The sequence below is a fragment of the Pseudomonas sp. UBA6699 genome, from assembly GCF_002454615.1.
GTDB classification, from domain to species: Bacteria; Pseudomonadota; Gammaproteobacteria; order Pseudomonadales; family Pseudomonadaceae; genus Aquipseudomonas; species Aquipseudomonas juntendi.
This window is the reverse complement of record NZ_DKJF01000047.1, coordinates 1-53,395: the sequence shown is the minus strand read 5'-3', so window position 1 is coordinate 53,395 and position 53,395 is coordinate 1. Positions and strand designations below refer to the sequence as shown.

Sequence of the window (53,395 nt, the reverse complement as noted above, 5' to 3'; positions counted from 1 at the left end):
CAAAAACCAGCGCCCAGGATTCCAAGCTCTGCAACAATGTGGGCGTTGAAACCGCATAGGTATTCGTTCCCATCGGCCCCACCCTCAAGCACCAAGCACCGATTCAACGAGGTTTCAGCTCAAGCCGCCGCAAATGGCATGTCACTTCCTCACGGTCGTGATACAGCTGCTTGCACGCAATCGAAACCCGTACCTTGCGCGCCTTGAACGTCGCCTCCATGCGCTCGAGCAGCCGCCGTACCTCGGCATAACGCTGCTTCATCGGCAACTTCAGGTTGACCACCGCCTCCCGGCATAGCCCCTCACCCAACCAGGTTTCGATCAGCGAAGTCGTCCGCGCCGGCTTCTCGACGATATCGCAAACCATCCAGTCCACCGGTTGCCTGGGTTGCCAGGTAAAACCATCGGCCATCAGGTGCTGGACCAAGCCGGTATCCATCAGGCTCTCGGCCATCGGCCCATTATCGATAGCCGTCACCAACATGCCACGACGCACCAGCTGGTAAGTCCACCCTCCCGGCGAAGCCCCCAGGTCGACGCCGGTCATATCATCGCCCAAGCGCTGCTCCCACTGCTCACGCGGGATGAAATGGTGCCAGGCCTCTTCCAGCTTGAGGGTCGAACGGCTGGGCGCCTCGCGGGGGAACTTGAGACGCGGGATACCCATGGGCCACAACGCGCTGTTGTTGGCCGCAGCGATACCCGCAAATACCCGCCGGCCACTGATGAAGGTCAGCAGCAAGCGTGGGCGGCTGGCGTCGTCAACCAGGCGCCCGGCCTTTTCCAGGGCCTTGCGCAAAGGCACTTCGAACTTGCGGCAGAACGTCGATAACGCCTTGCCCTCGTTGCTGTCCAGCACTTCCAGCCACAGGCTGCCGAACACCGGAAAACCAGCCAACTGCGCCAGCAGCACACTGATACGGTCACTTTCCGGCAGCTCGACAAACGCACCCCGGGCCCATTGCCGCGGGAAGATCAGCTGATTGAAACGCAGCTCCCCCATCAACCGCTCGGCACCGCCCTCCTCGCTACAGACAAACTCGGCGCTGGCACTTTGCGGCTTGCCTTTGGCATAGCCCGCGACACCCAGGCGGGCGGCATGTTCGCTGATCTCGGCGCACACCTCACCCTCGAAACCGGGCCGGCAATGCATGAACAGGGTATTCATCTCTCACTCCACTACGGCGGGCGCGTCACAGGCGCCGGCAGGGCGGCGATGATAAAGGAAGTTCGGAACCTGCGACACGCCCCGCCGGTCCAGAAAAGGGTCAGGTGGCCTAAACCGGTCTAACCTGACCTTTCAGCCAGGTCCGTGCCGTGCGGGCCGATACATAACGGTGCTACCGGCAAACCGCAATTCAATGCCGGGCACCGGCGCAGAAGGAGTTGGCAATGCCCTCGCTCGATAGCCTGAACACCCTCAAGCCGCTCAAGGTCGGCGACCAGACCTACCACTATTTCAGCCTCACCGAAGCCGCCCGCCAGCTGGGTGACCTGCAACGCCTGCCCATGTCCCTGAAGGTGCTGCTGGAAAACCTGCTGCGCTGGGAAGACGGCAAAACCGTGACCGGCGACGATTTGCGCGCCCTCGCCCAATGGCTGGGCGAGCGGCGCTCCGACCGCGAAATCCAGTACCGCCCCGCACGCGTACTGATGCAGGACTTCACCGGCGTACCGGCAGTGGTCGACCTGGCCGCCATGCGCGCCGCCATGGCCAAGGCCGGCGGCGACCCACAACGCATCAACCCGCTGTCACCGGTCGACCTGGTGATCGACCACTCGGTGATGGTCGACCGCTACGGCACAACGCAAGCCTTCAGCGAGAACGTGGAAATCGAAATGCAGCGCAACGGCGAGCGCTATGCTTTCCTGCGCTGGGGCCAGAACGCCTTCGACAACTTCAGCGTGGTACCGCCGGGCACCGGCATCTGCCACCAGGTCAACCTGGAATACCTGGGCCGCACGGTATGGACCCGTGAAGCCGATGGCCGCACCTATGCCTTCCCCGACACCTTGGTCGGCACCGACTCGCACACCACCATGATCAACGGCCTGGGCGTGCTCGGCTGGGGGGTCGGCGGTATCGAGGCCGAGGCGGCCATGCTCGGCCAGCCCGTATCGATGCTGATCCCGGAAGTGATCGGCTTCAAGCTGACCGGCAAGCTGCGCGAGGGCATCACTGCGACCGACCTGGTGCTGACCGTGACCCAGATGCTGCGCAAGAAAGGCGTGGTCGGCAAGTTCGTCGAGTTCTATGGCGACGGCCTGGCCGAGCTGCCGCTTGCCGACCGCGCCACCCTCGCCAACATGGCCCCGGAGTACGGCGCTACATGCGGGTTTTTCCCGGTCGATGACGTCACCCTGGACTACCTGCGCCTGTCTGGGCGGCCAGAAGCGACCGTGCAACTGGTCGAGCAGTACTGCAAAACCCAAGGCATGTGGCGCTTGCCCGGCCACGAGCCGCTGTTCAGCGACACCCTGGCGCTGGACATGCACGACGTCGAAGCCAGCCTGGCCGGGCCCAAGCGGCCGCAGGACCGGGTCGCACTGGGCCAGGTCAGCCAGGCCTTCGACCACTTCATCGAACTGCAACCCAAGCCGCTGGCCAAGGAAGTCGGCCGCCTGGAAAGTGAAGGGGGTGGCGGCGTGGCCGTTGGCAATGCCGACCAGGCCGGCGAGATCGACTACAGCCACCAAGGCCAGACCCACACCCTGCGCGATGGCGCCGTGGTGATCGCCGCCATCACCTCGTGCACCAATACCTCCAACCCCAGCGTGATGATGGCTGCCGGGCTGGTAGCCAAGAAAGCCCTGGAAAAAGGCCTGCAACGCAAACCCTGGGTGAAAAGCTCGCTGGCACCGGGCTCCAAGGTGGTCACCGACTACTTCCAGGCCGCCGGGCTCACGCCTTACCTCGACGAGCTGGGCTTCGATCTGGTTGGCTATGGCTGCACCACCTGCATCGGCAACTCCGGCCCGCTGGATGAAGCCATCGAGAAGGCCATTGCCAGCGCGGACCTCACCGTGGCCTCGGTGCTGTCGGGCAACCGTAATTTCGAAGGGCGCGTTCACCCGCTGGTCAAGACCAACTGGCTGGCTTCGCCGCCCCTGGTCGTGGCCTATGCGCTCGCTGGCAGTGTGCGCGTGGACCTGACGCGTGACCCGCTGGGTACGGGCAAGGACGGCCAACCGGTGTACCTGCGCGATATCTGGCCCAGCCAGCAGGAGATCGCGGCGGCCGTGGCCAAAGTCGACACGGCCATGTTCCACAAGCAATATGCCGAAGTGTTCGCCGGCGATGCCCAGTGGCAGGCCATCGAGGTACCCCAGGCCGCTACCTACGTGTGGCAGGCAGACTCCACCTATATTCAGCACCCTCCCTTCTTCGACGACATCGGCGGGCCGCCACCGGCCATCACCGACATCCGAGGCGCCCGCGTGCTGGCGCTGTTGGGCGACTCGGTGACCACCGACCATATTTCCCCTGCCGGCAACATCAAGGCCGACAGCCCCGCGGGGCGGTACCTGCGCGAAAAAGGTGTGGAGCCACGCGACTTCAACTCCTATGGTTCGCGGCGCGGCAACCATGAAGTGATGATGCGCGGTACGTTCGCCAATATCCGAATCCGCAACGAAATGCTGGCGGGCGAGGAAGGCGGCAACACCTTGCACGTGCCCTCGGGTGAAAAACTGTCGATCTATGACGCGGCCATGCGCTACCAGCAGGAAGGAACCCCGCTGGTGGTGATTGCCGGGCAGGAATACGGCACCGGCTCCAGCCGCGACTGGGCGGCCAAGGGCACCAACCTGCTGGGCGTGAAGGCAGTGCTGGCGGAAAGCTTCGAGCGTATCCACCGCTCCAACCTGGTGGGCATGGGCGTGCTGCCGCTGCAGTTCACGGCCGGGCATGACCGCAAGGCGCTGGGGCTGACCGGCAAGGAGCAGATCGACGTGCTGGGGCTGGACGGCGCACCGATTCACCCCGGCATGCCGCTACAGGTGCGCATCACCCGCGAGGATGGCCAGCAGGAACAGATCGAGGTGCTGTGCCGGATCGATACCGTCAACGAGGTGGAGTACTTCAAGGCAGGCGGGATTCTGCATTATGTGCTGCGCCAGCTGATTGCGGGTTGAGGGCGCAGCCGCACCGAAAAACCTGCGACACCTGCCAATCGAGCGCCGCCCACACGGCGTTCGATTGCTCAGGCACCCTTGCACCAAAATCGAACACCTTTTGTCACGCATGTTAAATAATCACTCAATAATCCCGGTGGCTTGCCGATACCCATCCAAAGCCCTGCGGACTATCACCCCATGCGTAACAACCAGCCGATTACCCAGAGAGAACGGACTTTCCCTGCCCAGCAGCGGTTGATCTCCACCACCAACGCCAAGGGCGTGATTACCTACTGCAATGATGCCTTCATCGACATCAGTGGGTTCACCCGCGAAGAACTGACCGGTGCGCCGCACAATCTGGTGCGCCACCCCGACGTGCCGCCTGCTGTGTTTGCCCATATGTGGCAAACCCTCAAGCAAGGCCAGCCGTGGATGGGTATCGTCAAGAACCGCTGCAAGTCGGGCGATCACTACTGGGTCAACGCCTACGTCACACCGATTTTCGACAACAACCAGGTGGTCGGCTTCGAGTCTGTGCGGGTCAAACCCACCGCCGAACAGATCCGCCGCGCCGAGGCGCTGTACCAGCGCATCAATCAGGGCAAGCCGCCGGTACCGCGCCGTGACAAGTGGCTGCCGGTGCTGCAGGACTGGTTGCCGTTCATCCTGATCAGCCAGGCGGGCTTCCTGATTGGCAACTGGCTGGGCCATTCCTGGGGCTTCGCGTTGGCCGCCGCGCTTTCCGTACCGCTTGGGTTGATCGGCCTGAGCTGGCAGCAACGCGGCCTCAAGCGCTTGCTGCGGCTGGCTGAACAGACCACCTCCGACCCGCTGATCGCGCAGATGTACACCGACAGCCGTGGCGTGCAGGCCCGCCTGGAAATGGCCATGCTCAGCCAGGATGCGCGCATGAAAACCTGCCTGACCCGCTTGCAGGACAGCGCCGAGCACCTCAGCGACCAGGCGCGGCAGTCCGACGCCCTGGCACACAAGAGCTCTTCGGGGCTGGAACGCCAGCGGGTCGAAACCGAACAGGTCGCCGCCGCCGTCAACCAGATGGCTGCGACCACCCAGGAAGTTGCCAACCACGTGCAACGCACAGCCGATGCCACCCAGGAAGCCAACCGCCTGACCAGCCAAGGCCGGCAGATTGCCGGGGAAACCCGCGAGGCCATCGAACGCCTGTCGACAGCAGTGGGCGAAACCGGCCAGACCGTCACGCAACTGGCCAAGGACAGCGACGAAATTGGCGGTGTCGTCGATGTGATCAAGGGCATTGCCGACCAGACCAACCTGCTGGCATTGAATGCCGCCATCGAAGCGGCGCGGGCTGGGGAAATGGGCCGTGGCTTTGCCGTAGTGGCCGACGAAGTGCGCCAGCTGGCTCAACGCACCGCCGAGTCCACCGGGCAGATCCACAGCCTGATCGCCAAGCTGCAGCAAACCGCCAGCAACGCCGTACTGACCATGGAAACCGGCCACCGTCAGGCGCAGGAAGGCGTTGATCGTGTGATGCAGGCTGACGAAGCGCTGGTCGGCATCAGCGAAGCGGTCGCCAACATCACCGACATGGCGACCCAGATTGCCGCCGCGACCGAAGAGCAGACCGCCGTGGCCGATGAGATCAGCCGTAACATCAGCACCATCGCCGAACTGGCCGACCAGACCGCCGAGCAGGCACAGCACTCGGCGCTGTTGAGCGAAGAGCTGACCACTACGGCCGGGAGCCAGTACTCACTTGTGGAGCGCTTCAACCGCTGACCGCAGACCTGCGCGCCGCGAGGGGTTGCACAGCAGCCCCTGGCTGGCAACGCATGCCCAGGCAGGGTTACCAGTCCAGGCTCAAGCGGCTCTCGAAATAGCGCTCTTCGCCGCTCAACGGGTCGGTGAAACGCAGGCTCTGCGCCAGCAGTTTCAATGGCCGCTGGTAATCGTCTGCGGTGTCGAGCAACTGCGGATAGAACGGGTCATTGCTGATGCCCGCGCCCAACGCAGCCATGTGCACCCGCAACTGGTGGGTCTTGCCGGTGACCGGCGACAACCCGTACCGCCACAGCGCTCCGCGCTTCTCCAGCACTTCGGCCAGGGTTTCACTATTGGCCTCACCCTCTACCTCATGCATGCGGAAAAAGGGCTCGCCATGCACCAGGCGGCTTTTGTGCACCAACGGAAACGCATGTTGCGGCAAAGCGGCCGCGATGGCCTGGTAGCGCTTGTCGATACGTCGCTCGGGGAACAGCCGCTGATAAGCGCTACGCGTAAGCGGGTTGGCAGAGAACAGCACGAGCCCGGCGGTATGCCGATCGATGCGATGCAACGGCACCAGGTGAGGGTTATCCAGCCTGCGGATCAGGCGGCGCAGCAAGGTGTGCTCAACGTACTCGCCAGTCGGTGTCACCGGCAGGAAATGCGGCTTGTCCGCCACCACCAGGTGCTCGTCCACGTGCAGCACGTGCTCCTGCACCGGAATCGGTCGCTCGTTCGGCACTTCGCGAAAATAGTGCAAGCGCATGCCCGGTTTGTAAGGCAGCTCGGCAGCCACTGCCTGCCCCTGGGCGTCCAGCACCCGCCCCCTGGCAAAGCGGTCGAGCCACTGGGCACGGTCGATGGCCTTGAAATGGTCACACAGGCAATCGAGCACCGTTGCCCAGTGACCGGGTGGCAGGCACACGGTGCTGGCTTGCTGGCGGGCGGGGTCGAAAGGCGTGGACATGGCAGGGCTCGGAACAGAAACGGCCGCGCATTATCACCCAACCCCGCCCCATCAACCAGCCTGGGCCAGCGCCTCGCTGCGTTCCTTCAACCAGCGCAGCACCTGCACAGGCTCCCAGCGGCCAGGGTCGTAAAGTGCGTAGAGCGCCCCTTGGTACCCGACCACATCGAGCCCACGGTGGTAGCCGGCCCGCTGGAACAAGGCTTCGATCTCGGCAAAGCAGGTATTGAAGTGCACCTTGCCGAAGGGGGTGCGGTCATCGGTCACCAGGCCCTCGAGGCGCAGTTCCAGAACGGCGTCGGCCACCCGCTCCACAGGCATGCGGTTGACGCTGTACTTGAGTTGCTCGACGTTGAGCATGGCTTTACCTCGATACTGTATTTATATACAGCATACGAACATCCTCGCGTCGCAGTCAATGCGCTTCATTGCAGCCCCGCCAGATAGCCGCTGCCCTTGCGGATGGTCAACACCTGGCGCCGCGGGGTGCCCCGCGCCACCGACAGGTGCACCCACTTGTCGAATTCCAGGATGAGTTGATCGAAGGGCACCGTACTTTCGCTGATCCGTTGCACGGTCTCGCGCGGGCTGACCTCGATGACCGTGAAGTCAGCCGCCAGCCCTTGTACATGCTGGCTGTTGGCGGCACCGCCAATCAAGCGGTTGACTTTCTCGCTACGGTAGCCACTGCTGACAATGATGGGCACGCCGAACAGCGCGCGCACCTGCTCCAGGGCACAACACAGCAGTTGCAGGTTGGCCCTGGCTTCAGGTGGCGGGGTGTTGTCGAACCCATCCCTGGCCGCGAGCTGGGAAACGGTCAGTTCAGCGAGGGTGAAATGTGGTGTGATCAACATGGCAAGCGGTTCCGATGATGGCTAGGGGCACCGGCACTGGTGCGCCGGCGCCTGATCATCAGCGCGCATCACCTGCCATGGAGCAGGGTTGTACCTCCCCTGTCGGTGTCATTGCCCCAGGAACGCCACCACCTGCTCGGCATCGAACGGCCAGTGCAACTCGGCACCGTTGTCACAGCGCCGGAGCACCGGAATGACCAGCCCATAGCGTTCGAACAAAGGCTGGCTTTCGGCAACATCGACCAGCTCCACCAGCAGGCCATGATCGACGAAGGGCATCAGCACCGACTCGGCCACTTCACACAGGTGGCAGCCGAGGGTGCCGAACAGTTGGCATTCAGGCAGCATGGGGCGGCTCCCGATGTGGCATGCAGAAAAACCTATTCTAGGACCACCACGGCCATCGTGCACCTTCAATCCTGGCTGGTGGCGCCGATACGGTGCAGCGACAGGTCGGCGCCCTGGAACTCCTGTTCATGGCTCAGGCGCAGGCCATGCACGGCGCGCAGCGCACCATACACGGCAAAACCACCGGCGAGTGCCACCACCACCCCCATAAGGCTCCCCAGCAGCTGGCTGACCAGGCTCACGCCGCCCATGCCGCCCAGTGCCGTCTGGCCGAAGATGCCGCAGGCAACCCCACCCCACACGCCACACAGGCCATGCAACGGCCAAACACCCAGCACGTCGTCGATTTTCCAGCGGTTCTGGGCCGCGGTGAACGTCCACACGAACAGCCCGCCCGCCACCAGGCCGGTAGCCAGCGCACCGATCGGGTGCATCAGGTCTGAGCCGGCGCAAACCGCCACCAACCCGGCCAACGGCCCGTTATGCAGGAAGCCAGGGTCGTTGCGCCCTGCCAGCAACGCCGACAACGTGCCGCCAACCATGGCGAGCAACGAGTTGATCGCCACCAGGCCACTGAGCCCCTCCAAGGTCTGGGCGCTCATCACGTTGAAACCGAACCAGCCAATGATCAGGATCCACGAGCCCAGGGCGAGAAAGGGAATGCTCGAGGGCGCAAAAGCCACCAGCCGACCATCGCGATAGCGACCGCGGCGCGGGCCGAGCAGCAGCACCGCCGCCAGCGCCAGCCAGCCGCCCATGGCATGCACCACCACCGAGCCGGCAAAGTCATGGAACGGCGCGCCAAAGCGGTCCTGCAACCAGGCTTGCAGGCCCAGGTTGCCGTTCCACACCACGCCCTCGAAGAAGGGGTAGACGAATGCCACGATCAGTGCGGTGGCACACAGTTGCGGCACGAAACGCGCACGCTCGGCGATGCCCCCGGAAATGATCGCCGGAATGGCTGCAGCGAAGGTCAACAGGAAGAAGCACTTGACCAGCGCGTAGCCATGGTCGGCAGCCAGCGTTGCAGCAGGCTGGAAGAAGTTGACCCCATAGGCGATCCAGTAGCCTATAAAGAAATACACCAGCGCCGAAACGGCGAAGTCGCTGAGGATCTTCGACAAGGCATTGACCTGGTTCTTGTGGCGTACGGTGCCCACTTCGAGAAACGCGAAGCCGGCATGCATGGCCAGCACCAGAATGGCGCCCATGAGAAGGAACAGGGTGTTGGAACCGTGGACCAGGGAGTCCATCGCGCTGTGCATGTTATCCATGAAATAGGCAGACCTGCTGAAAAAGGCACCAGGACAGTTCAAGAACCTGCATCCCTGCACCGAATCGGTGCCAGCCATCACCCTGTTTCAGTTGCGTGGGCGCGACCTGCGTGGTTTTTTCTTGGGTTTGTCGAGGATTGCGTTAAGGTTTATCGATATTCGCCGCGTGGGCGCCCCGAATCGGCGCAAGAACAGCCTGAGGTGCCCCGCAACGTGGCAAACACATAGCAAGGCGCATACCAGCACACGCGGGTGTACGGTCACTTGAACCTTCCGCGCCTGCTATCACTCGAACTACCAACATTCATCGACAGGGAGAGACACATGGCCAGCAATTCGGCAAAGACTGCACAAGAGATATTGATGGCTGACTTCCAGGCTTTGGTGCGCGACACCGAAAAGCTGCTGGCCGACACCGCCAACCTGGCAGGCGACCAGGCCGAGGAATTGCGCGGGCAGATTCACGAGCGCCTGGCCCAGGCCCGCGAAACCCTGCAGTTGACCCAGGAGTCGGTACGCGACCGCGGCCAGGCTGCGCTGGGCAGCGCCGAGCAGTACGTACAGGAAAACCCATGGCAGGCCATCGGCATCGCTGCCGGCGTCGGCCTGTTGATCGGCCTGCTGGCCAACCGGCGTTAAGGGGTTCCCATGGAGAACGAAGCCAACGGCGCCGGCGCATCGGGCAGGCGCCTGGGCGCAGCCGCGCTGGGGCTGCTGCACAGCCATATCGAGCTGTTCGGTATCGAGCTGCAGGAGCAGAAAGGCCGCACGCTGAGGTTGCTGTTGTTCGCCGGCCTGGCACTGGTGTTCGCCCTGCTGCTGCTCACTGCACTGTCGGGCTTGCTACTGGTGCTGCTGTGGGACAGCTATCGCCTTGCCGGCATCATCGGCCTGTGCGTGTTCTATAGCCTGGCTGCACTGTATTGCGGTGTACGGTTGAAGGCAGCGGTGTTCGACGAGTCATCTCCCTTCAACGCCACCCTCGAAGAACTCGCCAAGGACCGGGAGCGCTTGTTGCCATGAACCTGCCACAACTGCCGAACACACGAAACCCACGCGAGCTGCGCAAGGCGTTGCTGCGCCTGCGCATGGAAATGCACCGCCAGGAGATCCGCCACGAATCCGGGCAACTGCTGGCACCGTTGCAGCGCATGCGCGGCATGGGCAGCTCGCTGCACGACGGCTTGGGCATCAAACACGCGCCGCTGTGGGGCATTGGCGCTGTGGTAGCCCTGGGCTTCATGACCGGCAAGGGCGTGCGCAGCGGCAACCTGGGCAGGCTTGTGCGCCTGGGCACCAGCCTGCTGCCGCTGGTGCGCCTGTACCTGCAAGGTAGCCGTCGCCGCTGAAGGCGGTGCATGGGCGCAGGCTCGACCGCGAATGTGTCGGTGCCGCCACCGGCCATTCGCGGGTAATGCGTGCCAGCGGCCAGCGTTGCCCCTGCCACTTGCGCGCAGGCACAGCACACCAGAAGCTATAGCCTTTGACCCCCTGGAGACCGCGCCTTGGACTGGCACACCCTGCTCACCCGCGAACGTCTGGGCAAAGCCCTGTATAGCGCCGAAGAACTCGGGCGCAGCCCCTTCCACAAAGACCACGACCGCATCATTTTCTCGGGCGCCTTTCGCCGCCTGGGGCGCAAGACCCAAGTGCACCCCGTCACCAGTAACGATCACATTCACACGCGCCTGACCCATTCGCTGGAAGTCAGTTGCGTGGGGCGTTCGCTGGGCATGCGCGTGGGTGAAACCCTGCGCGAAAGCTTGCCAGACTGGTGCGCGCCCAGCGACCTGGGGATGATCGTGCAGTCGGCCTGCCTGGCCCACGACATCGGCAACCCGCCATTCGGCCATTCTGGCGAAGACGCCATACGTCACTGGTTCCAGCAGGCGGCCGGGCGCGGGTGGCTGGACGACATGGGTGATGACGAGCGTGCCGACTTCCTCAATTTCGAGGGCAATGCGCAGGGCTTCCGCGTGCTTACGCAACTGGAGTACCACCAGTTCGACGGTGGCACCCGGTTGACCTATGCCACCCTCGGCACCTACCTCAAATACCCCTGGAGCGCCCGCCATGCCGACGCCCTGGGCTACAAGAAGCACAAGTTCGGCAGTTATCAGAGCGAGCTGCCACTGCTCGAACAGATCGCCCGCAAGCTCGGCCTGCCACAGCTGGAGCACCAGCGCTGGGCGCGCCACCCGTTGGTGTACCTGATGGAAGCGGCCGATGACATCTGCTACGCGCTGATCGACCTGGAAGACGGCCTGGAGATGGACTTGCTGCAATACGGCGAAGTCGAAGCCTTGCTGCTCGACCTGGTCGGCGACGATCTGCCGGAAACCTATCGCCAACTGGGCGCCGGCGATTCTCGCCGGCGCAAGCTGGCCATCCTGCGTGGTAAGGCCATCGAGCACTTGACCAACGCTGCCGCCCAGGCTTTTGTCGAGCAGCAGCACGCGTTGCTGGCCGGGCAACTGCCAGGCGACCTGGTCGAACACATGCACGGCCCGGCCAAGCGCTGCGTCCTGCAGGCCAAAGACATGGCGCGCAACAAGATCTTCCAGGACAAGCGCAAGACCCTGCACGAAATCGGCGCCTACACCACACTGGAAATCCTGCTCAATACCTTCTGCGGCGCGGCGCTCGAACAACACGGCGGGCGCACACCCTCGTTCAAGAGCCGGCGCGTCATGGACCTGCTCGGCAACAGTGCACCAGACCCACACGGCTCGCTGTACAACGCGTTCCTGCGCATGATCGATTTCATCGCCGGCATGACCGACAGCTACGCCAGCGAAATGGCCAGGGAAATGACCGGGCGCTCGGGCCCGGGCTGAGCCATGGCGGTGCAGACCGGCCAGCGTGCCGGTGCTGCACCTGGGTTACAGGAAACTTCCTACATATACCGAGGGCAAATTAAACAACACGTTTAATTTGCCAACGAAAAGTTACCAAATGCACTTTGACATTGGGTCGCGCACGATTATCTCGTAGCCCGTTTTGCTTTATCTTGTAAGCCATTTCCCATATGGGGCAAACAGCCCTTCCTTGCATGCCCGTTGACTTCCAACTGCGATAAGGTGCCGCCTGTCACCCACAATTGACCGCAGGCAAGTTGAACATGCATTCCATATTTATTGTTGACGATCATCCGGTCATCCGCCTTGCCGTCCGCATGCTGCTGGAAAACCAGAATTACAAGATTGTCGGTGAGTCGGACAATGGCGTGGACGCGATGCAGATGATCCGCGAGAGCCACCCCGACCTGGTCATCCTCGACATCAGCATCCCCAAGCTAGACGGGCTGGAGGTGCTTGCGCGCTTCCAGGCCATGGCGCTGCCCATGAAAGTGCTGGTGCTGACTGCCCAGGCCCCGGCGTTGTTCGCCGTGCGCTGCATGCACTCGGGTGCTGCCGGTTATGTGTGCAAGCAGGAGGACCTCGGTGAACTGCTGAGTGCAATCAAGGCCGTGCTGGCCGGTTATAACTACTTCCCCAGCCAGGCAATAAAGCATGACCAGGTAACCACGAGCGACCTGCAACTTTTCCGCCAGGTAAATGATCGCGAACTGATGGTGCTGCAACTCTTCGCCCAAGGGCGCAGCAACAAGGAAATTGCCAAGGGCATGTTCCTCAGCAGCAAGACCGTGAGCACCTACAAGAAGCGCCTCATGCAAAAGCTGCAGGTCAGTACGTTGGTCGACCTGATCGAGATGGCCAAGCGCAACGCGCTGGTCTGAGCATGTTCATGGCCCGCCCTTTCGCCCGCCTGCTGCTCGCGCTGCTGCTGTTCAGCAGCGCGGCACTGGGCACCCACCACGAAACTGCATCGTACACGCTCCTGGCGCGTTCATCGGCCAGGCCAGCGCCACCGCAACTCACCGCCGAGCAACGGCAATGGCTTGCAGGGCGCCAGGAACTGGTACTGGGAACATCGGCCCCCGACTACCCGCCGTTCGACATCTCCAGTGGCGGCCATGACTACCAGGGGCTCACCGCCGAATATGCAAACCTGATCGGTACGGCCCTGGAGTTGCCGGTACGCGTGCTGCGTTTTCCCAGCCGCCAGGCCGCTGTAGAAGCACTCCGGCAAGGCGACATCGACCTGCTGGGCAGCGCCAATGGCTACGAAGCGGCCAGCGACGGCCTGGCCCTGTCGCACCCCTATGCCGTTGACCAGCCGGTGCTGGTCACGCGCGAAGACGAAACGCGGGCACTGGACACAGGCCTGGCCGGCATGCGCCTGGGCATGCTCTATCACTACCTGCCCGAGGCAGAAATGCTCAACGCCTACCCCAAGGCCGAGCTGCTGACGTTCGAGTCTTCAAGCCAGGCGTTGAACGCCGTAGCGTTCGGCCAGGCCGACGTGTTCATCGGCGACACCGTTTCCACCCACTACCAGCTCAACCGCGGCCACCTGCCACGCCTGCGCATGGCCAACTTCGGCAAGCACGAAGCCATCGGCTTCGGCTTTGCCTTGCGCCAGCAGGACACCGTACTGAGGGAACTGGTCGATACCATCCTCGATAGCCAGCCCCCCGCCATGCGCGCCAGTATCTTCAAACGCTGGAGCGCCGGCAGCGACCTGCTGTTGACCGACCGCAACCTGCAATTGAGCGCAACAGAGCAACAATGGCTGCAGCAGCACCCTGTGATGCGTGTGGCCATCGACGACACGGCTGCGCCCTTGTCCTACTTCGATGGCTCGGGGCATTTTCGCGGCATCACTGCTGACCTGCTTGAGCTCATTCGCCTGCGGACCGGCTTGCGCTTCGAGGTACAGCGGGCCAGTGGCATTGCCGACATGATCGCCCGCTTGAAGGATGGCCGCGCTGACGTGATCGCCGCCCTGGCCATCGCCGGGTTGGTCGACAAGGACCTGCAGATCAGCCGGCCGTACCTGGAAAGCGCCTATGTTCTGGTTAGCCGCAAGGACAAACCGGCCCCAGGGTCCCTGGAGCAGTTGCAGGGCCACCGCATCGCCTTTACCCGCCACAGCGCCATGCATGCCACGTTGCCGCAGCATTATCCGCACATTGGCTGGGTCGAGAGCGCCAGCGCGTTCTATTCCATGGCGTTGCTCAACAGCGGCGCCGTCGATGCGGTGATCACCACCCTGATCGATGCCAACCACGCCCTGGCCAGCAACCCCGACCTGGTCATCCGCACCTCGGTCGGCGGCGAGCCCGCCAACTACGCCATGGCCACCAACGCGTCTTCACCGGCTTTGGCCTCGATTCTCGACAAGGCCCTGCAGAGCATTTCGCCCGAGGAACTGGGGGTCATCAACAACCGCTGGCGCAGCTTTGGCCCGCACGAAGACAGCAAGAGCCAGAGCTACCGCCGGCTGGCGCTGCAGGTGGTACTGGCCACGGCGGTGCTGCTTCTGCTGGCGTTGCTCTGGAACGCCCGCCTGCGCTTGCAGATTCGCCAGCGCCAGCGCGCCGAAAGGGCGCTGAACGACCAACTGGCATTCATGCGCGCACTGCTCAACGGCACCCCTCACCCCATGTACGTGCGCGACCGCGATGGCCGCCTGCAAAGCTGCAACTACAGCTACCTGGAGGCGGTGCAGGCCCGCTCCGAGCAGGTTATCGGCAAACAGCTGAGCGCCAGCCTGTTCGCCGACGCCGAACAGACCCGGCAGATCCAGGCGGATTACCACAAAGTGATGGCTGCCGGCTCCCCCCTGATCATGGACCGCCCGTTGCGGATCAAGGGCCGGGAGATGACCATCTACCACTGGATCCTGCCCTACCGTGATTCGCTGGGTGAAGTGCAGGGCATCATCGGCGGCTGGATCGACATCAGCGACCGCCGCCAGCTGGTCACGGAACTGCGCCAGGCCAAGCAGCAGGCCGACAATGCCAACCGCGCCAAAAGCACCTTCCTGGCCACTATCAGCCACGAAATCCGCACCCCCATGAATGCCGTCATCGGCATGCTCGAACTGGCGGTCAAACGCGCCGATCAAGGGTGGGTGGACCGCAGCGCGCTGGCCTTGGCGCACCATTCGGCCAAAGACCTGCTGGGCCTGATCGGTGACATTCTCGATATCGTGCGCATCGAATCCGGGCATCTCTCTCTGGCCCCCGAGGTGGTCGACCTGGCAGCGTTGGTCGAGTCGGTGGGGCGCATGTTCGATGGCCAGGCACGGCAAAAAGGCCTGGCGCTGGAAGTGATCATCGAACCGGCCGCACGTTGCCACGCGTTGCTCGACCCCCTGCGTTTCAAGCAAGTGCTGTCCAACCTGGTGAGCAACGCCATCAAGTTCACCGAGCATGGCCAGGTACGCATCTGCGTCAGCCTGCTGGACGAAGCCCCTGGCAGGCCTGCAATGCTGGACCTGGAGGTGCGCGACAGTGGTATCGGCATCCATCCCGACGACCTGGAACGCCTGTTCAACCCGTTCATCCAGGCCAACCCGCACAGCCAGGGTGCCCGCGCGGGCACCGGGCTCGGTCTGGCCATCTGCCGCAACCTGTGCGACATGATGGGGGGCAGCCTGACCATCAAGAGCCTGGAGGATGTCGGCACCCAGGTGCGCCTGAAGATGCCGTTGCAACGGGTCGATGCTGCAGCGCAACCCGCCCAGTTGCCGGAATGCCTGGACGTTCCCGACCCCGGTCTGCGCGTGCTGGTGATCGACGATCACCCGGCCAACCTGGAACTGATGGCGCAGCAGCTCGGTTATCTGGGCCTGCAGCATGCCAGCGCCCGGGATGGCCGGGAAGGCCTGGCCGCCTGGCGCGCCGGTGATTTCGACGTGCTGGTGCTGGACTGCAACATGCCGCACATGAACGGCTATCAGCTGGCAACCGCCGTGCGCACCGAAGAACGCCATGGCCAGCGGCCGCGCTGCACCATCCTGGGTTATACCGCCAACGCCCAGCCAGAGGTCCGTCGCAAGTGCCTGAGCGCCGGCATGGACGACTGCCTGCTCAAGCCCATCAGCTTGAGTACGCTCAGCCAGTGCCTGGCGGGCATTCACCCGCGCCGCCAGCAATGCGCCCCGGGCAGGTTGTACGAACTGGACGGCCTGGCGGCCGTGACCGGGCCAGCACCCGACGACCGCCTGCGTTTTCTGCAAGCGCTACTGCAGAGCCTGCAGGCCGACCTGCTCAGCTTGATGGCGCTGGACCCGCAGCACGACAGCACGGCCATCGCCGACCAGGCCCACAAGGTGCTGAGCGCCGCACGCATGCTCAAGGCACCCGCCCTGATGGCGGCATGCGAAGCGCTGGAAGCCGGCACCCTCACCCCTGCCCAGCTACGCTTGAAGCGCCAGGCACTGGCACGCCACATGCGCCGGGTGGAGCGCGCCCTGGCCAGGGAGTTGGCGCCACCCGCCGACACTCAGGCAGGCAGCCACGCGTGTTAACTGGTAGACTGCGCGGCGTTATTACCTAAGAGGATTGTTTCATGGCCACAAACCGCTCCCGTCGTCTGCGCAAGAAGCTGTGTGTCGACGAGTTTCAGGAATTGGGCTTCGAGCTGAACCTGGAATTCAAGGAAGATCTGGATGACCAGGCAATCGATGCTTTCCTCGACGCGTTCCTGGCTGAAGCCATGGACGCCAACGGCCTGGATTATGTAGGCGGTGACGATTACGGCCTGGTGTGCTCGGTCAAACGCGGCTCGGTCAGTGAAGAACAACGCGCTGCCGTCGAAGCCTGGCTCAAAGGCCGCAGCGAACTGACCAAGATCGAAGTCAGCCCGTTGCTGGACGCCTGGTACCCGGAAAAGCCGATCAACAAGGCTGAGTAACCCTCAGCCCGGTTCGATCGAAGAAAGGCCACCTCTCGAGGTGGCCTTTTTATTGGCGATGGTTTTCCGTCGAACGTGGCGCATCGTCGCTACGCTTGGGGCATAATGCGGTTTCTTTAGCTCGTGGGGCCATCATCGCTTACAGCCCCAATGTCCTTTTCCCTCGCTGCAGGGTATTTGCTCACCATGATCAAAACGCTTCGTCCCCTCGTACTCGCCGGCCTGCTATTGCCCTTTGCCTTGCCCAGCCAAGCCGCAGCCGTCAACACCACCTTGCCTGCCAAAGTGCAGCAGGCGCTCAAAGCCAACAAACTGCAAGACACCGCACTGTCGCTGGTCATGCTGCCCCTGGATGGCCCCGGTGTTCCCACCGTGTTCAATGCCGACGTGTCGGTAAACCCGGCTTCGACCATGAAACTGGTTACCACCTACGCAGCCCTTGAGCTGCTTGGCCCGACCTTTCAGTGGAAGACCGAGTTCTACACCGACGGCACCCTGAGCAACGGGGTGCTCAACGGCAACCTGTACCTCAAAGGCGGCGGTGACCCCAAGCTGAACATGGAAAAGCTGTGGCTGCTGATGCGTGACCTGCGCGCCAATGGTGTGCGCACCGTCACCGGTGACCTGGTACTGGACCGCAGCCACTTCGTGCAACCCAACCTGCCCCAGTTCAACGACGACGGCGGTGACGAAAACAAGCCGTTCCTGGTCAAGCCCGACTCGCTGCTGGTCAACCTCAAGGCCCTGCGCTTTGTTGCCCGCAACGATGGCGGCAAGGTCACCATTGCGGTGGAGCCACCGATTGCCAGCATCCGCATCGACAACCAGGTCAAGCCTGTAGCCTCGAAACAATGCAGTGGCGATGTGCGCTACAACCCAGTGCCTCAGGCCAACGGCATCAGTGTGACGGTCAGCGGCCAACTGGGTGACGGTTGCAACTCGCAGACTTACCTGGCCCTGCTTGACCACCCGACTTACGCGGCCGGTGCCGTACGTGCCATCTGGAACGAGCTGGGCGGCACCATCCAGGGCGGCGACCGTGTCGAGAACGTGCCCAAGAGTGCCCGCCTGCTGGCCCGTGCCTTCTCCCCAGACCTGGTCGAAGTGATCCGCGACATCAACAAGTACAGCAACAACACCATGGCCCAGCAGTTGTTCCTCAGCCTTGGCGCACAGTTCCGCACCGATGCCGATGGCGACGATGCGCGTGCCGCACAGCGCGTGGTACGCCAGTGGCTGGCGAAAAAAGGCATTACCGCGCCGCACCTGGTGATGGAAAACGGTTCTGGCCTGTCGCGAGCCGAGCGCGTCAGCACCCGGGAAATGGCCGAGATGCTGCAGGCAGCCTGGAAGAGCCCCTACGCTGCCGAATACATGAGTTCGATGCCGCTGGTGGGCATGGATGGCACCATGCGCAAGCGCCTCAAGCGCACCGCCATGGCCGGCGAAGGGCACATCAAGACCGGCACCCTGAACACGGTGCGCGCAATAGCCGGTTTCAGCCGCGACAGCAACGGCCACACCTGGGCGGTGGCGGCGATCCTCAACGACCCGAAACCATGGGGTGCCTCGCAGGTGCTGGACCAGGTGCTGCTGGACCTGTACCGCCAGCCGAAGCTGGCCGGCAGCACCGCTGCCAATTGATGCATCGAGCGCCGCCCGCGCGGCGCTCGATCTCACAGGCGCTGAAGATGTGGTGACCAGCACCTGGCAGCGCGGTCAGGCAGACTCCCCCTCTACCCGGTCCCGCCCGGCCTGCTTGGCCGCATAAACCCCGGCATCGGCGCGCAACAGCAACGCGTCGGCGCCCTCCCCCGGCCGCCACCCGGCCACGCCGAAACTCGCGGTGACTTGGCCCACGCCGTCTACCGGGTCATTGCGCACGCCTTGCCAAAGCTCCAGCGCCAGCACACGCGCCTGCTCGGCATCAGTGCCCGGGCACAGCACCATGAACTCCTCCCCGCCCAGCCTGCAGAACACATCGGTCCGCCGCAAGCGCTGGCCGATGCGCTGGCACAGGCTACGCAGCACCCGGTCACCGACCGCATGGCCGAAACGGTCGTTGATGCGCTTGAAGTGATCAATGTCGAGCATGATCACCGCCAGCGCCTGGCCATCTCGCTGGGCACGCTCCAACTCGTTTTTCAGCCGTTCCTGGAAATAACGGCGGTTATGGATGCCGGTCAGCGAATCGGTCACCGACAGCCTGCGCAACTCGTGTTCCACACCCTTGAGATCGGAAATATCGGTCAGGTAGCCATGCCACAAGGTACAGCCCTGCTCGCCCACTTCCGGCGTTGCCTCGCCACGCACCCAGCGTAAGCCCGCCCGGGGCAGGCACACGCGGTACTCCTCGCGCCATGGCGTCAGGTGCTCGGCCGAGTAGCGCACCGAACGGCTCACCCGCTCCAGGTCATCAGGGTGAATGCGCTCGTACACTGCGGCGGCATCTTCGCGTAGCTGCTGCAGGTCAAGCTCATAAATGTCGTACAGCCCCTTGCTGGCATAGGGGAAACACGAATGGCCGTTTGCATCCAGCCTGTACTGGTAGATGCCGCCCGGTACTTCGGCACTGAGTTTTTCCAGCAACCGGTCACGCGCAGCCAATGCCTCATGTACCCGACGCCGCTCAGTGACGTCGATGCAGATGGCCAGGTAACCCACCCATAAACCCTGGTCGTCCAGCATGGCGGTCACCAGCATGTTGGCTACCAGTTGGCTGCCGTCGGCGCGTACCAAGGTCCACTCACCTGGCTCGGCGCCCTGTTCGTATACGGTTTCGGCAAACAGTGCATGGCCCCCCGCAATGGCGCGGCCAAAGCGCAAACTCAAGGCATGCGCACGCTGGCTCAGCTCCTCGGCCAGAACCAGTTGCTCAAGGCGCAGGCGGCCAATGGCTTCACTGGCCGGGTAACCGAGCATGCTTTCGGCACCGGCATTGAAGGTGCTGACCACCCCTTTGAGGTTGGTGGCGATGATCGCAACCTGGGTCGCGGCATCCAGCACGCTGCGCAGCTGGTTGTGGGTGCCACGCAGCGACTGTTCGCTGACCTGCAGCGCTGCGGTGCGCTGTGCAACCAGGGCCAAGGCCCGTTGACGCTGGCTGAACAGGTTGAACAACAGCACGCTCAGCAGCAGGCTCAGCAAACCGCCCAGTGCACCGACTGCCAGCACCGCCGAAGAACGGTTGGCCTGCAGGAATGCCAGGCTGGGGCGGATACTCAGCAGCAGCTGGCGGTCCGCCAGGTGCAACACCTGATCGCTGACCAGCGACAGGGGCGCCACGGGGTTGTTGGAGTCGTACAGAACTTCTGGGCCCTGCCGCCCGGACGGGTCAACCAGGCGCGTTACCAGGTTATCGTCAGGCGCCACTGGCCGGCCATCGCCGATCAGCTCGGGCATGCTCAACAGGGCCAGCACATAACCCGCTGCCGCGCCGTGGGGCGTGGCAACGGCGAATACCGGGGCCACCATCATCAGGCCGCGCACGCCCGGTTCGCTGGTATTCAACTTCAGCGGCTGCGACACCGCCATGCTCCCCGGCACCAGCGCCCGCGCAAGCACTGCCCGGGCCGCATCCTGCGCAGCCAGGTCGAGACCAGATGGCAGCCCCGGCAAGGTGCCTGACGCGCTATACAGCACGGGAAAATACAGGTCGCGCGCGGGGGCGCGGCGCCACTGCCCCTGCGGGTCCTGATCGCGAATCATAAAGCCCGGGCCAGCAAGGGTGCTGGCCTGGCGTTCGAATATGGCCCGCTGCGCGGCCTCTACACGCGGGGCCCAGGCATAGGCCTGGGTACGGTGCAGCAGCGGCCGGGCATAACCGGCAAATTCCCGGGGGGTTATTTCATCGGAATAGCTGAAAAACCAGCGCAGCCCATCCAGGCGCTGCTGCTGTTCGGCAAAACGCTCGGCGATGCGGCCAAAGCGCTCGCCCGCCAGCAACTCGAAGCGCTGGCGCAGCTGCTGATTGTACAACGACTGCGTGGCCAGGGCCAGGGCGGCCGTCAGCAGGCCGCCGGCCAGCAGCGCAATCAAGGCCATCACCCAGGCGGACATCGCCTCTGCGCGCAGGCCAGGCACCCGCGCAAGCACGCCACACTTTGACATACACACGTCTCGTCACGTCAGCGTCCTGCGGATTATCCAGCCATGAACCAAGTTATAGCTATTGGCCACTACCCGCGCAATGTACCCCGTCGGCTCAGCGCAGCTGCAAGCGCCAGGCGCGGTGGATGCGGTTGTTGCGGGCGAAATCCGGGTCCAGGGTCTGGGCCGTTATGTCCTCCACGGCGTAGCGCGCCATCAGGTGTTCGTCCAGCTGGAACTTACGGAAGTTGTTGGAGAAATACAGCACGCCACCGGGCGCCAGGCGGGCCATGGCCAAGTCCAGCAACTGCACGTGGTCACGCTGCACGTCGAACACACCTTCCATCCGCTTGGAGTTGGAGAAGGTTGGCGGGTCGATGAAGATCAGGTCGTAGCTGTCGCGGTTACCCTCCAGCCAGGCCATGACATCACTCTGCTCCAGGCGATTGCGTTCGGAATGGCCATTGAGCGCCAGGTTGCGTCGCGCCCAGCCCAGGTAGGTTTTCGACAGGTCGACGCTGGTGGTGCTGCGCGCCCCACCCTTGGCCGCGTGCACGGTGGCCGTGGCGGTGTAGCAGAACAGGTTGAGGAAGCGCTTGCCGGCTGCTTCGCGCTGAATCCGCATGCGCATCGGGCGATGGTCGAGGAACAGGCCGGTGTCGAGGTAATCGGTGAGGTTGACCAACAACTTCACGCCGCCTTCGTTGACTTCCTGGAAACGGCCCTCGGTAGCCTGACGCTCGTACTGGCGGGAACCGCTTTGCCGCTCGCGGCGCTTGAGCACCACGCGCTGCGGGGCAATGCCCAATGCCTGCGGAATGGCCGCCAGGGCATCGAGCAGGCGCGCCTGGGCCTTGTCCGGGTCCACCGAGCGTGGTGCGGCATATTCCTGCACGTGTACCCAGTCGTGGTACAGATCGACTGCCAGGGCATACTCAGGCATGTCGGCATCGTACAGGCGATAGCAGTCGACCTGCTCGCGTCGGGCCCATTTGCCCAGTTGCCTGAGGTTTTTCTGCAGGCGGTTGGCAAACATCTGTGCCCCTTCCGACAGGCGTGCCGGCTCGCTGGTGACGGGCACCTGCTGGCCGACCTCACGGGTGTCGGCCGGTGCCTCGCGGCGCTCACCGGTGACGAACTGGTCAGGCTGCACCTTGAACAACAGCAGCTTGCACGGCAACGCGCCGTTCCAGAACGCGTATTGCTTGTGGCTGCGAATGCCCATGCGCTTGCCCAGTTGCGGCGCCCCGGTGAATACCGCAGCCTCCCAACCCATGCACGCCTGGCGCAGACGCTCACCCAGGTTCTGGTAGAGGTACAGCAGGCTGGCTTCGTCGCCCAGGCGCTCGCCGTAGGGCGGGTTGCTGATGACCAGGCCTTTCTGGTTCTGGTCCGGGCGCGGCTCGAAGGTGCTGACCTCGCCCTGGTAGATTTTCACCCAGTCACCCAGGCCTGCGCGCTCCACGTTGTTACGGCCCGGCTGAATCAGCCGCGGGTCGGCCTCGTAGCCACGGATCCACAGCGGGGGTTTGGCCAGGCCAGCCTGGGCCCGTGCCTGCGCTTCTTCATGCACCTTGCGCCAGAGCGCCGGCACATGGCCGAGCCAGGCGCTGAAACCCCAGCGTTCACGCTTGAGGTTGGGCGCGATGTCGGCAGCAATCATGGCGGCCTCTACCAGGAACGTACCTACACCGCACATCGGGTCGGCCAGCGCGCCACCTTGCGCGGCAATACGCGGCCAGCCGGAGCGGATCAGCACAGCGGCCGCCAGGTTTTCCTTGAGCGGCGCGGCGCCCTGCTGCAGACGATAGCCACGCTGGTGCAGGCTGTGCCCGGACAGGTCGAGGGACAGGATCGCCTCGCCGCGCTCCAGGCGCAAGTGCACGCGAACGTCAGGATCGATTTTTTCCACCGACGGGCGCAGGCCTTCGCGGTTGCGCAGCTTGTCGACGATAGCATCCTTGACCTTCAACGCACCGAAATGGGTGTTGTCGATGCCCGAGCCATGGCCGCTGAACTCGACCGCCAGGGTGCCATCGGCCGCCAGGTGCTCCGCCCAGTCGACGGCGCGCACGCCGTCGTACAGGTCGTCGGCGTTCTTCATGGAAAAACGCTTGAGCACCAGCAGCACACGGTTGGCCAGACGCGACCAGATGCACAGGCGGTAGGCGGTTTCCATGTCGGCGGCGCCGCGGATGGCCGAGGTGTGCTCACGCACTTCGTCCAGGCCAAGGCCTTTAGCCTCTTCGGCAAGCAGGCCTTCAAGGCCTTTGGGGCAGGTGAGGTAGAGTTCGAAACGGTCCGACATGAATATTCCAGAGCCTTGGGCTATTGACTGACGAGGCGACGCATCGCCCCGCGATGTTTGCCCGCACGCCTTTCCAGCAGGCGTGCAGGTGGCCGGTTGGGCACAACGTGTGCCGCAGCGGGCCGGGCCACCTGACAGATCTGCACTTTGCCGGGTGGCAAAGACAGCTTAGATCATCAGGCAGTACGAAAAATTCTGGCGACGTAGAGCCCTGTGTGACCCTTCGTCGCATTTCAAATTATTTCTCTGTTCCTTGAGTGACGCTGGCAAAATGACGTCAATGATCGGCAAACCCCGATCGTAGCGGGCTCAACGCTAAACAAGGTTGAGTCGCATTTCTTTACTTATCCCCACACCCTCACAAACGTTACGTCGTTATGACAAATCGATCATTCACACCGTGACTCGCATTCGATAGAACTGGTCTCAGGCCGCTTCGCAACGAGGCGGCACATCCAGCTCGCGACGCCGGCAGCGAGCGCAAACCGGCAGAAAGACTCTGCCCGGCCTCGGAGAGGCCGACGGGACATTACAGTCAACAAGTGAGGGCAACACCCTATGAGAAGACTTAAGCGTGATCCGTTGGAAAGAGCATATTCACGTGGCTACCAATACGGGGTCACCGGCAAATCCCGCGAACTCTGCCCGTTCAATCTTCCTTCTGTTCGCCAAGCCTGGATCAACGGCTGGCGTGAAGGTCGCGGCGATAACTGGGACGGAATGACTGGCACCGCTGGCATCCATAGACTCAACGAAAATCACGCCGTAGGCTGATCGAGGACACTGAATTCGATTTACATGCACGCCCCAATCGGGCGGCGGGCGTAGGCCCAGGGGCCCCTTCAAGGGGCCCTTTTTAATGGGCTGGCAAAGCGCCAAACTAGCGCGGCATCGCCGCGATCGCATCCACCGCTTCGCGAATCAGTGCCGGCCCCTTGTAAATGAAGCCCGAATAGATCTGCACCAGGCTCGCCCCGGCAGCGATCTTCTCGGCAGCGTGGCGCCCTTCGGTGATGCCACCGGCGGCAATGATCGGCAACTTGCCACCCAGTTCGCCCGCCAGCACCTTGACGATATGGGTGCTCTTCTCCAGCACCGGCGCGCCTGACAGGCCACCTGCCTCGCCCCCATACGGCAGCGCTTCGACACCCTCACGGCCCAGCGTGGTGTTGGTGGCAATCACCGCATCCATGCCCGACTCCATCAATGCAGCCGCCACCAGGGCGGTTTCTTCGTCGCTCATGTCCGGGGCGATCTTGATCGCCAGCGGCACGCGCTTGCCATGTTCAGCAGCCAGCTGCTCACGGCGCTCGGCCAAGGCATCGAGCAGTTGCTTGAGCGAATCGCCGAACTGCAGGCTGCGCAGGCCCGGGGTGTTCGGCGAACTGACGTTGACCGTGATATAGCTGGCAGCGGTGTACACCTTGTCCAGGCAGATCAGGTAGTCGTCGACCGCGCGCTCGACCGGGGTGTCGAAGTTCTTGCCGATGTTGATACCCAGCACACCGCTGTAGCGCGACGCACGAACACGACCCAGCAGGTGGTCGACCCCCAGGTTGTTGAAGCCCATGCGGTTGATGATGGCGGTGGCTTGCGGCAGGCGGAACAGCCGAGGCTTGGGGTTGCCCGGCTGCGGGCGCGGCGTGACGGTGCCGATTTCGACGAAACCGAAGCCCAACTGGGCAAAGCCGTCGATGGCCGCGCCATTCTTGTCCAGGCCGGCGGCCAGGCCGACCGGGTTGGCGAAGTTCAAGCCCATGACCGAAACCGGCAACGCCGCCGGTTGCTTGCACAGCATGCCGTTTAGGCCAAGACGGCCACCGGCACCGATCAGGTCCAGGGACAGGTCGTGGGAAGTTTCCGGGGAAAGCTTGAACAGCAGCTGGCGGGCCAGGGTATACATGGGCGGGCAAGGCTCAGGGTGAGTGAGGGGGCGATTATAGCCAGCGCGGCGCCGGCATGACAGCACATCGTGGGGCCATGGGGCGAGGTGGTCGCGTAAATGGCACATCGGTTGCACCCCAAGTGCCCACAGCCTTATCAGTATGGGCGAGGAACCTTGTGAACACTGCACCCCGAGCAACGCCCCTGGCCTGGGTCAACGGCAGCGACGCGCCGGAGAAACCCAGCCTCAACATCGGTTTCATGGGCCTCACCGACTGCGCCTCGGTCGTGGTCGCCGCCACCCAGGGCTTCGCCCAGCAGCACGGCCTGACCCTCAACCTCAAGCGCCAGGGCTCGTGGGCCGGCCTGCGGGACAAACTGGTCAGTGGCGAACTGGACGCCGCGCACTGCCTGTATGGGCTGGTCTACGCCGTGCACCTGGGCATCGGTGGCGTGCCGGGCAGCGACATGGCCGTGCTCATGGGGCTGAACCAGAACGCCCAGGCCATCAACCTGTCCCCGACCCTGCAACGCAAAGGCGTGACCAACCCTGAAGCACTGGCGCGGCTGGTGCACCAACATGGCCCGCGGCTGACCTTTGCCCAGACCTTCCCCACGGGCACCCACGCCATGTGGCTGTATTACTGGCTGGCCAGCCAGGGCATCCACCCTTTGCGTGACGTCGACAGCGTAGTCGTACCGCCTGCGCAGATGGCCGCACACATCCAAGCCGGGCGCATCGACGGCTTCTGCGTCGGCGAGCCGTGGGCCGCCGACGCGGTCGCCAAAGGCCAGGGCTTTACCCTGGCCACCAGCCAGTCGATCTGGCCCGACCACCCGGAAAAGGTCCTGGCCTGTGCCCGCGCCTTTGCCGAACAATACCCCAACAGCGCGCGCGCGTTGATCAAGGCGATCCTCGCTGCCAGCCGGTTCATCGAGCAAAGCCCGGACAACCGCCGCAGCGCCGCGCAACTGCTCAGTGGCAGCGCCTACCTGGACACCGCGCTGGCCAGCATCGAGCCACGCCTGCTGGGCCACTATCAGGACGGCCTGGGCAACCACTGGCAAGACCCGCACGCCCTGCGCCTGTTCGACCAGGGCCGAGCCAACTTCCCATACCTGTCCGACGGAATGTGGTTCATGACCCAGTTTCGCCGCTGGGGCCTGCTGCGCGAAGACCCGGATTACCTCCAGGTCGCGGGCCAGGTCCAGCACCTGGCGCTGTACACCGAGGCAGCCCAGAGCCTGGGCGTGGCATACCCGGCGCACCCCATGCGCAGCAGCCTGCTGATAGACGGTGGCCGCTGGGACGGCAGCGACCCCTATGGCTATGCCCGTAGCTTCAGCCTGCATGCGTTGGGCGAGCTGCCCGACGCCCAGGTTGGCAGGTAAGGGGGGACGACCATGCTGCGCATCCTGCTGATCGACGACACCCAGAGCAAACTAGGCCGCCTCAAGGCCGCTTTGACCGAGGCCGGCTTCGACGTCACCGAAGCCCCAGGCCTGACCATCGACCTGCCCGCTTGCGTCGAAACGGTGCGCCCGGACGTGGTGCTGATCGATACCGATTCACCGGACCGCGATGTGATGGAGCATGTGGTGCTGGTCAGCCGTGACCAACCCCGACCGATCGTGCTGTTCACTGACGAACACGACCCCGGGGTGATGCGCCAGGCGATCCAGGCAGGGGTCAGTGCCTATATCGTGGAAGGTATCCATGCGGCGCGGTTGCAGCCGATTCTGGACGTGGCCATGGCTCGCTTCGAAAGCGACCAGGCCCTGCGCGCCCAGTTGCTGGCACGCGACCAGCAACTGGCTGAACGCAAGCGTATCGAGCAAGCCAAGGGCCTGCTGATGAAAATGAAAGACTGCAACGAAGAACAGGCCTACACCCTGATGCGCCGCCAGGCCATGAGCCGCCAACAGAAGCTGATCCAGGTGGCCGAGCAGATCATCGCCATGCACGAGATGCTCGGCTGAGGGGGCCGGTGCACTGCCTGGCCACCCTGACCAGGCTCAGTTGGCCCATCTCTTGCTGAACAAAACGCACCGGTAACCAACGGCGGTTGCCCCACTTAAATTCCGACAAAGACGTCGCTCACCCCTCCACAGCCGTGGAGCGGGTGGCGGCGTCTTTTTCGTTCCGTTGCATGACCGAGTGAGGTGTTCGATGAGTACCAGCTTCTGGAAATCCGGGCATGTGCCCACGCTGTTCGCCGCGTTCCTGTACTTCGACCTTAGCTTCATGGTCTGGTACCTGCTGGGCCCGCTGGCGGTGCAGATTGCCGCCGACCTGCAATTGAGCGCACAACAGCGGGGCTTGATGGTGGCGGTGCCGATCCTGGCCGGGGCCATCCTGCGCTTTGCCATGGGCGTGCTGGTGGACCGCCTGTCGCCCAAGACCGCCGGGCTGATCGGCCAGGTGGTGGTTATCGTCGCGTTGGCCGCCGCCTGGCGCCTGGGCGTGCACAGCTATGAACAGGCACTGCTGCTGGGCGTGTTCCTCGGTTTTGCCGGCGCCTCGTTCGCCGTGTCGCTGCCACTGGCTTCGCAGTGGTACCCGCCACAGCATCAAGGCAAGGCCATGGGCATCGCCGGGGCCGGCAACTCGGGCACGGTGTTCGCGGCCCTGCTCGCCCCGGCACTGGCAGCCGGCTTTGGCTGGAACAATGTCTTCGGCTTTGCACTGCTGCCACTGTCGCTGGCGCTGGTGGTCTTCGCCTTGCTGGCACGTAACGCCCCACAACGGCCCAAGCCCAAAGCCATGGCCGACTACCTCAAGGCACTGGGCGACCGCGACAGCTGGTGGTTCATGTTCTTCTACAGCGTTACCTTCGGTGGTTTCATCGGCCTGGCCAGCGCCCTGCCCGGCTACTTCAGCGATCAGTACGGCCTGAGCCCGGTCACCGCCGGCTACTACACGGCGGCCTGCGTGTTCGCCGGCAGCCTGATGCGCCCGCTCGGTGGCGCCCTGGCCGACCGCTTTGGCGGCATCCGCACGCTGCTGGGCATGTACAGCCTAGCGGCCGTCTGCATTGCTGCCGTCGGCTTCAACCTGCCCTCCGCGACAGCCGCCCTGGCCCTGTTCGTCAGCGCCATGCTCGGCCTGGGTGCCGGCAATGGCGCAGTGTTCCAACTGGTGCCGCAACGCTTCCGCCAGGAAATCGGCGTGATGACCGGGCTGATCGGCATGGCCGGTGGTATGGGTGGCTTCCTGCTGGCGGCGGGGCTGGGCACCATCAAGCAGCACACTGGCGATTACCAACTGGGGTTGTGGCTGTTCGCCAGCCTGGGCCTGCTGGCCTGGTTCGGCCTGCACGGCGTGAAACAACGCTGGCGCACCACCTGGGGCTCGGCGGCCGTGACCGCAGCGCGGGTCTGAGGCCCCCCATGAGCCTGCAACTGAGCTTTGCCCAGGCCAGCGCCACCGGGCCGCGCGCGGAAAACCAGGATGCCTTGCGCCTGGTCACCCCGGCGCCCGAACTGGCTGCCAGCAAAGGCTACCTGTTCGCCCTGGCCGACGGGGTCAGCCAATGTGCCGACGGCGGCCTTGCCGCGCGGGCCAGCCTGCAGGCGCTGGCCCTGGACTACTACGCCACGCCGGCCACCTGGGGCGTGGCCCAGGCCCTCGACCGCCTGCTGCTGGCACAGAACCGCTGGCTGCGCGCCCAAGGGAATGGCCAGCCGTTGCTGACCACCCTCAGCGCACTGGTGCTGCGCGGGCGGCGCTTCACCCTGGCCCACATAGGCGACTGCCGGGTGTATCGCTGGCACGCCGGCCAGCTGCAGTGCCTGAGCGAAGACCATGTCTGGGACCAGCCCGGCATGCAGCATGTACTCAAACGCGCGCTGGGCCTGGACCAGCATCTGCTGGTGGACTACCTGGAAGGCGAATTGCAGCCGGGTGAATGTTATCTGCTGGTCAGCGACGGTGTGTGGGCCAGCCTGGGCGACCAGCACATCCAGGCGGTGCTGCGCGAGCAACCCGACCTGCAGCTGGCCGTGGACACGTTGGTTGCCAGCGCCCACCTCAACGGCAGCCAGGATAACGCCAGCGCCATGCTGGTGCAGGTCGAACAACCGGGCACGGCGAACCTTGGCGACACCTTGGCCCAACTGCAGCACTGGCCCGTGCCCGAGCCGTTACGGGCAGGCCAGTCGATCGATGGCTGGCAGGTCGAACAACTGCGCGCACACAGCCGTCAGTCCCTGTTGTACCGGGTGCGCGATGGCCAGGGCCAGGCGTGGCTGCTCAAGACCTTGCCGCCCGAGCGGCGGCAGGAGCCTGGTGCGGCGCAGGGCCTGCTGCTCGAAGAATGGTTCATGCGCAGGGTCGCCGGCCGGCACTTTCCCGAGCTGCACGCTTGCAGCCAGCGCCAGCAGTTGTACTACGTGATGCGCGAATACCCGGGCCAGAGCCTGGCCGCGCTGCTGGCCGAAAATGGCCCACTGCCGTTGGCCCAGTGGCTGGAGCTTGCCCGGCAGTTGCTACAGGCGGTGGGGGTACTGCACCGGCGCAACCTGCTGCACCGCGACATCAAGCCCGACAACCTGCACCTGGGCGGCGATGGCCAGTTGCGCCTGCTGGACTTCGGCCTGGCGTACTGCCCCGGGCTCTGCGAAGACCCGCAACATGCCTTGCCCGGCACCCCGTCGTACATCGCCCCGGAAGCCTTCGACGGCCAGCCGCCCAGCCCCCGTCAGGACCTGTATGCCGCAGGCGTGACGCTGTATCACCTGCTGACCGGGCACTACCCGTATGGGGAAGTGGAAGCTTTTCAGCGGCCGCGCTTCGGCCAACCGGTCAACCCGGCGCGCTACCGGCCCGACCTGCCGGAGTGGCTGCAGCACAACCTGCAGCAGGCCGTGGCCGCCGACCCGGCGCAGCGCTTCGAAACCGCCGAACACTGGTTGCTACTGCTCGAACGGGGCGACCGCCAGGAACTACCCGGCCGCCCGCGGCCATTGCTGGAGCGCGAGCCACTGAAAGTCTGGCGCACCCTGGCCGTGCTGTCGCTACTGATCAACCTGATATTGCTGCTCACCCTGCTCAAGGGCTGAATGCACCTTGCCAATGAGGAAACGCGAATGAATGCAAAAGTGTGGCTGGTCGGTGCCGGCCCGGGTGACCCGGAACTGCTCACCCTCAAGGCTGTACGCGCCTTGCAGGAAGCGGCAGTGGTGATGATCGACGACCTGGTCAACCCGGCAGTGCTGGAGCATTGCCCGCAGGCGCGGGTTATTGCAGTGGGCAAGCGTGGCGGCTGCCGCTCGACGCCGCAGGCGTTCATCCAGCGCCTGATGTTGCGCCACGCCCGCCAAGGGCGCTGTGTGGTGCGGCTCAAGGGTGGCGACCCGTGCATTTTCGGCCGCGGCGGCGAGGAGGCCCTGTGGCTGCAGGGGCATGGTATCGAGGTGGAAATTGTCAATGGCATCACCGCAGGCCTGGCAGGCGCCACGCAGTGCGGTATTTCCCTGACCTCGCGGGGCGTCAGCCGCGGGGTAACGCTGGTGACCGCGCATACCCAGGATGACAGCGCACTGAACTGGGCAGCATTGGCCCAGGCTGGCACCACGTTGGTGGTGTACATGGGCGTGGCCCGGCTGGAGCAGGTCCGCCAGGGGTTGCTGGACGGGGGGATGGCACCCGGCATGCCGGTGGCCATGATCGAGAATGCCTCGCTGCCCGAGCAACGCCAGTGCAGGAGCGATGTGCAGGGGATGGTCGAGGATGCGCGTGGGTTCGCCTTGCGTAGCCCGGCAATCCTGGTGATTGGCGAGGTGGTTGGGGCGCAGGTGGCTCAGCAGTGGGTGGCCGCTACCGGCTGACAGCCACGGCCCGCCGGCCGGTAAAACCCAGCCAAAGAAAAACCCGGCCGAGGCCGGGTTTTTCGTGAAGCTTCAAACCAATTACTTGGCCTGGGCTTCTACCTGAGCTTCAACGCGACGGTTGATAGCACGGCCTTCTTCGGTGGCGTTGTCAGCAACCGGACGGGTTTCGCCGTAGCCAACCGAGTCAACACGGCTGGATTCTACGCCGTACTGCTGGGTCAGGACTTGCTTGACAGCGTTGGCACGACGCTCGGACAGCTTCTGGTTGTAAGCGTCTGGACCCACGGAGTCAGTGTGACCTTCAACCACGGTGGTGGTTTGTGGGTACTGCTTCATGAAGTCAGCCAGGTTCTTGATGTCGCCGTAGCTGTTTGGCTTGACGACCGACTTGTCGAAGTCGAACTTCACGTCCAGCTCAACACGAACGACTTCGGCAACAGCCGGGCAGCCGTCGGCGTCAACGGTAACGTTGGCCGGGGTGTCTGGGCACTTGTCGACGTTGTCGCACACGCCGTCGTTGTCGGAGTCGGAGCAAACTTCAGCAACAGGTGCTGGAGCAGGGGCTGCGGTTTGCTTCGGGCTACCGCCGAAGTTCAGACCAACACCAACGCTTGGGGCCCACTCGGTGTCGCCCTGGTCGATGTTGTACTGGGCTTCAACGCCAGCACGGGCGTAGAACATGTCGGTGATGTACCACTTGGCACCAGCGCCAACGTTGGCGAAGGTGGAGTGGTCACGACCGCCACGGCCGGTCTGGCCCAGCGACTGGTGCGAGAAACCAGCGGAAACGTACGGACGGATAGCGTCGTACGGGTTGTTGAAGTGGTAAACGGCGTCCAGGGCGGTGTTCGAGCCCTTGATGTTCTTGCCGTCATCGCCACGAGCGTTGTGCACTTCGTCGTAGCCCAGACGCAGTTCAACGTCGTCGGTCAGGAAGTAACCGATCGAGCCGCCGAACAGGTTGCCGTCGTTCTTGAAGTCGCGCTGGCTGTCGAAGAATTCTTTCTTGTAGAAGATTTCAGTCTCGACGGCGCCTTGACCTTGTGCCATAGCGCCAATCGAGGTGGCGGCTACGAGCGAACCAATGGCCAAGCCCAAGGTGTTTTTCAATTTCATCCGTTAAATCCCCATCTGGTGATAGTTAAGCAGTCCCACCATAAACAAGGGGGACAACTCGACGGCAAGTCTAGCAGAACTCGCCGATTCGTTAGAGATATTTGCAGACGACTAAGTTTCATCGAGACCCGCAAATTTCTCACGAAGCTTGTCTAGCGCGCGCTTGTATCGCATTTTTGTCGCGCTCAGGCCCATGTGCATGATGTCGGCGATCTCCTGGAACTCCAGCTCTGCGACAAAACGCAGCACCAGGATCTCGCGGTCGATCGGGTTCACATGCACCAGCCACTTGTCCAGCCCGCCTTTTTCTTCCGGCTTCGGTGCCTTGTCCTCGGACGCCTCTTCAACAGGGTCCAGGCTCAGGGCATCCATCAACCGGCGTTTGCGGCGCTCCTTGCGGTACTGGGTAATGCACTCGTTGTAGGTGATGCTGTAGAGCCAGGTCTTGAACTTGGATTTACCCTCGAAGTTCTTCAGGCCATACAGCACCTTCAGCATCACTTCCTGACAGACATCGTCCGCGTCACGGTCGTTCCCTAAATAACGTGCACAAACGTTGAACAGGGTCCGCTGGTAGCGCCGCATGAGCTCCTCATAGGCACGGGTGACGTGGTATAGCTCCTCATGCGAACGCGCCACCAACTCTTCGTCGGTGAGCTCGCGAGGGTCATAACGCATGGGCGGCGTAGGAACTTTATTCAAAACGGATCTGGCCGACAGTCAGGTCAATGTCGCCGCGCGACCCCGTGGGTCGAATTTCGCGGCGGCATACATTAACAGCTTTCACGCGGTTAGCGGCTATTGACTCGCTGTTCCAGCAGCTCGCGGTTGGACAACGACACCAGCTCCCCCTCATCGGTCAGCAGGGTGGTTTTCACCGTGCCGATTTCCTCGATGAGCCCTTCGACCTCTCCAATCCGCACCTGCTGGCCTACCTGGTACAACTCGCGAACATAAATGCCGGCCAGAATCTGCCCGGCAATTTCGCGGCTGCCCAGGCCCATGGCCAGGGCAACCGCCAGACCAACGGTAATCAGGCCGATGACGATCACATGGTTGAGCAGGTCGGTTTTCACCTCCAGCTGGCTGATGGCCACCGAAATGCTGATGATGATGACCAGCCCTTGCGCGATACGCCCCAGGCCTGCCGAATACTCCAGGCCAATGCCTTCTGCAGCACCGCGAACCAGGCCATTGGCCACCTGTGCCAGCAGCACGCCGACCAGCAACACCAAGGCCCCGCCGAACACTTTCGGCAAGTACAGGGCAAGCATGTCGAGGGTCGCCGAAACCCGCTCCAGGCCCAGCGATTCAGCGGCGGAAACCAGGAAGATGAGCAGTACGAACCAGTAGACGATCTTGCCGATCAGGGTGGAAATGGGCACCTGTATGCCGACCCGGCCCAGCATTTTGGTCAGGCCGGTACCGGCCATGAGGCGGTCCAGGCCGAATTTGGCCAGCAGTTTGGACAGCAGTGTATCGAGCAGCTTGGCTACCACGAAACCGAGCAGCACCACGACCAGTGCGCCGAACAGGTTAGGGATGAAGTTCGCCACTTTGGTCCAAAGGGCGGTCATCGCGGTGACCAGGCTCTGGGTCCAGAGATCGAGTTCCATATTCAATCGGCCTTATCTGCTTTGCTGCCAGTGGCAGCGTTGCGGGAAGTGTGTCGACGCACCGGCGCGACATGCGCCGAGCCATTGTTCACGGCGATCAGCAGCGCCTGGCTCCAGCGGCCAAGCAAGCTGAACAGATCACCCGCACCGACCTGGCGGTTGGCGGTTTTCAGCACGCGGCCCAAGCAGGCAGCGTCATCCCGGTCGTCCCGGTCGTTGCCGGAGGGTGACGCCTTGAGCAGGTCGCGCAGGGATTCTTCAAACGGATCGTGCATGTGCACCTCGCGCAGTGTCAGCTAGAGACGAGATGGCCCGGCGATGGGTCACACATCCGATTGGCACGAATGTTTCGAATGGTGTGATGTTCGCCTGCAGCCCACCCACGCGTCATACCCACCGCAACCGGCGGAACAACCACCACTGCCCCACCGCCAGCCCCAGCACCACAATGCAGGCGAACAGGAAGCCGTAGGGGTTTTGCGCCCCCGGAATGCCACCGACGTTGATGCCCAGCAACCCGGTGATGAAGCTCATCGGCAGAAAGATGCAGGTGATGATGCCAAAGCGGTACATGGTGCGGTTCATCCGCTCGCTACGGCGACGGTCTTCGCTCTCCAGCACCAGCGCGGCGCGCTCGCGGGTCAGCTCCAGCTCCTCCAGGTAGCGGATCAGGCTGTTGTTCAGCTCGTTCCAGTAATCGGCATCGGCATAGGCGAACCAGCTCCACTTGCTGCGTGATAACTGGGCATAGATTTCCCGTTGCGGGGCCAGGAACCGGCGCAACCCGGCGGCCCGCCGACGGATCTGCTGCAGGCTGCCCTGTTCGGGGGTATACCGCTCGTCGGATTCGACCTTTTCTTCTTCCAGGTCGACCAGTTCGGCGAGATCACTGACCAGGCCCTGCACCTTTTCGGTCAGCAGTTCCCCCATCAGCAGCAGCAGCTCCGATGCGGATGTGGGCCCCCTGCCCTGTTCCAGTAGCTGGAGCACCTCGTCGCTGGCGCGCAGGGGCCGCAAGCGCAGCGAGATGACCCGCTGCGCCTCGGCGAAAATGCGCACCGAGACCATGTCTTCCGGCTCGGCGCCCGGGTTCAGGTTGACCCCACGCAAGAACAGCAGCAGCTGTTCATCGGCCATGGGCAGCAAGCGCGGGCGGGTGTTTTCCTCCAGCAGCAGCTCGCAGGCGAACTCGCTGAGGCCGCTTTCATTCAGCAGCCAGGTACGGGTTTGCGGATGGCTGCGGTCCCAGTGCAGCCACAGGCTCTGCTGGGGCTGCAATTGCAGGTCGGCCAGTTCGGTACGGGCAATCGAGCGCGCGCCGCCTTTGCCATCGAGCACCAGGGCATGCACCAGCCCCCACTGCGCGTTGTCTTCCTCGAACATCAAAGCTCCATCAGCGCGTGCGGCGCATCACTCCGGCATTTTCAGCGGGCTTGGCGACACCAGCACGCCATTGTTGTCGGCGTACACATACTCGCCCGGGCGGAACGTCACGCCGGCGAAGGTCACTGCCACGTTGAGGTCGCCGATGCCGCGCTTGTCGGTCTTCATTGGGTGGCTGGCCAGCGCCTGCACGCCGACGTCGGTCTGGATCAATACATCGACGTCGCGTACGCAGCCGTAGATCAACAAGCCTTCCCAGCCGTTCCTGGCAGCCTTTTCGGCAAGCATGTCACCCAGCAATGCGCGACGCAGCGACCCACCGCCATCGACTACCAGCACCTTGCCTTTGCCGTCGAGTTCGACTTGCTCCTTGACCAGCGAGTTGTCCTCGAAGCACTTGATGGTGACGATCTGGCCGCCAAACGAATCACGGCCACCGAAGTTGCTGAACATCGGTTCCAGCACCTGAACCAGGTCCGGGTAGGCGTCACACAGGTCGGGCGTTACGTAATGCTGCATGGGAAGCTCCTGTCAGTCACAACGAAAGCGGGTATCGGCCAAGGCTACACCGTAGAGCCCATTGCAGTCATCCGGGACTAGGTAGTCATGTGTGTTTTGCCTGTGCCGGCCCTATCGCCGGCAAGCCGGCTCCCACAGGATTGTCACAGGTTCGCAGGCTTGTGCAGCACCTGTAGGAGCGGGCGCGCCCGCGAAGAGGCCTGCACAGGCGACGCAAACTCAGCTGACCGGCACAGGCTCTGCAACCACTGTGGACGCATGCACCGGCAACAGCGGGTTACGCAGCCAGCGCTCTACCAGCGGCCACACCTGCACCTGCGCAGCCTTGCTCACCAGCATGTCGACATGCCCGAAGGCTTCAAAACCTTCTTCACGCCCCAGCCGCAGGAACTGCTTGCGCTCGCCCCCCACCTGCTCGAACAGCTTGCGGCAGGCCCACACCGGGTCCTGGAAGTCACCGGCGCCGGCCACTGCCAACAGCGGCACATCAACCTCAGCCAGCCCTGCCCACCAATCCTGCTTCTTGTCGCCAAAACGCCCGAACAAGCCATGCCAGCGCAGGCTTTCCAGGGCCAGCCCCAGGGGTTCGTCCTCTGGCCCACGCTTGAAGCGCGGCCCGGAAATCTGCCCCCAGCGCTTGAGCAGCCACTTCGCGCCCCAGGCCACTGGCGGGACTTTCAACGGCCAGTACACGCGGCTGACCTGTGTGCCGAACAGGGCCACGCTTGCGACCTGGTCGGCGGTCAGAAAACCGCCACCCAAGGCTGCCACCAAGGTTGTTCCACCCAGTGAGTGGCCCACCCAGTGCGGCGCTTGGCCGGCTTTTTCGCGCACGAAGGCGTTGATGGTTGGCAGGTCGTCACGGGCATAGCCGGCTACGCTGTTGTGTCGCCAGGCTGCATTGCGTGGCGACAGGCCGTGGCCACGCATTTCCGGGATCCATACGTCGAAGCCGGCACGTGCCAGATAGGCCCCCAGGCCGATGCCCTTGGGCGAATACCAGAAACGCCGGTTGGAAAAACTGCCATGCAGCAGAATCACCGGCACGCCCTGGGCGTGCTCCTGGTCGGCCAGCCCCAGGCGGGTAACGGCCAATTCCACACTGGGATCAGGGCTGTTGCCGGCCTTGATCCGGTACACGTCTTCACTGAGGTCGCCGCGGCGCTCGGCACTGAGCAAGGCCACGGGAAATAAACGGCTACTGCTTTGCATAAGGTTGCTTGGTGCACAAAAAAGGGCGGGATCCATTGCTGGAACTCGCCCTGGAAAAAACCAGGCGGGGGCACGCCAGATGCCCCCCGCGTTTTATTGCGTCAGGCTGCGCCCTGGCCTTCGGCGAGGAAGAACCAGGTTTCGAGTACCGAGTCGGGGTTCAGCGACACGCTTTCGATGCCCTGCTCCATCAGCCACTTGGCCAGGTCCGGGTGGTCCGAAGGGCCCTGGCCGCAGATGCCGATGTACTTGCCAGCCTTGTTGCACGCGGCAATGGCGTTGGCCAGCAGCTTCTTCACGGCCGGGTTACGCTCGTCGAACAGGTGGGCAATGATGCCCGAGTCACGGTCCAGGCCCAGGGTAAGCTGGGTCAGGTCGTTGGAGCCGATCGAGAAGCCGTCGAAGTACTCCAGGAATTCCTCGGCGAGAATGGCGTTGGACGGCAGCTCGCACATCATGATCACGCGCAGGCCGTTGTCGCCACGGGCCAGGCCGTTTTCGGCCAGCAGGTCGACGACCTGGCTGGCCTCGCCCAGGGTACGCACGAAGGGCACCATGATTTCAACGTTGGTCAGGCCCATCTCGTTGCGCACGCGCTTGAGCGCGCGGCACTCGAGTTCGAAGCAGTCACGGAACGACTCGCTGATGTAGCGCGAGGCACCGCGGAAGCCCAGCATCGGGTTCTCTTCTTCCGGCTCGTACAGCTTGCCGCCGATCAGGTTGGCGTACTCGTTGGACTTGAAGTCCGACAGGCGCACGATGACCTTTTTCGGGTAGAAGGCCGCGGCCAGGGTGCTGATGCCCTCGACCAGTTTCTCGACGTAGAAGCCGACCGGGTCGTTGTAGCCGGCAATGCGCTTGTCGACACTGTCCTTGAGGTCGGCAGGCAGGCCTGCGTAGTTCAGCAGTGCCTTGGGGTGCACGCCGATCATGCGGTTGATGATGAATTCCAGGCGCGCCAGGCCCACGCCTGCGTTGGGCAACTGGGCAAAATCGAAGGCCCGGTCCGGGTTGCCGACGTTCATCATGATCTTGAACGGCAGCTCGGGCATGGCATCGACCGAGTTCTGCTTGACGTCGAAGCCCAGTTCACCCTCGAAGATGAAGCCGGTGTCGCCTTCGGCGCAGGAAACCGTGACGCCCTGGCCGTCTTTGAGCACCTGGGTGGCGTTGCCGCAACCGACCACGGCCGGAATACCCAGCTCACGGGCAATGATCGCCGCGTGGCAGGTACGCCCACCGCGGTTGGTGACAATGGCGCTGGCGCGCTTCATTACCGGTTCCCAGTCCGGGTCGGTCATGTCGGAAACCAGCACGTCGCCTGGCTGCACCTTGTCCATTTCCGATACATCGTGGATCACGCGGACCTTGCCGGCGCCGATGCGCTGGCCGATGGCACGGCCTTCGACCAGTACCGTGCCCTTTTCCTTCAGCAGGTAGCGCTCCATGACATTGGCGCTGGAGCGGCTTTTCACGGTTTCAGGGCGGGCCTGGACAATGTACAGCTTGCCGTCGTCACCGTCCTTGGCCCATTCGATATCCATCGGGCGCTGGTAGTGCTGCTCGATGATCATCGCCTGCTTGGCCAGTTCGCTGACCTCGGCGTCGCTCAGGCAGAAGCGCGCACGTTCGGCGCGGTCGACTTCCACGGTTTTCACCGAACGGCCGGCCTTGGCTTCGTCGCCATAGACCATCTTGATCGCCTTGCTGCCCAGGTTGCGGCGCAGGATAGCCGGGCGGCCAGCCTGCAGGGTGTTCTTGTGCACGTAGAATTCGTCAGGGTTGACCGCACCCTGTACCACGGTTTCACCCAGGCCATAGGCGCCGGTGATGAACACCACGTCGCGGAAGCCCGATTCGGTATCGAGGGTGAACATGACACCGGCGGTGCCGGTTTCGGAACGAACCATGCGCTGCACACCGGCAGACAGGGCGACCAGTTTGTGATCGAAGCCCTGGTGCACGCGGTAGGCAATGGCACGGTCGTTGAACAGCGAAGCGAACACTTCCTTGGCCGCGCGGATCACGTTGTCCACGCCGCGGATGTTGAGGAACGTTTCCTGCTGGCCGGCGAACGAGGCGTCCGGCAAGTCTTCAGCAGTGGCAGAGGAGCGCACGGCAACGGCCATGTTGTCGTTGCCAGCGGCCATTTCGGCAAACGCCGTACGGATTTCCGAATCCAGACGCGCCGGGAAGTCGGCTTCCATGACCCACTGGCGGATCTGCGCGCCGGTCTTGGTCAGGGCGTTGATGTCATCCACGTCGAGGGCGTCGAGCGCCGCATGGATTCGGTCGTTGAGGCCACTCTGCTCGAGAAAATCGCGGTACGCCTGCGCCGTAGTGGCAAAGCCGCCCGGCACCGATACACCAGCACCGGCAAGGTTGCTGATCATCTCGCCCAGGGATGCGTTCTTGCCCCCCACATGCTCCACATCATGGACGCCGAGCTTATCGAGGGAAACTACGTACTCTACCAAGGTGATCTCTCCACTAACTGTGTTGGAAAAGCTCAAAGGGCGCCCGCCTGTCCGCTATGACTTGGCCGGGCGTTTGTGGCCTGTACCTGGAAAATAGGCTTTGCAAATGTGGCAGAATGTCGACAGCCGCATTCGGCAAACCGAACTTATCATATCCAAGAATCTTCATCAGCTTAAGGCCCAGGTCGCAAATGAAACGAACCGCGTTCTTCATCTCCGATGGCACCGGTATCACAGCCGAAACCTTGGGCCAGAGTCTGCTCGCGCAATTCGAGAGCATCCCGTTCAACAAATTCACCCGGCCGTACATCGATTCGCCCGACAAGGCGCGGACCATGGTCCAGCAGATCAATGCCGCGGCCGAGCGTGACGGGGTGCGCCCGATCATCTTCGACACCATCGTCAACCAGGACATACGTGAGATCCTGGCCACGTCGAATGGCTTCATGATCGACATCTTTTCGTCGTTTTTATCCCCACTTGAGCAGGAATTGACCGCCCATTCGTCGTATTCCGTGGGTAAGTCCCATTCGATCGGCGGCAATTCCAACTACATGGAACGCATCGAGGCGGTGAACTTCGCCCTGGACAACGACGACGGCGCGCGCACGCACTACTACGACAAGGCCGACCTGATCCTGGTGGGTGTGTCGCGCTGCGGCAAGACCCCAACCTGCCTGTACATGGCCATGCAGTTTGGTATCCGCGCCGCCAATTACCCCCTGACCGAAGACGACATGGAACGCCTGCAGTTGCCGGCAGTGCTGAAAAAGCACCACAACAAGCTGTTCGGCCTGACCATCGACCCTGACCGCCTCACGGCCATCCGCCACGAGCGCAAGCCTAACAGTCGTTATTCAAGCTTTGCCCAGTGCGAGTTCGAGGTGCGCGAGGTGGAGAGCTTGTTCCGCCGGGAGAACATTCCCAACATCAATTCCACGCATTTTTCGGTGGAAGAGATTTCGGCGAAGATCCTGGTGGAGAAAGGCGTGGAGCGGCGGTTCAAGTAGGAAAGCTTCAAGCTTCAAGCTTCAAGAAAAAGCGGGGGCTGTGTACGCGATCTAAACGGTGCTAAAGCCAGAAGCTGCAAGCGAAACCAGTGAGCTCCGCTTGCAGCTTGTAGCTTGTAGCTTGCAGCTTGCAGCTTGCAGCTTGCAGCTTGTAGCTTGCAGCTTAAGAAGGCACCACCGCTGCCTGCCCGCTCATGGCCAGGTCGACCAGCTCGCGGTTGGCCACCGCATACATCGCATAGTCGTTGCCGCTGGCATTGCGCAGGTCATCGAGCATCGCGCGCCAGCGCTCTACCATCACCCGGTGCTGCTCGGCCCACAGCGCCACACGGGCGTCCATGTCTTGCGGCCCGTCGGCCATTTGCAGGACCGAAATGGTGATCGCCCGCTGCTGCAAGTCGATGTCGTCACGGAAGGCCTCGCGGGCCAGCGCCTGCCAGTTGTTTTCCACCGGCAGGTTGCTGATTTCCTGCAGGTACCAGGTCAGGTCCAGTGCGCTGCCCACGGCGAAGAACGCCTTGGCCACCTGCGCCGGCTCATGCCCGGTAACGTCAGCTGCTTCGATGATCGGCAGCAACGTGTACAGGTGGCTGGTACCGGCCACCATGCGCGCAAGCAGTTCCGGCACGCCAGCCTCGACGAAGCCCTGGTAGCGCACCATCCAGCGTTCGCGGGTCGGGCCTTCGAGCAACTCATCCAGCTTGAGCCCGAGTTGCGCGATTTTCGGCCCGAAGTGCGCGGTGTCGCGCCCGGCGTCCTGCTCGTTGCGGCGGCTGCGCAGGAACCAGCGGGTCGCGCGGCGGCCCAGGCGCATCAGCTCGTCCATCAAGGTCAGCTGGACCTCCGCCGGCACCTGGTAGTCAAGCGCCTCGATCTGGCGGAACCAGTGCGGCAGGTGGAAGATGTCGCGCACGATCACGTAGGCCCCGGCCACGTTGGCCGGGCTCATGCCGGTCGACTCCTTCAGGCGCTGGACGAAGGTGATGCCCATATTGTTGACCAGGTCGTTGGCGATCTGGGTGCTGACGATTTCACGCTTCAGGCGGTGGCGGCGCATGGATTCGGCGAACTTGCTGACCAGCGACGGCGGGAAGGCGGTTTCCATGTCGCGGGTCAGGTAGTCGTCGTCGGGTACCTGCGACTTCAGCAACTGCTCCTTGAGGTCGATCTTGCTGTACGAGATCAGCACCGACAGCTCGGCACGGGTAAGGCCATGGCCGGCGGCCAGGCGTTCGGCCAGTTGCTCCTCGGACGGCAGGAACTCGATGGCACGGTCCAGCTTGCCCCGCGCCTCCAGGTCAGCCATCAGGCGCTTGTACTCGGCAATGCGTTCACGGGCGCGGCGGGCGGCCAGCGACAGCGCCTGGGTCTGCTTGTAGTTGTTGCCCAGCACCAGGCTGGCGACTTCATCGGTCATGCTGCCGAGCAACTGGTTACGCTGCTTCTCGGTCATGTCGCCACCCTGCACCACTTCATTGAGCAGGATCTTGATATTGACCTCGTGGTCAGAGCAGTCCACGCCGCCGGCGTTGTCGATGAAGTCGGTGTTGGTCGCCCCGCCGTGCAGGCCGAACTCCACCCGGCCAAGCTGGGTCATGCCCAGGTTGCCACCCTCGCCCACCACCTTGCAGCGCAGCTCGTTGCCGTTGACCCGCAGCGCGTCGTTGGCCTTGTCGCCGACGTCGGCGTGGCTTTCGCTGCTGGCCTTGACGTAGGTGCCGATCCCGCCATTCCACAGCAGATCGACCGGGGCCTTGAGCAACGCGTTCAGCAACTCGGTCGGGGTCAGGCGGTCGGCTTCGATGGCGAAGCGTTCCTTCATCTGCGGGCTGATGGCAATGCTCTTGGCGCTGCGCGGGAAGATGCCACCGCCTTCGGACATGATGCTGGTGTCGTAGTCGGTCCAGGCCGAGCGCGGCAGGTCGAACAGGCGCTTGCGCTCGGCGAAGCTGGAAGCCGGCTCGGGGTTGGGGTCGATGAAGATGTGCAGGTGGTTGAACGCGGCCACCAATTGCAGCTTGTCGGACATCAGCAGGCCGTTGCCGAATACGTCGCCGGCCATGTCCCCCACACCGATGACGGTGATCGGGTCTTCCTGCACATTGATGCCGCGCTCACGGAAGTGCCGCTGCACGCCGACCCAGGCGCCGCGGGCGGTAATGCCCATTTTCTTGTGGTCGTAGCCGGCCGAACCGCCCGAGGCGAAGGCGTCGCCCAGCCAGAAACCGTAGTCGATGGCAATGCCGTTGGCGATGTCGGAGAAGGTCGAGGTACCCTTGTCGGCCGCCACCACCAGGTACGGGTCGTCATCGTCGTGGCGCACCACGTTGGCCGGCGGCACCACGCCGCCATCCTTGAGGTTATCGGTGATGTCGAGCAAGCCGGAAATGAAGATGCGGTAGCACGCCACGCCTTCGGCCGCGATCTCGTCACGGCTGCCGCCCAGCGGCAGGCGCCGCGGCAGGAAGCCGCCCTTGGCACCCACCGGCACGATCACCGAGTTCTTCACCTGCTGGGCCTTGACCAGGCCGAGCACTTCGGTGCGGAAGTCTTCTTCGCGGTCGGACCAGCGCAAGCCACCACGGGCCACGTTGCCAAAGCGCAGGTGCACGCCCTCGACCCGCGGCGAATAGACGAATATCTCGAACTTGGGCACCGGCTTGGGCAGCTCGGGAATCAGCCGCGGGTTGAACTTGAAGCTGAAATACGACTTGTTCTGGCCGTTGGCGTCCGGTTGGTAGAAGTTGGTGCGCAGGGTGGCCTTGATCAGGTCCAGGTAGCGGCGCAGGATGCGGTCTTCGTTGAGTACCTGCACCTCGTCCAGCGCGGTCAGAATGGCCTGTTCCAGGCGCTGCTGCTTGTCGTCCAGGTCGTCCTGGGTCAGCTTGCGCGCCAGGTAGAAGCGGGTCTTGAACAGCCGGGTCAACTCACGGGCGATGTCGGTGTGGTTGTTCAGGGTGCTGGCGATGTAGCCAAGGTCGAAGCCCAGGCGGATCTGCTTGAGGTAACGGGCGTAGGCACGCAGCAGTGCCACGTCGCGCCAAGGCAGGCCGGCGGTCAGCACCAGGCGGTTGAAGGCATCGTTCTCGGCATCGCCGCGCACGATATGGATGAACGCGTCCTGCAGGGTGTCATTGAGCTGCTGGATATCCAGGCTAAGGCCTTCGCTGTAGGTGAAGGCGAAGTCGTGGATCCAGTACTCACGGCCACTGGCATGGCGCAGCCGGTACGGGAACTCGCCGAGTACGCGCAGGCCGAGGTTTTCCAGAATCGGCAACACATCGGACAGCGCCAGCGGCGTGTCCACGTGGTACAGCTTGCAGTGCAGGATGCGCTCGCCGACCTGGGTCAACGGCTGGTAGAAGCTCATCGCCAGGGGCTTGCTTTCCGACAGGTTGAGCACGTGCTGCAGGTCGACCACCGCCGAGTGGGCGGCGAAACGCTCGCGGTAGCCCGCCGGGAAGCCGGTGGGGAAGTCGGCCAGGATGTTGGTGCCCTGGGCTTCGCCGAAGTTCTCCACGACCAGCGCCGAATAGTCGTCGCGCCACGAGCGGCAGGCCTGCACCACTTCGCGCTCCAGCTGCTGCGGGTCGATGTCGATGCGGTTTTTCGGGTCGACCCGCAGAATCAACTGCACGCGGGCCAGCACCGACTCGGAGAAGAACGTCCAGAACTCGCAGTCGCTGGCCTTCAGGCGCTCCATCAATACCTGCTGGATCTTCTGCCGCACTTCGGTGGAGTAGATTTCCCGCGGCACGTAGGCCAGGCAGTAGCAGAAGCGGCCGTACGGGTCCTTGCGCAGGAACACGCGGATCTTGTTGCGCTCCTGGATCTGCACGATCGCCATGACCGTGGTGAACAGCTCGTCGATCGGCGTCTGGAACAGGTCGTCGCGCGGCAGCACCTCCAGCACCTGGGCCAGCTCCTTGCCCAGGTGAGCCTTGGGATCGAAGCCCGAGCGGCGCTCCACTTCCGCGACCTTGCCGCGGATGTACGGTATGGCATGCACGCTTTCGCCGTACACCGACGAGGTGTACAGGCCCATGAAGCGGTGCTCCTTGATGACCTTGCCGTCAGCGTCCAGCTGGCGGATCGAGACGTAGTCCGGGTAGGCCGGGCGGTGCACGCGGCTGGGCAGCGCGGCCTTGGCGAACGACAGCAGCAGCGGCTCGTTGAGGTAAGCCACGGCGTAGTCTTCGATGCGCAGCTCGTCGGCCGTCAGGCCCACACGCAGGCGGCGCGGCAGGCCGAGGAACGACTGTTCGTCGTAGACCATCTGGCCGCCATCGGCGGTGCTGGCAACGGTGAATTCCTCATAGCCGAGGAAGGTGAAGTGGTTGTCCAGCAGCCACTCGAGGAAGGCCTTGACCTCGCCCTTCTCGTTTTGCGCCGGGCCGAACGCGGTTTGCTCCACCTTGGCGAGCACTTCCTGCAGCTTGGCTTTCATCGGCTCGAAGTCGGCAACCGCCACCCGAACCTCAGCCAGCACCTGTTCGATCTCGCGGGTCAACACGGCCAGTTCGGCGGCGTTGGCGCAGCGGTCGATCTCCAGGTACATCAGCGACTCGTGCTGCACCCCCTCGCCCCGGCTGCCCTTGGGCAGCAGCTCCAGCAGCTCGCCGTTGGCGCCCCGGCGCACGCTGAGCACGGTGGTTTGCAGGGTGTGGATGCTATAGCCGCGGCGGTTGAGCTCGGTACGTACCGAGTCGACGAGAAACGGCAGGTCGTGGTGCAGCACCTCGACCACGGTGTGGGTCGACTGCCAGCCGTTGCGTTCGTAATCGGGGTTGTACACGCGTACTTGCGGGGACTCGGGGTCGAAACGCTCGATGATGCGCCAGGCCGACAGGGTGCAGCCGGCCAGGTCGGAAAGCCTGCGCTGGGTGAGTTCGTCCAGAGAGATGATGCCGAAGAACTGATCGGCGAACAGCGCCACTTGTGGCAGGGACTGTTCGCTGATGTGCTGCGCCAGGGCCGCTTGCAGTTGGTGCTGGAAGTCGGCTTTGCTGGCTGCGGTGAAGAACGCCATCTGTGGTACTCCGCTTGGGCTTTGTAATAGTTGAAGCGTCGCTGCGTGCGCCATTTACGGATCAACGATAGCCAACCCGTGGCAAGGCGGACGGTAAAAACCAGAGGTGGAACGTGCGCAGGCACGCCCGGGCTTGGCGAAGCTTAACGACTGATCGGTCATCAAGGCTTGCAGCGCTGCGACAATTTCGGTCAAGGGGCGGTAACTTTACGTTTATGCATGTAGCCAAGACTGTCAGAATTCCCTTCCGTTTCCTTTGATCCGAGCCTGCTCATGCAAATCAACACCGCCCTGCTGTTCGCCACCCCTTGCGATGACGAGGAAGACAACATGGCGACCCTGTGCTGCCACAGCGACAAGGGCCAGATGTTCCTGCTTACCCGCTACCCGGACGAAGACACCGTCGACCTGACCCTGGATGACGAGCCGTCGACGCTGGACGGGCTGAAAGTGACCTTGAGTGCCAAGCGCCTGCTGATCGAAGTGGCCGCCGGTGACCGCGATGCGCTGAAGGGGGGTGAGGTGCTGGAAATCAACCTGACCAGCGACCTCAGTGACCTGGATGAGGTGAAGGAAACCCTGGAGAACATCCTGGCCGGCACTGGCACCTTCGTCTGCGAGCTTTAGGGCTTCACACGCCGCGCGTCGCCCCTGCTCATGCCAGCGCTTGTTGCATTGCTTTAGCCTGCGCCCGCAATGCCTCACAAAACGGCTCCACTGCAGCCGAAGCCGGCCGATGATCCGGGCGGATCAGCATCACCTGGTATGGCACCGATACCCGCAACGGCCGGATCGGCAGCCCGCCCTGCGCGGCCTCCAGGCCGCTCAGCGGGTTGATGATGGCAACCCCCAGGCCCTGGCGCACCATGGCGCAGACCGAGGCCGCACTGGTCGTCTCGATCACCGTGCGGCGGTTCACACCCGCCGCGCGAAAGTGCTGGTCCAGTTGCTGGCGGTAGGTGTCCAGGCTGGCCAGGTTGATGAAATCGACTTCGTGAAAATCGCTCAACGCCAGCTCGGCCTTGGCCTGCAACGGGTGGTGTTCGGGCAGCACGCACACCATGTTGGCGCTGAACAGCCGCTCCCCATACGCCCCGCGCGGTATCTGCTCGACCTCGGTCAGGCCCAGGTCGTGCTGCTGGGCCACCAGTGACTCCTCCAGCAACGGCGATTCCTGGGCCAGAATGCTCACACTCACCCCCCGGTGCTGCTGGTGAAAGCGCTGGCAGGCCTTGGGCAGCAGGGTTTGCGAGAACAGCGGCAGGCAGGTGATGGCCAACCGGCCTTGCTCGAAATTGCGAATGGCCTGGGCAAAGCGGTCAATCCGCTCCAGCCCGACATAGGCGCGCTCCACCTCCTCGATCAACAGCAGTGCCTGGGCTGTCGGCACCAGCCGCCCACCTTCGCGCTGGAACAGGTTCAGCCCGGTGACCTGCTCCAGCCGGGCCAGCTCGCGGCTGACGGTGGGCTGCGAAGTGAACAGCAGGCGAGCTGCGGCGGTGACGCTGCCCGCCGCCATGATGGCGCGGAACACTTCGATATGGCGAACGGACAATTTCACGGCAACGCCCTGCGTAATGACAGTGGCTATATCAGATATGAATGGCCGACAGAAAAAAAGCTATTTTTCTGAATTCCTGCTTTATCGCATCCTGCTTTCCTTCCTGGTATCACCTGAGCGAGTAGCGCCAACATGACAACACCCTTCACCCTCCTGGCCGAGGCAGTGCGCCAACATGGCTCGCCGTTGTGGGCCTACGACACCGGCACCATCGCAGAGCGTGTCGAACAGCTGAAGGTGTTCGACACTGTACGCTTCGCCCAGAAAGCCAACCCGAACCTGCACGTGCTGCGCCTGATGCGCAGCCACGGCCTGGTGCTGGACGCCGTGTCGCTGGGCGAGATGGAGCGGGCCTTCGCTGCCGGCGCCAGCGTTCAGGGCGACCCGGCCGGCGTGGTGCTGACCTGCGATGCACTGGACCGGCCTACCCTGGAGCGGGTGGTGGCAGAAAAGATCGAAGTGAACGCCGGCTCCATCGACATGCTGCGCCAGCTGGGCGAGCGCTCCCCTGGCCACCGCGTGTGGGTCCGCATCAACCCCGGCTTTGGCCACGGCCATAGCCGCAAGACCAACACCGGCGGTGAAAACAGCAAGCACGGCATCTGGCATGAGCAGCTGGACGAAGCGCTGGGCGTGATCAAGGCACACGGCCTGCACCTGGTCGGCGTGCACATGCATATTGGCTCGGGCGTGGATTACCAGCACCTGGAACAGGTAGCCCGCTCGATGATCGAGCTGGTAGGCCGCCTGGGGGTGGACATCGAGGCGTTTTCCATCGGGGGCGGGCTTTCCACCCCCTACCGCAGCAGCGACAAGCCGGTCGACCTGCAGCGCTACGCCCAGACCTGGGCAGTGGCACGCAAGGAAATCGAAGCGATGCTCGGCCACCCGGTGCGTATGGAGATCGAACCCGGCCGCTTCCTGGTGGCCGAGTGCGGCTACCTGGTGGCCGAGGTGCGGGCGGTGAAACAGGTGGGGCGCAATACCTTCGTGATGATCGACGCCGGCTTCAATGACCTGATGCGCCCGGCCATGTACGGCGCCTACCACGGCATGACCCTGCTCGATGCCAACGGCCAGCCGGTGGAGCGCTCACGCCAGCCAACCGTGGTGGCCGGGCCGCTGTGCGAGTCGGGTGACGTATTCACTCAGGACGACCAGGAACTCACCCCGCAAGACCTGCCGCAAGCACAGGTGGGCGACCTGCTGGTGATCCACGATGCCGGGGCCTATGGCGCATCGATGTCGTCCAACTACAACAGCCGGCCACTGCTGCCAGAGTTCCTGATCGAGAACGGCGCGCTGCGAATGATCCGCCGGCGGCAGACCGTGCAGGACCTGCTGGACCTGGAAGCGGGCCTTTAAGCGCCCTTCTGCCGGCTAGGCCATACCGCCCATGTAGTGCTCCAGGCGGCCGCGCAGCCAGCGTTCGGCCGGGTCATTGTCGGTAGTGCTCAGCCAGACCATGGCCAGTTCCAGCGCCGTGGCCGCGAACGGCAGTTGCTCGGCCTGCAGGTTGCCCCAGCGCTCCATCCCCTGGGCCGCGTAATCGGGGCAGCAGGCCAGCAGTTCGGTACCGGCCAGGATCGCCGGCAGCGTACTGAATTGCGGCACCGACAACACCACCTGGCGTTCGCGCCCCAACTCCTTGAGCCAGTCATCGACTACACCGTGGGTATTGGCCGTAGGCGAGACCTGAACGTGCGGGCGGGCGCAGAACTCATCCAACGTCAACGCCCTGGTGGATTTGTCGGCGCGCACCACCCTGGCCTGCATGCTGCGCAATACCTTGCGCTTGGCATTGGCCGGCAGGCCCCGGGTCTGGCTGATGCCGACCGTGACATCCCCCGCCGCCAGCAAGTCGGGAATGCGCCAGTAATCCACGTGCTGCACGACCACCACCACGTTCGGCGCCTCGACCCGCAGCGCCCGCAACAAGGGCGGCAACAGCCCGGACTCGACGTCATCGGACAAACCGATGCGAAAGGTCATCTTGCTGGAAAGTGGGTCGAAGTCGTGGGTCAGGCTAAGGGCCACAGACATCGCATCCAGGGCCGGGGTGAGGTGCTTGATCACTTCCTGGGCGCGGGCCGATGGCTCCATGCGGTTGCCCACACGGATCAGCAACGGGTCATTGAACATCGCCCGCAACCTCGCCAGCGCAGCGCTGACCGTAGGTTGGGCGACGAACAGCTTTTCTGCGGCGCGGGTAAGGTTGCGCTCCTGCATCAGCGCTTCGAACACCACCATCAGGTTGATATCGGCTTTGCGCAGTTCGTTGCGGTTCATTGGCGCTCCCGGCCCATTGTGGTTGTGCTTGCTCGATTTCAGCACTGACAAGCACCCTGGTCGAGTCAACGTTGGTAGATAACCTGGCAGGGCGGCCCTTGGCGGCGACCCGATTGCCCGACAGCGGACAGTCCGGTTACCCTTCCTTCTCCTCCCCTCACGGCCGCCCCAGCCGTGCTCCGCCCAGGCTCCCACCGCGATGAACCGTAAAGCTGACCCGCCACCGTCCGACTGGGTAATCCGCAGCGACCAGCCGGGCGGCATCGAACGTATCGAGGCCTGGTTCGGCAGCCACGGTTACGACCCGCATCGCCACGATACCTACTCGGTCGGGCGAACCCTGGCCGGCGTGCAAAGCTTCCATTACAAGGGCTCGCTGCGCCACGGCATACCCGGCAACACCCTGGTGCTGCACCCGGACGAGCTGCATGACGGCATGGCCGGCACCAACGCAGGCTTTCGCTACCGCATGGCTTACGTAGACCCGGCCCTGATCCAGAACGTGCTGGGTGGCCAGCCGCTGCCCTTCATCGCTGGCGGGCTGTCCAGCGACCCACGGCTGTACCAGGCCAGCGAGGCACTGGTACAGGCCGTGGACCACCCGTTGGAGCCGCTGGAGCAGCAGGACGCCCTGTACGACCTGGCCATGGCCTTGTTGGCGGTCGGCGGCAAACCACGCGGGCGCAAGCGCCTGGACTACCAAGCCGCCGAACGTGCCAGAGCTTTCATCATGGCGCACCTGCACCAGAGCATTACCCTGGACATGCTCGAACAGGCCAGCGGCCGCGAGCGCTGGAGCCTGTCGCGTGATTTTCGCACGCTGTACGGCACCAGCCCCTACCGCTTCGTCACCTTGCGCCGCCTGGACTGTTTGCGGCGCATGGTGGTCGACGGCTTCAGCCTGGTCGATGCGGCGCTTGCTGCCGGCTTTCATGACCAGAGCCACATGACGCGGCATTTCACCCGTTGCTATGGGGTGCCGCCCTTGCGTTGGCTGGAGCGCCTGCGCCCCACCCGCTGACTTGCAGGATCGTACAAGATGCCCATGTTGCAGACCGTTAGGCTGGCCACTCCACTCAACGAGGAATTGTCATGTCTGAAGCCCGTATCCCCTCCCAGCCTGCCAACCTGCTGCACAAAGCGTCGCTGATCGAGCAGCAGTGGAGCCCCAGGGTCGTTGCCGAAATGAACGACTATCAATTCAAGGTGGTGCGCATTGAAGGCGAATTCATCTGGCATGCACACCCGGAAACCGACGAAGCATTTGTGGTGCTGGAGGGTGTTTTGCGCATCGATCTGCCCGATGGCTGTGTGTACGTCAATCCCGGTGAGCTGTACGTCGTGCCGCGCGGTATCGAACACAGGACAGCCGCAGAGGGCGAAGCAAAACTGATGATGATCGAGCCCCGCGGCATTCTGAACACCGGGCATGAGGGCGGCGAGCGCACCGCCGTCAATGATGTCTGGATCTGACAACAGAAGCCGCTTTACTTGTTGTGCGTAGCACTCGCTTGGCAATAATTCACCACGCTCAACTGCCAAACAGCCATTTTGCGTCTTGGTCACACCTTTTCCATGCCTACCATCGCAACCCGATGAAAATCCACCGCCGTATAATTGGATCCAATATCGAGGATGCCTTGAATGCGAACACTGGAAATGGACTACGGCCACGGCGACCAGGTCGCCAGCCATTGCCACGCTGAAGACCAGCTGATCTATGCCGCCAGCGGGGTAATGCGCGTCAGCAGCGCGGGAGGCGACTGGGTGATCCCCGGCGGGCATGCACTGTGGGTGCCTGCCGGGGTCAGCCACGCCATCCGCATGCAGGGCGTGGTAAGCATGCGCACGTTGCTGCTCGACGCCGGCATCCCGTGCTGCCAGGTCATCGTGGTATCCGGCTTGCTGCGCGAACTGATCCTGGCCGCGTCACGCATGCTCGACCGGCGTGACGGCGAGCATGCGCGGGCATTGATCCTGAACGAGTTGTCCGCCGCTCGGCGCATCCATGCCTTCGTGCCCACGCCCTCGCACCCGCGCTTGCGTGCCTGGTGCGAGGGCTTTCTCCAGGACCCGGCCCAGGACCTGACGCTGGCGCAGTGTGGCACGCAGTTGAACCTGAGTGCGCGCAGCGTGGCGCGGCTGTTTCAACGCGAACTGGGCATGTCGTATGGCGAGTGGCGCGCCCGCGCGCGGGTAATGCTCAGCCAGCAATGCCTGGCGCAGGGTCAGCCGATCCTCAACGTGGCGCTGGAGCACGGTTACCAAAGTGCAAGCGCGTTCACCGCCATGTTCAAGCGCATCCTCGGCTACGCGCCGAGTGACTGGCAGCACAACCTCACACGCGGCCACTGAACAGCAGGTTGTCCCGCTTGCGCGCAGGCTTGTCCTGCTTGCGACAGCGCCGCTTCCCCGTCCCTGGTTAACCTCGCATCACCCTCTTCAAGTGGCCTGTGTGATGCCTTTACTGCACTTTTCTCCCTTCGCTGCCCGGCTGGGCGCCACGCTCGCCGTGCTCGGTGCCCTCACGGCGTGCACGCGGCAGCCGGCCCCCGCCGCGCCGCCACCCGTGCTGCAGGCAAACCCGCTGGCAGACCTGCCGGCGGGGGTCAGCCAGCAGCCGTTACCCGCGCAATGGTGGGCGCTGTTCCAGGACCCGCAACTCAACCACTGGGTACAGCTGGCCCTGGCGCATAACCAGGACCTGGCCCAGGCAGACGCCACTGTGCAGGCCATGCTGGCGGGTATCGGTGAATTCGACGCGCGCCGCTGGCCCGCCACTGCAGTGGAGGTTGGCGCAACCTATGGCAAGAGCGCCGATGACCAGACCCTGGCCGAGGCCACTGACAGCCATGCGCCGTCACAATGGCAATTCAGCCCCGGCATCGAGCTGGCCTACCAGGTGGATGTCTGGGGCCAGGTACGTGCGGCCATCGAGCGTGCCCGGGCTCAAGCCGATGCCAGCGCTGCAGCACGGGACCTGGTACGCCTGCAGGTGGTCACCCAGACCAGCCGCGCCTACCTGGCTCAATGCGTGTATGGCGCACGCCTGGCCCAGGCCAGGCAGTCGTTGCAAAGCCTCGAGCACAGCGTGCAACTGAGTGAACGCCAGCAACAGGCCGGCGTGGCAACGGCGCTCGACAGCGAGCGCCTGCTGGGCTTGCGTGAGCAGGTGCGGGCGCAACTGCCGATGCTCGTTGCCAGGCGGCAAATGGCGCTTTACGAACTGGCCATGCTCAGTGGCCAGGCGGCTGCGGCACCGGTAGGCGACTGCAGCGCCATCCCCAGGGTGTCGGTGCCGCTACCACTTGGCGATGGGTGGCGCCTGCTCGAGCGAAGGCCGGATCTGCGCCAGGCAGAACGGGAACTGCGCGCTGCTGCGCTGGAGACCGAAATCGCCCGGGCGGACCTGTACCCGAAGGTCAGCTTCGGCGCCTCGTTGACCTCCTCCGCCGCTCACCTGGCCGACCTCGGCGACAGCCGCGCGGTGATGTTCGGGATCGGCCCGCTGATTCACTGGCAGTTTCCCAACCTGAAGGCCAATCGCGCGCGCGTTGGCAAGGCCCGAGCATTGCGGCAGGCGCAGGTCGCCCGCTACCAGGGCGTGGCATTGAATGCGCTGAAGGACGTGCGCCAGGCGCTGGCGGGTTACGCCGGTGAGCGGCAGCGCCTGCAGGCACTGGAGGCAGCGCTTGGCCATAGCCAGCGGGGCTTTGCCCTGGCCCAGAACAACTACCGCGCTGGCACGGCTGACGGCCTGGCATTGCTCGACAGCGAACGCGAACTGATCCGCCTGCGCGCCAGCCAGGTCGAGGCCCAAGGGCGCCTGGCGCAGGCACAGGTCAATCTGTTCCGCGCGCTAGGTGGTCGGTGGTAGCGCGCAGCAACAACCCACAGGGACCGCGCTGGGCCTAGAGCCTTTTCAATGATCAGGGGGTCGCTGCCCTGTAACAAACGCCAAGGCCAGCGCGGTCCCTGTGGGAGATTCTATGG

Annotated in this window: 43 protein-coding genes; 23 read left to right on the top strand and 20 right to left on the bottom strand. The window is 63.7% G+C overall.

What is annotated here, in order from left to right:
* Positions 1-103: 103 nt before the first annotated feature.
* Complete coding sequence (gene rlmM / locus B3361_RS09275; protein ID WP_054905083.1) at positions 104-1,168, bottom strand: 23S rRNA (cytidine(2498)-2'-O)-methyltransferase RlmM; 1,065 nt, start codon at positions 1,166-1,168, stop codon at positions 104-106.
* Positions 1,169-1,392: 224 nt separating this feature from the next.
* Here rlmM and acnA point away from each other — a divergent pair, with 224 nt between their 5' ends.
* Positions 1,393-4,134 carry an aconitate hydratase AcnA gene (gene acnA, locus B3361_RS09270; RefSeq protein ID WP_009683993.1) on the top strand — a complete coding sequence of 914 codons (2,742 nt, stop codon included), beginning with the start codon at positions 1,393-1,395 and terminating at the stop codon, positions 4,132-4,134.
* A gap of 180 nt (positions 4,135-4,314) precedes the next feature.
* Entirely contained in the window at positions 4,315-5,880 is a 1,566-nt protein-coding gene (locus tag B3361_RS09265) for a methyl-accepting chemotaxis protein (RefSeq protein ID WP_029886187.1), read from the top strand.
* A 67-nt stretch (positions 5,881-5,947) separates the two neighbouring features.
* Here B3361_RS09265 and B3361_RS09260 read toward each other — a convergent pair whose 3' ends face one another.
* The 5 genes from B3361_RS09260 to B3361_RS09240 all read right to left on the bottom strand — a co-directional run bounded on the left by B3361_RS09260 (position 5,948) and on the right by B3361_RS09240 (position 9,311).
* Complete coding sequence (locus tag B3361_RS09260) at positions 5,948-6,832, bottom strand: pseudouridine synthase (protein WP_054905084.1); 885 nt, start codon at positions 6,830-6,832, stop codon at positions 5,948-5,950.
* Positions 6,833-6,883: 51 nt separating this feature from the next.
* Positions 6,884-7,192, bottom strand: coding sequence for a hypothetical protein (locus tag B3361_RS09255; protein ID WP_009683997.1), 309 nt, complete (start codon positions 7,190-7,192; stop codon positions 6,884-6,886).
* Between the two features lie 65 nt (positions 7,193-7,257).
* Positions 7,258-7,689, bottom strand: coding sequence for a D-Ala-D-Ala carboxypeptidase family metallohydrolase (locus B3361_RS09250; protein WP_029886185.1), 432 nt, complete (start codon positions 7,687-7,689; stop codon positions 7,258-7,260).
* Positions 7,690-7,797: 108 nt separating this feature from the next.
* Complete coding sequence (locus tag B3361_RS09245; protein ID WP_009683999.1) at positions 7,798-8,037, bottom strand: glutaredoxin family protein; 240 nt, start codon at positions 8,035-8,037, stop codon at positions 7,798-7,800.
* A gap of 65 nt (positions 8,038-8,102) precedes the next feature.
* Positions 8,103-9,311, bottom strand: a complete 1,209-nt coding sequence (locus B3361_RS09240) for an ammonium transporter (RefSeq protein WP_054905085.1) — start codon at positions 9,309-9,311, stop codon at positions 8,103-8,105.
* A gap of 324 nt (positions 9,312-9,635) precedes the next feature.
* Here B3361_RS09240 and B3361_RS09235 point away from each other — a divergent pair, with 324 nt between their 5' ends.
* The 8 genes from B3361_RS09235 (at position 9,636) to dacB (ending at position 18,721) form a co-directional block, all read left to right on the top strand.
* On the top strand, positions 9,636-9,950 hold the full coding sequence (locus B3361_RS09235; RefSeq protein ID WP_009684001.1) for a DUF883 family protein: 315 nt from the start codon (positions 9,636-9,638) through the stop codon (positions 9,948-9,950).
* Between the two features lie 9 nt (positions 9,951-9,959).
* The gene (locus B3361_RS09230; protein WP_009684002.1) at positions 9,960-10,334 is read left to right on the top strand and encodes a phage holin family protein; all 375 of its coding nucleotides are present in this window, start codon (positions 9,960-9,962) and stop codon (positions 10,332-10,334) included.
* A complete protein-coding gene (locus B3361_RS09225) occupies positions 10,331-10,660 on the top strand; it encodes a hypothetical protein (protein WP_009684003.1) in 330 nt (109 codons plus the stop codon). Before B3361_RS09230 ends, B3361_RS09225 begins: the two co-directional genes overlap by 4 nt.
* A 156-nt stretch (positions 10,661-10,816) precedes the next feature.
* Complete coding sequence (locus B3361_RS09220; RefSeq protein WP_054905086.1) at positions 10,817-12,148, top strand: deoxyguanosinetriphosphate triphosphohydrolase; 1,332 nt, start codon at positions 10,817-10,819, stop codon at positions 12,146-12,148.
* A 284-nt stretch (positions 12,149-12,432) separates the two neighbouring features.
* Complete coding sequence (locus B3361_RS09215) at positions 12,433-13,050, top strand: response regulator transcription factor (protein WP_009684005.1); 618 nt, start codon at positions 12,433-12,435, stop codon at positions 13,048-13,050.
* An 8-nt stretch (positions 13,051-13,058) separates the two neighbouring features.
* Positions 13,059-16,691, top strand: coding sequence for an ATP-binding protein (locus tag B3361_RS09210; RefSeq protein WP_054905101.1), 3,633 nt, complete (start codon positions 13,059-13,061; stop codon positions 16,689-16,691).
* 41 nt (positions 16,692-16,732) lie between these two features.
* On the top strand, positions 16,733-17,077 hold the full coding sequence (locus B3361_RS09205; protein ID WP_009684007.1) for a YggL family protein: 345 nt from the start codon (positions 16,733-16,735) through the stop codon (positions 17,075-17,077).
* Between the two features lie 186 nt (positions 17,078-17,263).
* Positions 17,264-18,721 carry a D-alanyl-D-alanine carboxypeptidase/D-alanyl-D-alanine endopeptidase gene (gene dacB / locus B3361_RS09200; protein ID WP_029887788.1) on the top strand — a complete coding sequence of 486 codons (1,458 nt, stop codon included), beginning with the start codon at positions 17,264-17,266 and terminating at the stop codon, positions 18,719-18,721.
* A 75-nt stretch (positions 18,722-18,796) separates the two neighbouring features.
* Here dacB and B3361_RS09195 read toward each other — a convergent pair whose 3' ends face one another.
* Complete coding sequence (locus B3361_RS09195) at positions 18,797-21,187, bottom strand: sensor domain-containing diguanylate cyclase (RefSeq protein WP_054905087.1); 2,391 nt, start codon at positions 21,185-21,187, stop codon at positions 18,797-18,799.
* 94 nt (positions 21,188-21,281) lie between these two features.
* Positions 21,282-23,474, bottom strand: a complete 2,193-nt coding sequence (rlmKL, locus tag B3361_RS09190; RefSeq protein ID WP_286920184.1) for a bifunctional 23S rRNA (guanine(2069)-N(7))-methyltransferase RlmK/23S rRNA (guanine(2445)-N(2))-methyltransferase RlmL — start codon at positions 23,472-23,474, stop codon at positions 21,282-21,284.
* A gap of 558 nt (positions 23,475-24,032) precedes the next feature.
* On the opposite strand from rlmKL, the gene rmf reads away from it, so the two are divergent.
* Complete coding sequence (gene rmf, locus B3361_RS09185; RefSeq protein WP_003248687.1) at positions 24,033-24,248, top strand: ribosome modulation factor; 216 nt, start codon at positions 24,033-24,035, stop codon at positions 24,246-24,248.
* Positions 24,249-24,354: 106 nt separating this feature from the next.
* On the opposite strand, the gene B3361_RS09180 is transcribed toward rmf, so the two are convergent.
* Positions 24,355-25,377 (bottom strand): quinone-dependent dihydroorotate dehydrogenase, encoded by a 1,023-nt coding sequence (locus B3361_RS09180; protein WP_009684011.1) that lies wholly within the window; start codon positions 25,375-25,377, stop codon positions 24,355-24,357.
* Positions 25,378-25,535: 158 nt separating this feature from the next.
* On the opposite strand from B3361_RS09180, the gene B3361_RS09175 reads away from it, so the two are divergent.
* From B3361_RS09175 to cobA, 5 genes are all read left to right on the top strand, one after another.
* The gene (locus B3361_RS09175) at positions 25,536-26,750 is read left to right on the top strand and encodes a CmpA/NrtA family ABC transporter substrate-binding protein (protein WP_054905089.1); all 1,215 of its coding nucleotides are present in this window, start codon (positions 25,536-25,538) and stop codon (positions 26,748-26,750) included.
* Positions 26,751-26,762: 12 nt separating this feature from the next.
* Positions 26,763-27,338, top strand: a complete 576-nt coding sequence (locus tag B3361_RS09170) for an ANTAR domain-containing response regulator (protein WP_009684013.1) — start codon at positions 26,763-26,765, stop codon at positions 27,336-27,338.
* Positions 27,339-27,528: 190 nt separating this feature from the next.
* Entirely contained in the window at positions 27,529-28,740 is a 1,212-nt protein-coding gene (locus tag B3361_RS09165; RefSeq protein WP_054905090.1) for a nitrate/nitrite transporter, read from the top strand.
* A gap of 8 nt (positions 28,741-28,748) precedes the next feature.
* Positions 28,749-30,419, top strand: coding sequence for a bifunctional protein-serine/threonine kinase/phosphatase (locus B3361_RS09160; protein WP_054905091.1), 1,671 nt, complete (start codon positions 28,749-28,751; stop codon positions 30,417-30,419).
* A 27-nt stretch (positions 30,420-30,446) separates the two neighbouring features.
* Positions 30,447-31,187 (top strand): uroporphyrinogen-III C-methyltransferase, encoded by a 741-nt coding sequence (gene cobA, locus B3361_RS09155; RefSeq protein ID WP_054905092.1) that lies wholly within the window; start codon positions 30,447-30,449, stop codon positions 31,185-31,187.
* Between the two features lie 81 nt (positions 31,188-31,268).
* Here the strand turns inward: cobA and B3361_RS09150 are convergent, their stop codons facing one another.
* The 8 genes from B3361_RS09150 to ppsA form a co-directional block, all read right to left on the bottom strand.
* Complete coding sequence (locus B3361_RS09150) at positions 31,269-32,306, bottom strand: OmpA family protein (RefSeq protein WP_009684019.1); 1,038 nt, start codon at positions 32,304-32,306, stop codon at positions 31,269-31,271.
* Positions 32,307-32,417: 111 nt separating this feature from the next.
* On the bottom strand, positions 32,418-32,984 hold the full coding sequence (gene sigX / locus B3361_RS09145; RefSeq protein ID WP_003248665.1) for an RNA polymerase sigma factor SigX: 567 nt from the start codon (positions 32,982-32,984) through the stop codon (positions 32,418-32,420).
* A 113-nt stretch (positions 32,985-33,097) separates the two neighbouring features.
* On the bottom strand, positions 33,098-33,922 hold the full coding sequence (locus B3361_RS09140) for a mechanosensitive ion channel family protein (RefSeq protein ID WP_054905093.1): 825 nt from the start codon (positions 33,920-33,922) through the stop codon (positions 33,098-33,100).
* 2 nt (positions 33,923-33,924) lie between these two features.
* Positions 33,925-34,197 (bottom strand): hypothetical protein, encoded by a 273-nt coding sequence (locus B3361_RS09135; RefSeq protein ID WP_009684021.1) that lies wholly within the window; start codon positions 34,195-34,197, stop codon positions 33,925-33,927.
* A gap of 112 nt (positions 34,198-34,309) precedes the next feature.
* A complete protein-coding gene (locus tag B3361_RS09130) occupies positions 34,310-35,305 on the bottom strand; it encodes a zinc transporter ZntB (protein ID WP_054905094.1) in 996 nt (331 codons plus the stop codon).
* 27 nt (positions 35,306-35,332) lie between these two features.
* Positions 35,333-35,824 carry a ribonuclease E activity regulator RraA gene (gene rraA / locus B3361_RS09125; protein ID WP_009684023.1) on the bottom strand — a complete coding sequence of 164 codons (492 nt, stop codon included), beginning with the start codon at positions 35,822-35,824 and terminating at the stop codon, positions 35,333-35,335.
* Between the two features lie 219 nt (positions 35,825-36,043).
* The gene (locus B3361_RS09120; RefSeq protein ID WP_029887869.1) at positions 36,044-37,036 is read right to left on the bottom strand and encodes an alpha/beta fold hydrolase; all 993 of its coding nucleotides are present in this window, start codon (positions 37,034-37,036) and stop codon (positions 36,044-36,046) included.
* 101 nt (positions 37,037-37,137) lie between these two features.
* Complete coding sequence (gene ppsA / locus B3361_RS09115; protein ID WP_029887870.1) at positions 37,138-39,513, bottom strand: phosphoenolpyruvate synthase; 2,376 nt, start codon at positions 39,511-39,513, stop codon at positions 37,138-37,140.
* A gap of 191 nt (positions 39,514-39,704) precedes the next feature.
* Here ppsA and ppsR point away from each other — a divergent pair, with 191 nt between their 5' ends.
* The gene (ppsR, locus tag B3361_RS09110) at positions 39,705-40,523 is read left to right on the top strand and encodes a posphoenolpyruvate synthetase regulatory kinase/phosphorylase PpsR (RefSeq protein WP_012271263.1); all 819 of its coding nucleotides are present in this window, start codon (positions 39,705-39,707) and stop codon (positions 40,521-40,523) included.
* 163 nt (positions 40,524-40,686) lie between these two features.
* Here the strand turns inward: ppsR and B3361_RS09105 are convergent, their stop codons facing one another.
* Positions 40,687-45,552, bottom strand: coding sequence for an NAD-glutamate dehydrogenase (locus B3361_RS09105; protein ID WP_182336752.1), 4,866 nt, complete (start codon positions 45,550-45,552; stop codon positions 40,687-40,689).
* 273 nt (positions 45,553-45,825) lie between these two features.
* Between B3361_RS09105 and B3361_RS09100 the strand changes: the two genes are divergently transcribed.
* Entirely contained in the window at positions 45,826-46,179 is a 354-nt protein-coding gene (locus tag B3361_RS09100) for a hypothetical protein (protein WP_054905096.1), read from the top strand.
* A gap of 28 nt (positions 46,180-46,207) precedes the next feature.
* Here the strand turns inward: B3361_RS09100 and B3361_RS09095 are convergent, their stop codons facing one another.
* The gene (locus B3361_RS09095; protein ID WP_029887872.1) at positions 46,208-47,113 is read right to left on the bottom strand and encodes a LysR family transcriptional regulator; all 906 of its coding nucleotides are present in this window, start codon (positions 47,111-47,113) and stop codon (positions 46,208-46,210) included.
* A gap of 132 nt (positions 47,114-47,245) precedes the next feature.
* Between B3361_RS09095 and lysA the strand changes: the two genes are divergently transcribed.
* Complete coding sequence (lysA, locus tag B3361_RS09090) at positions 47,246-48,478, top strand: diaminopimelate decarboxylase (RefSeq protein WP_286920183.1); 1,233 nt, start codon at positions 47,246-47,248, stop codon at positions 48,476-48,478.
* A gap of 15 nt (positions 48,479-48,493) precedes the next feature.
* Here the strand turns inward: lysA and B3361_RS09085 are convergent, their stop codons facing one another.
* Positions 48,494-49,402 (bottom strand): LysR substrate-binding domain-containing protein, encoded by a 909-nt coding sequence (locus tag B3361_RS09085; RefSeq protein ID WP_009684031.1) that lies wholly within the window; start codon positions 49,400-49,402, stop codon positions 48,494-48,496.
* Positions 49,403-49,601: 199 nt separating this feature from the next.
* Here B3361_RS09085 and B3361_RS09080 point away from each other — a divergent pair, with 199 nt between their 5' ends.
* The 4 genes from B3361_RS09080 to B3361_RS09065 all read left to right on the top strand — a co-directional run bounded on the left by B3361_RS09080 (position 49,602) and on the right by B3361_RS09065 (position 53,279).
* Positions 49,602-50,423: an AraC family transcriptional regulator gene (locus B3361_RS09080; RefSeq protein ID WP_009684032.1), complete on the top strand. Its 822-nt coding sequence runs from the start codon at positions 49,602-49,604 to the stop codon at positions 50,421-50,423.
* A 71-nt stretch (positions 50,424-50,494) separates the two neighbouring features.
* Entirely contained in the window at positions 50,495-50,875 is a 381-nt protein-coding gene (locus tag B3361_RS09075) for a cupin domain-containing protein (protein WP_054905099.1), read from the top strand.
* A 171-nt stretch (positions 50,876-51,046) separates the two neighbouring features.
* A complete protein-coding gene (locus tag B3361_RS09070; protein WP_054905100.1) occupies positions 51,047-51,757 on the top strand; it encodes an AraC family transcriptional regulator in 711 nt (236 codons plus the stop codon).
* A gap of 103 nt (positions 51,758-51,860) precedes the next feature.
* Positions 51,861-53,279, top strand: coding sequence for an efflux transporter outer membrane subunit (locus B3361_RS09065; protein ID WP_154211499.1), 1,419 nt, complete (start codon positions 51,861-51,863; stop codon positions 53,277-53,279).
* The last annotated feature ends 116 nt before the right edge of the window (positions 53,280-53,395 follow it).

What these genes read in the sequence shown, in the direction of transcription:
- rlmM (WP_054905083.1), bottom strand. Translation starts at nt 1,168, where the DNA reads ATGAATACCCTGTTCATGCATTGCCGGCCCGGTTTCGAGGGTGAGGTG.
- acnA (WP_009683993.1), top strand. Translation starts at nt 1,393, where the DNA reads ATGCCCTCGCTCGATAGCCTGAACACCCTCAAGCCGCTCAAGGTCGGC.
- B3361_RS09265 (WP_029886187.1), top strand. Translation starts at nt 4,315, where the DNA reads ATGCGTAACAACCAGCCGATTACCCAGAGAGAACGGACTTTCCCTGCC.
- B3361_RS09260 (WP_054905084.1), bottom strand. Translation starts at nt 6,832, where the DNA reads ATGTCCACGCCTTTCGACCCCGCCCGCCAGCAAGCCAGCACCGTGTGC.
- B3361_RS09255 (WP_009683997.1), bottom strand. Translation starts at nt 7,192, where the DNA reads ATGCTCAACGTCGAGCAACTCAAGTACAGCGTCAACCGCATGCCTGTG.
- B3361_RS09250 (WP_029886185.1), bottom strand. Translation starts at nt 7,689, where the DNA reads ATGTTGATCACACCACATTTCACCCTCGCTGAACTGACCGTTTCCCAG.
- B3361_RS09245 (WP_009683999.1), bottom strand. Translation starts at nt 8,037, where the DNA reads ATGCTGCCTGAATGCCAACTGTTCGGCACCCTCGGCTGCCACCTGTGT.
- B3361_RS09240 (WP_054905085.1), bottom strand. Translation starts at nt 9,311, where the DNA reads ATGGATAACATGCACAGCGCGATGGACTCCCTGGTCCACGGTTCCAAC.
- B3361_RS09235 (WP_009684001.1), top strand. Translation starts at nt 9,636, where the DNA reads ATGGCCAGCAATTCGGCAAAGACTGCACAAGAGATATTGATGGCTGAC.
- B3361_RS09230 (WP_009684002.1), top strand. Translation starts at nt 9,960, where the DNA reads ATGGAGAACGAAGCCAACGGCGCCGGCGCATCGGGCAGGCGCCTGGGC.
- B3361_RS09225 (WP_009684003.1), top strand. Translation starts at nt 10,331, where the DNA reads ATGAACCTGCCACAACTGCCGAACACACGAAACCCACGCGAGCTGCGC.
- B3361_RS09215 (WP_009684005.1), top strand. Translation starts at nt 12,433, where the DNA reads ATGCATTCCATATTTATTGTTGACGATCATCCGGTCATCCGCCTTGCC.
- B3361_RS09210 (WP_054905101.1), top strand. Translation starts at nt 13,059, where the DNA reads ATGGCCCGCCCTTTCGCCCGCCTGCTGCTCGCGCTGCTGCTGTTCAGC.
- B3361_RS09205 (WP_009684007.1), top strand. Translation starts at nt 16,733, where the DNA reads ATGGCCACAAACCGCTCCCGTCGTCTGCGCAAGAAGCTGTGTGTCGAC.
- dacB (WP_029887788.1), top strand. Translation starts at nt 17,264, where the DNA reads ATGATCAAAACGCTTCGTCCCCTCGTACTCGCCGGCCTGCTATTGCCC.
- B3361_RS09195 (WP_054905087.1), bottom strand. Translation starts at nt 21,187, where the DNA reads ATGTCAAAGTGTGGCGTGCTTGCGCGGGTGCCTGGCCTGCGCGCAGAG.
- rlmKL (WP_286920184.1), bottom strand. Translation starts at nt 23,474, where the DNA reads ATGTCGGACCGTTTCGAACTCTACCTCACCTGCCCCAAAGGCCTTGAA.
- rmf (WP_003248687.1), top strand. Translation starts at nt 24,033, where the DNA reads ATGAGAAGACTTAAGCGTGATCCGTTGGAAAGAGCATATTCACGTGGC.
- B3361_RS09180 (WP_009684011.1), bottom strand. Translation starts at nt 25,377, where the DNA reads ATGTATACCCTGGCCCGCCAGCTGCTGTTCAAGCTTTCCCCGGAAACT.
- B3361_RS09170 (WP_009684013.1), top strand. Translation starts at nt 26,763, where the DNA reads ATGCTGCGCATCCTGCTGATCGACGACACCCAGAGCAAACTAGGCCGC.
- B3361_RS09165 (WP_054905090.1), top strand. Translation starts at nt 27,529, where the DNA reads ATGAGTACCAGCTTCTGGAAATCCGGGCATGTGCCCACGCTGTTCGCC.
- B3361_RS09160 (WP_054905091.1), top strand. Translation starts at nt 28,749, where the DNA reads ATGAGCCTGCAACTGAGCTTTGCCCAGGCCAGCGCCACCGGGCCGCGC.
- cobA (WP_054905092.1), top strand. Translation starts at nt 30,447, where the DNA reads ATGAATGCAAAAGTGTGGCTGGTCGGTGCCGGCCCGGGTGACCCGGAA.
- B3361_RS09150 (WP_009684019.1), bottom strand. Translation starts at nt 32,306, where the DNA reads ATGAAATTGAAAAACACCTTGGGCTTGGCCATTGGTTCGCTCGTAGCC.
- sigX (WP_003248665.1), bottom strand. Translation starts at nt 32,984, where the DNA reads ATGCGTTATGACCCTCGCGAGCTCACCGACGAAGAGTTGGTGGCGCGT.
- B3361_RS09140 (WP_054905093.1), bottom strand. Translation starts at nt 33,922, where the DNA reads ATGGAACTCGATCTCTGGACCCAGAGCCTGGTCACCGCGATGACCGCC.
- B3361_RS09135 (WP_009684021.1), bottom strand. Translation starts at nt 34,197, where the DNA reads ATGCACGATCCGTTTGAAGAATCCCTGCGCGACCTGCTCAAGGCGTCA.
- B3361_RS09130 (WP_054905094.1), bottom strand. Translation starts at nt 35,305, where the DNA reads ATGTTCGAGGAAGACAACGCGCAGTGGGGGCTGGTGCATGCCCTGGTG.
- rraA (WP_009684023.1), bottom strand. Translation starts at nt 35,824, where the DNA reads ATGCAGCATTACGTAACGCCCGACCTGTGTGACGCCTACCCGGACCTG.
- B3361_RS09120 (WP_029887869.1), bottom strand. Translation starts at nt 37,036, where the DNA reads ATGCAAAGCAGTAGCCGTTTATTTCCCGTGGCCTTGCTCAGTGCCGAG.
- ppsR (WP_012271263.1), top strand. Translation starts at nt 39,705, where the DNA reads ATGAAACGAACCGCGTTCTTCATCTCCGATGGCACCGGTATCACAGCC.
- B3361_RS09105 (WP_182336752.1), bottom strand. Translation starts at nt 45,552, where the DNA reads ATGGCGTTCTTCACCGCAGCCAGCAAAGCCGACTTCCAGCACCAACTG.
- B3361_RS09100 (WP_054905096.1), top strand. Translation starts at nt 45,826, where the DNA reads ATGCAAATCAACACCGCCCTGCTGTTCGCCACCCCTTGCGATGACGAG.
- lysA (WP_286920183.1), top strand. Translation starts at nt 47,246, where the DNA reads ATGACAACACCCTTCACCCTCCTGGCCGAGGCAGTGCGCCAACATGGC.
- B3361_RS09085 (WP_009684031.1), bottom strand. Translation starts at nt 49,402, where the DNA reads ATGAACCGCAACGAACTGCGCAAAGCCGATATCAACCTGATGGTGGTG.
- B3361_RS09080 (WP_009684032.1), top strand. Translation starts at nt 49,602, where the DNA reads ATGAACCGTAAAGCTGACCCGCCACCGTCCGACTGGGTAATCCGCAGC.
- B3361_RS09075 (WP_054905099.1), top strand. Translation starts at nt 50,495, where the DNA reads ATGTCTGAAGCCCGTATCCCCTCCCAGCCTGCCAACCTGCTGCACAAA.
- B3361_RS09070 (WP_054905100.1), top strand. Translation starts at nt 51,047, where the DNA reads ATGCGAACACTGGAAATGGACTACGGCCACGGCGACCAGGTCGCCAGC.
- B3361_RS09065 (WP_154211499.1), top strand. Translation starts at nt 51,861, where the DNA reads ATGCCTTTACTGCACTTTTCTCCCTTCGCTGCCCGGCTGGGCGCCACG.